General features: G+C 72.9%; 43 protein-coding genes (2 of these 43 cut by a window edge). 23 read left to right on the top strand and 20 right to left on the bottom strand.

The window, feature by feature from the left end; all coding sequences use genetic code 11:
• Window positions 1–197, bottom strand: partial view of a CorA family divalent cation transporter gene (locus tag MKK53_RS06990; RefSeq protein WP_243927966.1) — the 5' portion only. The gene continues 847 nt to the left of window position 1, outside the view; only the first 197 of its 1,044 coding nucleotides appear in the window; it begins with the start codon at window positions 195–197; its stop codon lies beyond the left edge, outside the window.
• A 4-nt stretch (window positions 198–201) separates the two neighbouring features.
• Complete coding sequence (locus MKK53_RS06985) at window positions 202–1,830, bottom strand: inorganic phosphate transporter (RefSeq protein ID WP_243927965.1); 1,629 nt, start codon at window positions 1,828–1,830, stop codon at window positions 202–204.
• A gap of 148 nt (window positions 1,831–1,978) precedes the next feature.
• Between MKK53_RS06985 and MKK53_RS06980 the strand changes: the two genes are divergently transcribed.
• The 3 genes from MKK53_RS06980 to sugE all read left to right on the top strand — a co-directional run bounded on the left by MKK53_RS06980 (window position 1,979) and on the right by sugE (window position 4,069).
• On the top strand, window positions 1,979–2,785 hold the full coding sequence (locus tag MKK53_RS06980) for a DJ-1/PfpI family protein (protein ID WP_409564286.1): 807 nt from the start codon (window positions 1,979–1,981) through the stop codon (window positions 2,783–2,785).
• 94 nt (window positions 2,786–2,879) lie between these two features.
• Complete coding sequence (locus MKK53_RS06975; protein ID WP_409564285.1) at window positions 2,880–3,458, top strand: glutathione peroxidase; 579 nt, start codon at window positions 2,880–2,882, stop codon at window positions 3,456–3,458.
• A gap of 290 nt (window positions 3,459–3,748) precedes the next feature.
• Complete coding sequence (gene sugE / locus MKK53_RS06970) at window positions 3,749–4,069, top strand: quaternary ammonium compound efflux SMR transporter SugE (RefSeq protein ID WP_243927964.1); 321 nt, start codon at window positions 3,749–3,751, stop codon at window positions 4,067–4,069.
• Between the two features lie 10 nt (window positions 4,070–4,079).
• Here the strand turns inward: sugE and MKK53_RS06965 are convergent, their stop codons facing one another.
• The 4 genes from MKK53_RS06965 to MKK53_RS06950 form a co-directional block, all read right to left on the bottom strand.
• Window positions 4,080–5,579, bottom strand: a complete 1,500-nt coding sequence (locus tag MKK53_RS06965; protein WP_279598873.1) for a PepSY-associated TM helix domain-containing protein — start codon at window positions 5,577–5,579, stop codon at window positions 4,080–4,082.
• A gap of 32 nt (window positions 5,580–5,611) precedes the next feature.
• Window positions 5,612–7,954 carry a TonB-dependent siderophore receptor gene (locus MKK53_RS06960; RefSeq protein ID WP_409564284.1) on the bottom strand — a complete coding sequence of 781 codons (2,343 nt, stop codon included), beginning with the start codon at window positions 7,952–7,954 and terminating at the stop codon, window positions 5,612–5,614.
• A gap of 169 nt (window positions 7,955–8,123) precedes the next feature.
• Complete coding sequence (locus MKK53_RS06955) at window positions 8,124–9,392, bottom strand: MFS transporter (protein WP_243927963.1); 1,269 nt, start codon at window positions 9,390–9,392, stop codon at window positions 8,124–8,126.
• The gene (locus MKK53_RS06950; RefSeq protein WP_243927962.1) at window positions 9,392–10,402 is read right to left on the bottom strand and encodes a helix-turn-helix domain-containing protein; all 1,011 of its coding nucleotides are present in this window, start codon (window positions 10,400–10,402) and stop codon (window positions 9,392–9,394) included. The genes MKK53_RS06955 and MKK53_RS06950 overlap by 1 nt, the downstream gene beginning before the upstream one ends.
• A 353-nt stretch (window positions 10,403–10,755) precedes the next feature.
• Here MKK53_RS06950 and MKK53_RS06945 point away from each other — a divergent pair, with 353 nt between their 5' ends.
• Both MKK53_RS06945 and MKK53_RS06940 read left to right on the top strand, forming a co-directional pair.
• A complete protein-coding gene (locus MKK53_RS06945; RefSeq protein WP_243927961.1) occupies window positions 10,756–11,742 on the top strand; it encodes a sensor histidine kinase in 987 nt (328 codons plus the stop codon).
• A gap of 198 nt (window positions 11,743–11,940) precedes the next feature.
• Entirely contained in the window at window positions 11,941–12,138 is a 198-nt protein-coding gene (locus MKK53_RS06940; protein ID WP_243927960.1) for a hypothetical protein, read from the top strand.
• Window positions 12,139–12,236: 98 nt separating this feature from the next.
• Here MKK53_RS06940 and MKK53_RS06935 read toward each other — a convergent pair whose 3' ends face one another.
• Window positions 12,237–12,461 carry a hypothetical protein gene (locus MKK53_RS06935; RefSeq protein ID WP_243927959.1) on the bottom strand — a complete coding sequence of 75 codons (225 nt, stop codon included), beginning with the start codon at window positions 12,459–12,461 and terminating at the stop codon, window positions 12,237–12,239.
• A 378-nt stretch (window positions 12,462–12,839) separates the two neighbouring features.
• Here MKK53_RS06935 and MKK53_RS06930 point away from each other — a divergent pair, with 378 nt between their 5' ends.
• The 3 genes from MKK53_RS06930 (at window position 12,840) to MKK53_RS06920 (ending at window position 17,968) form a co-directional block, all read left to right on the top strand.
• Window positions 12,840–14,834 (top strand): hypothetical protein, encoded by a 1,995-nt coding sequence (locus MKK53_RS06930; RefSeq protein WP_243927958.1) that lies wholly within the window; start codon window positions 12,840–12,842, stop codon window positions 14,832–14,834.
• An 84-nt stretch (window positions 14,835–14,918) separates the two neighbouring features.
• Window positions 14,919–16,643 (top strand): type I secretion system permease/ATPase, encoded by a 1,725-nt coding sequence (locus MKK53_RS06925; protein WP_243927957.1) that lies wholly within the window; start codon window positions 14,919–14,921, stop codon window positions 16,641–16,643.
• On the top strand, window positions 16,640–17,968 hold the full coding sequence (locus MKK53_RS06920; RefSeq protein ID WP_243927956.1) for an HlyD family type I secretion periplasmic adaptor subunit: 1,329 nt from the start codon (window positions 16,640–16,642) through the stop codon (window positions 17,966–17,968). Before MKK53_RS06925 ends, MKK53_RS06920 begins: the two co-directional genes overlap by 4 nt.
• Before the next feature lie 24 nt (window positions 17,969–17,992).
• Here MKK53_RS06920 and MKK53_RS06915 read toward each other — a convergent pair whose 3' ends face one another.
• Window positions 17,993–19,213: a YbfB/YjiJ family MFS transporter gene (locus tag MKK53_RS06915; protein WP_243927955.1), complete on the bottom strand. Its 1,221-nt coding sequence runs from the start codon at window positions 19,211–19,213 to the stop codon at window positions 17,993–17,995.
• Window positions 19,214–19,365: 152 nt separating this feature from the next.
• Entirely contained in the window at window positions 19,366–19,863 is a 498-nt protein-coding gene (locus MKK53_RS06910; protein WP_243927954.1) for a peptide deformylase, read from the bottom strand.
• 238 nt (window positions 19,864–20,101) lie between these two features.
• Here MKK53_RS06910 and MKK53_RS06905 point away from each other — a divergent pair, with 238 nt between their 5' ends.
• Window positions 20,102–22,408 (top strand): Tex family protein, encoded by a 2,307-nt coding sequence (locus MKK53_RS06905; protein WP_243927953.1) that lies wholly within the window; start codon window positions 20,102–20,104, stop codon window positions 22,406–22,408.
• Between the two features lie 58 nt (window positions 22,409–22,466).
• Here MKK53_RS06905 and MKK53_RS06900 read toward each other — a convergent pair whose 3' ends face one another.
• Both MKK53_RS06900 and MKK53_RS06895 read right to left on the bottom strand, forming a co-directional pair.
• Window positions 22,467–23,672 carry a DUF2252 family protein gene (locus MKK53_RS06900; RefSeq protein WP_243927952.1) on the bottom strand — a complete coding sequence of 402 codons (1,206 nt, stop codon included), beginning with the start codon at window positions 23,670–23,672 and terminating at the stop codon, window positions 22,467–22,469.
• Between the two features lie 165 nt (window positions 23,673–23,837).
• On the bottom strand, window positions 23,838–26,495 hold the full coding sequence (locus MKK53_RS06895) for an MHYT domain-containing protein (RefSeq protein ID WP_243927951.1): 2,658 nt from the start codon (window positions 26,493–26,495) through the stop codon (window positions 23,838–23,840).
• Window positions 26,496–26,839: 344 nt separating this feature from the next.
• On the opposite strand from MKK53_RS06895, the gene MKK53_RS06890 reads away from it, so the two are divergent.
• The 5 genes from MKK53_RS06890 (at window position 26,840) to MKK53_RS06870 (ending at window position 34,701) form a co-directional block, all read left to right on the top strand.
• Entirely contained in the window at window positions 26,840–27,550 is a 711-nt protein-coding gene (locus MKK53_RS06890; protein ID WP_243927950.1) for a L,D-transpeptidase, read from the top strand.
• Between the two features lie 273 nt (window positions 27,551–27,823).
• A complete protein-coding gene (locus tag MKK53_RS06885) occupies window positions 27,824–29,350 on the top strand; it encodes a sensor domain-containing diguanylate cyclase (RefSeq protein ID WP_243927949.1) in 1,527 nt (508 codons plus the stop codon).
• A gap of 137 nt (window positions 29,351–29,487) precedes the next feature.
• Entirely contained in the window at window positions 29,488–30,885 is a 1,398-nt protein-coding gene (locus MKK53_RS06880) for a pilus assembly protein TadG-related protein (RefSeq protein ID WP_243927948.1), read from the top strand.
• 37 nt (window positions 30,886–30,922) lie between these two features.
• Complete coding sequence (locus MKK53_RS06875; RefSeq protein ID WP_243927947.1) at window positions 30,923–31,957, top strand: HD-GYP domain-containing protein; 1,035 nt, start codon at window positions 30,923–30,925, stop codon at window positions 31,955–31,957.
• 23 nt (window positions 31,958–31,980) lie between these two features.
• Entirely contained in the window at window positions 31,981–34,701 is a 2,721-nt protein-coding gene (locus MKK53_RS06870) for an ATP-binding protein (RefSeq protein ID WP_243927946.1), read from the top strand.
• Between the two features lie 9 nt (window positions 34,702–34,710).
• Here the strand turns inward: MKK53_RS06870 and MKK53_RS06865 are convergent, their stop codons facing one another.
• On the bottom strand, window positions 34,711–35,856 hold the full coding sequence (locus MKK53_RS06865) for an alpha-hydroxy acid oxidase (protein ID WP_243927945.1): 1,146 nt from the start codon (window positions 35,854–35,856) through the stop codon (window positions 34,711–34,713).
• Between the two features lie 213 nt (window positions 35,857–36,069).
• On the opposite strand from MKK53_RS06865, the gene MKK53_RS06860 reads away from it, so the two are divergent.
• The gene (locus MKK53_RS06860; protein ID WP_243927944.1) at window positions 36,070–36,852 is read left to right on the top strand and encodes an FCD domain-containing protein; all 783 of its coding nucleotides are present in this window, start codon (window positions 36,070–36,072) and stop codon (window positions 36,850–36,852) included.
• Between the two features lie 22 nt (window positions 36,853–36,874).
• Here the strand turns inward: MKK53_RS06860 and MKK53_RS06855 are convergent, their stop codons facing one another.
• From MKK53_RS06855 to MKK53_RS06830, 6 genes are all read right to left on the bottom strand, one after another.
• The gene (locus MKK53_RS06855) at window positions 36,875–37,654 is read right to left on the bottom strand and encodes an ABC transporter substrate-binding protein (RefSeq protein ID WP_243927943.1); all 780 of its coding nucleotides are present in this window, start codon (window positions 37,652–37,654) and stop codon (window positions 36,875–36,877) included.
• A gap of 142 nt (window positions 37,655–37,796) precedes the next feature.
• On the bottom strand, window positions 37,797–39,056 hold the full coding sequence (locus MKK53_RS06850; RefSeq protein WP_243927994.1) for an alpha/beta hydrolase family esterase: 1,260 nt from the start codon (window positions 39,054–39,056) through the stop codon (window positions 37,797–37,799).
• Between the two features lie 127 nt (window positions 39,057–39,183).
• On the bottom strand, window positions 39,184–39,603 hold the full coding sequence (locus tag MKK53_RS06845) for a CopG family transcriptional regulator (protein ID WP_243927942.1): 420 nt from the start codon (window positions 39,601–39,603) through the stop codon (window positions 39,184–39,186).
• 133 nt (window positions 39,604–39,736) lie between these two features.
• A complete protein-coding gene (locus tag MKK53_RS06840; protein ID WP_243927941.1) occupies window positions 39,737–41,899 on the bottom strand; it encodes a malate synthase G in 2,163 nt (720 codons plus the stop codon).
• A gap of 251 nt (window positions 41,900–42,150) precedes the next feature.
• Complete coding sequence (locus MKK53_RS06835) at window positions 42,151–43,518, bottom strand: ATP-binding protein (protein WP_243927940.1); 1,368 nt, start codon at window positions 43,516–43,518, stop codon at window positions 42,151–42,153.
• Entirely contained in the window at window positions 43,511–44,188 is a 678-nt protein-coding gene (locus MKK53_RS06830; protein WP_243927939.1) for a response regulator transcription factor, read from the bottom strand. Before MKK53_RS06830 ends, MKK53_RS06835 begins: the two co-directional genes overlap by 8 nt.
• 241 nt (window positions 44,189–44,429) lie before the next feature.
• On the opposite strand from MKK53_RS06830, the gene MKK53_RS06825 reads away from it, so the two are divergent.
• The 4 genes from MKK53_RS06825 (at window position 44,430) to MKK53_RS06810 (ending at window position 50,702) form a co-directional block, all read left to right on the top strand.
• Window positions 44,430–44,627 carry a polyhydroxyalkanoate synthesis regulator DNA-binding domain-containing protein gene (locus tag MKK53_RS06825; protein WP_243927938.1) on the top strand — a complete coding sequence of 66 codons (198 nt, stop codon included), beginning with the start codon at window positions 44,430–44,432 and terminating at the stop codon, window positions 44,625–44,627.
• Between the two features lie 55 nt (window positions 44,628–44,682).
• Window positions 44,683–46,050: an efflux RND transporter periplasmic adaptor subunit gene (locus MKK53_RS06820; protein ID WP_243927993.1), complete on the top strand. Its 1,368-nt coding sequence runs from the start codon at window positions 44,683–44,685 to the stop codon at window positions 46,048–46,050.
• A gap of 8 nt (window positions 46,051–46,058) precedes the next feature.
• Window positions 46,059–49,229 (top strand): efflux RND transporter permease subunit, encoded by a 3,171-nt coding sequence (locus tag MKK53_RS06815; RefSeq protein WP_243927937.1) that lies wholly within the window; start codon window positions 46,059–46,061, stop codon window positions 49,227–49,229.
• A 120-nt stretch (window positions 49,230–49,349) separates the two neighbouring features.
• Window positions 49,350–50,702 carry a glycosyltransferase gene (locus MKK53_RS06810; protein ID WP_243927936.1) on the top strand — a complete coding sequence of 451 codons (1,353 nt, stop codon included), beginning with the start codon at window positions 49,350–49,352 and terminating at the stop codon, window positions 50,700–50,702.
• A gap of 55 nt (window positions 50,703–50,757) precedes the next feature.
• Here MKK53_RS06810 and MKK53_RS06805 read toward each other — a convergent pair whose 3' ends face one another.
• A complete protein-coding gene (locus tag MKK53_RS06805; RefSeq protein ID WP_243927935.1) occupies window positions 50,758–51,231 on the bottom strand; it encodes a MucR family transcriptional regulator in 474 nt (157 codons plus the stop codon).
• A 473-nt stretch (window positions 51,232–51,704) separates the two neighbouring features.
• On the opposite strand from MKK53_RS06805, the gene MKK53_RS06800 reads away from it, so the two are divergent.
• Together MKK53_RS06800 and MKK53_RS06795 are read left to right on the top strand one after the other, a co-directional pair.
• Entirely contained in the window at window positions 51,705–52,163 is a 459-nt protein-coding gene (locus tag MKK53_RS06800) for a TadE/TadG family type IV pilus assembly protein (protein WP_243927934.1), read from the top strand.
• A gap of 116 nt (window positions 52,164–52,279) precedes the next feature.
• Window positions 52,280–53,860: a TadG family pilus assembly protein gene (locus tag MKK53_RS06795; protein WP_313901534.1), complete on the top strand. Its 1,581-nt coding sequence runs from the start codon at window positions 52,280–52,282 to the stop codon at window positions 53,858–53,860.
• An 81-nt stretch (window positions 53,861–53,941) separates the two neighbouring features.
• Here MKK53_RS06795 and MKK53_RS06790 read toward each other — a convergent pair whose 3' ends face one another.
• A complete protein-coding gene (locus MKK53_RS06790; RefSeq protein ID WP_243927932.1) occupies window positions 53,942–54,184 on the bottom strand; it encodes a hypothetical protein in 243 nt (80 codons plus the stop codon).
• 146 nt (window positions 54,185–54,330) lie between these two features.
• Between MKK53_RS06790 and MKK53_RS06785 the strand changes: the two genes are divergently transcribed.
• Together MKK53_RS06785 and MKK53_RS25365 are read left to right on the top strand one after the other, a co-directional pair.
• The gene (locus tag MKK53_RS06785; RefSeq protein WP_243927931.1) at window positions 54,331–54,924 is read left to right on the top strand and encodes a PAS domain-containing protein; all 594 of its coding nucleotides are present in this window, start codon (window positions 54,331–54,333) and stop codon (window positions 54,922–54,924) included.
• Window positions 54,925–55,250: 326 nt separating this feature from the next.
• Window positions 55,251–57,671 carry the 5' portion of a YadA-like family protein gene (locus MKK53_RS25365; protein WP_279598857.1) on the top strand. Its footprint extends 783 nt past the window's final position, so the window shows 2,421 of its 3,204 coding nt (coding positions 1–2,421); it begins with the start codon at window positions 55,251–55,253; the stop codon falls past the right edge of the window.

Below are 57,671 nucleotides of genomic sequence, written 5' to 3'. Positions count from 1 at the left end.
GCCGGCAGGCGCGCATCGTTGAGGTTGAAGTGCAGCCACGTGAAGCCCTCGCCGAAGCGGCCCGGATGGGGCAGCGGCTCGTCGTGGGCGACGGGGTGGCCGCGACCGCTCTCATCGAACCGCATGGCCCAGAGCAGGCCCGGGAGGGCCGGCTCGTCGCACAGGAGGCGGGCCGCGGCGGCGGAGGTCGCGACCACGGGGCTAGAAGACGTGGCGCAGGATGAAGAACAGCGTGCCGGCGATCAGGATGGCGGCCGGCAGGGTCGTCACCCAGGCGAGCGCCATGTTGCGGACCGTGGCGATCTGCAGGCCCGAACCGTTGGCCGCCATCGTGCCGGCGACGCCGGAGGACAGGATGTGCGTGGTCGAGACCGGCAAGCCGTAGAGCTCGGCGAGCCCGATCGTGCCGGCGGCGACGATCTCCGCCGAGGCGCCCTGGGCGTAGGTGAGGTGGGTCTTGCCGATCCGCTCGCCCACGGTGACGACGATGCGCTTCCACCCGACCATGGTGCCGAGGCCGAGCGCCAGGGCGACGCAGACCTTCACCCAGTCGGGGATGTAGCGGGTGCCGGCGTTGAGCAGGTCGGTATAGCCCTTGAGGGTCCTGGTCTCCGCCTCGGAGAAGGTTGCTCCGGATTTCGGCAGAAGCCGGATCGCGTCGGCGGCGAGGTACATGTCGTTGCGGACGTTGGAGGTCGCCGCCGCCGGGACCTGCCGGATCGAGCCGTAGCCCTGCACCGCGTGGGCGATGTCGTTGGAGAGGGCGGCCAGGGCGCCGTAGACCGCCGGCCTGTCGAGGTCCTTGGCCTTGAGGGCGTCGCTGACGACCTTGCGGGCCTCGGCCGGGGCGGGCTTGGCGGCGTCGGCCGCCCGCGCCCCGAACACGCCGCTGGCGGCCTGGGAGGTCTGCACGAAGGCCGGGGTGGCATCCGCGGTCATGGTGCGGTTGAGGGCGTAGGCGGTGGGGGCGGCGCCGATCAGGATCAGCATGATCAGGCCCATCCCCTTCTGCCCGTCGTTGCCGCCGTGGAAGAAGGAGACCAGGGTGCAGGTCAGGATCAGCAGGCTGCGGATCCACAGGGGCGGGGGCGCGTCGCCCTTGGGGGCCTCGTAGAGGTCCTTGCGGCGGATGGTGAACTTCAGGGCGAGCAGCAGCAGCGCCGCCAGGACGAACCCGCACAGAGGGCTGAAGGCCAGCGCCTTGAACACGCCCATGGCCTGGTTCCAGTCGACGCCCGAGGTGCCGTCCTGCCCGCCCATGAACTGGTTGGCGAGGCCGACGCCCAGCACCGAGCCGATCAGCGCGTGCGAGGAGGAGTTCGGCAGGCCGAGCGCCCAGGTGCCGAGGTTCCAGATGATCGCCGCCAGGAGCAGCGAGAAGATCATCGCGTAGCCCGCCCCGGAGCCGACCTGCAGGATCAGCTCCACCGGCAACAGGGTCACGATGGCGTAGGCCACCGCCCCCGACGAGAGCATCACCCCGAGGAAGTTGAAGGCGCCCGACCAGATCACCGCCACCAGCGGCGGCATCGAATGGGTGTAGATCACGGTGGCCACCGCGTTGGCGGTGTCGTGGAAGCCGTTCACGAACTCGAAGGCGAGGGCGATCAGCAGGGCGAGGCCCAGCAGCGCGAAGGCGCCGTAGGCCAGGGGCGCCTCGCCGACCGCGTTCATGTCCGTGATCAGGCTGACGACCGCGTAGGCGAGCCCGGCGACGAGAACCAGCAGGAAGGCGATCGTCCCGCCCGGGTGCATGCCCCGGTCGAGCTTCGGTTTGCCGCGGGATGCGGGGTCGATCGGACCGGTGGGGGCCAGGACAGCGTCGGACATGGGCACCTCGCACGGATTCGGCCGGTTAACGGCGGGCGTAGATCGGCTCCATGACGCTCCGGTGACGGACGGGGCCTTCCCGGCGCCCTCCCGCAACCTTTCGCGACCGGGCGGCATAGGACCGTCCTCCACCGCCGGGATCCCGCGCATGTCCATGGACCCGAACCCCCATCCGGTGACCCGGCGCGCGATCGGCGCCGCCCTCGGCGCCGCGGGCCTCCTGGCCGCGGGCCCCGGCCGCGCCCTCGACGCCGCCGGGCCGGCGGCAGGGGCGCGGCCGGTGCGGATCGCGATGCTGCTCTACCCCGGCATGACGGCCCTCGACGTGGTCGGCCCGCAGGCCCTCCTGGCGGGCCTCGCCCCCGGCAGCCTCCACCTCGTCGCCGGAACGGCCGGGCCGGTGCCGAGCGATACGGGGATCAGCCTGCTGGCCACGACCGGCTTCGCCGACTGCCCCCGGGACCTCGACGTCCTGTTCGTGCCCGGCGGCGACGGCACCCCGGCACAGATGCGCGACACCGCCACCCTGGAGTTCCTGCGCGACCGCGCGGGCCGGGCGCGCTGGGTGACGAGCGTCTGCACCGGATCGCTGATCCTCGGCGCCGCCGGGCTGCTGACGGGATACCGGGCCACCAGCCACTGGTGTGTGCGCGAGACCGTGCTGCCGTTGCTCGGGGCGATCCCGGTCGATGAGCGGGTGGTGTTCGACCGCAACCGCGTCACGGCGGCGGGCATCTCGGCCGGGCTCGATTTCGCCCTCGCCCTGGCCGCCCGCCTGCGGGGCGACGCCTACGCCCGAACGGCGCAGCTGGTGGCGGAATACGCCCCGGCGCCCCCTTTCCAGGCGGGCACCCCGGCCGCCGCGGGCCCGGCGGTCACGCGCGAGGCGATGGCGATCCTGGCCGACCTCGCCGCGGGGGCGCGGGCGGCGGCGGAGGCCGCCCGCCCGCGGTGATGTCCCGTCGCAGGCGCTGGCGGGCCGGGCGGGGCGGCCTACATGGGAGGTTGTCCCACGCGGTCCGCGCCGCGCCCCGTCCGGGAGCCCCGCCATGCCCTCACCCGCCGCCGGCACCCTCCGCCGCCGCCAGGCCCTGATGCTCTTCGGTGCCGCCATGGCCGGCGGGATCGGCCGCGCCGGGGCCGGCGAGACCGGGGCCGGAGCCTTCGCCTTCGACAAGCCGGAGGGCGGTCGCCTCGCCCTGGCGGACCTCGCCGGCAAGCCGATCCTCGTGGTCAACACCGCCACCGCCTGCGGTTACGCCGGGCAGTTCGTCGGACTCGAGGGCCTCTGGACCCGGTTCGGAAGCCGGGGCCTGACGGTGATCGCGGTCCCCTCGCCGGATTTCGGCAACCAGGAACCCCTGGACGGCGTCGCCATCGCCGAGGCCGCCCGGCGCAATTTCGGCGTCACCTTCCCCGTCGTCTCGAAGGTGCACGTAAAGGGGCCCGCCGCCCATCCGTTCTACCGCTGGGCCGCCGCCGAGAAGCCCGGCGCGACCCCGGGCTGGAACTTCCACAAGTACCTCGTCGCCCGCGACGGCAGCCTCCTCGGGGCCTATCCCCATACGATGGAGCCCACCGACCCGCGCATCATCACGGCGATCGCCGGCCAGCTCCCCGCCGCCTGAGGTCGGGGCGGACACCCGGATTCGTCCCGGGACCGCAGGATCGCGGGGGCCTCGTCCGTCCGGGCCCGCTCCCGCGAAACCGCCTTGGCGTCCGGGGCACGGCGGGGTTCCGCCTCGGCGGAGGCCGTCGGGAATCGCGCGGCGGGTGGGGTCCTTCCTCCGCGGCCTCGGGCGCAGCGTCTCGACATCGGCGGGAACGGCGCTAGCTTCGGCGGCGTGAGGCCACGCCCTCCCTCCCCGCGCGGAAGCCGAAGTCCGGGACGGCCCGGCCCTTGAAAGAAAGGGCCGTCATGGCTTGGATCTCCCTCATCGTCGCCGGTCTCCTCGAAGTCGTCTGGGCCTCCGCGATGAAGCAGTCGCACGGCTTCACGCGCCTCTGGCCCACCGTGATCATGGCCGTGGCGATGCTCGGCAGCTTCGGCCTGCTCGCCTTCGCCATGCGCAGCCTGCCGCTCGGCACCGCCTACATGATCTGGACGGGGATCGGTGCCGTGGGCGCGTTCCTCGTCGGCATCCTGGTGCTCGGCGAGGAGGCCAGCGCCGTCCGCCTCCTCGCCGCGGGGCTGATCCTCTCGGGCCTCGTGACGATGAAGCTCGCGAGCTCCCCGTAGGCCGCGCCCCCTACCCCGCCACCGCGGCCTTCGGCGCCGCGGCGCGGCGCACGGTGCCCCGGTGCCCCGGTGCCCGCCGGGCCGCGGCGGTGAACAGGGCGGAGAGGGCCAGCATCGCCCCGTCGACGGCGAGGAAGGGCGGTGCCGGCGAGAGTGCCGCGTCCGCCACGGCGACCGCGGCGAACAGCCCGGCCGCCGCCGTCAGGGCGGCGACCCAGGCCCGGCGATGCGGGCGCAGGATCGCCACCAGCAGGACGGCCAGCCAAGCCGCGAAGAACACGCGGACCTCCCATTCCGCGCGCTCCGGCAAGGCCACGGGCAGGAGGCGGTTGGCGAGGAGGTAGGCCGCCCCCGCGCCGGGCAGGCCGGCGATCGTCGCGACGTTGAGCACCCGCACGATCCGCAGGCCGACGGGGGCCGCGGCCCCGGATGCCGGCAGGCGCGCCACGGTCCACAGGACGAGGCCGGTGGCGACCATGGCGCTCCCCGCGAGGCCGCAGAGGAAGAACAGCGCCCGCAGGGCCGGCCCGGCGAAATGCGCCTCGTGCAGGCCGACCATGGTCGTGAAGGTCTTCGCCGCCGGCTCCAGCCCGCCCGCGCGCACCTCCAGCACGGCCCCGCTCGGGCCGTCGAAGGCGACCTGGGGGTGCTCGTGGGAGAGGCCGTGCGGCTCCCCGAACACCGCGACCACGGTGGCGTGCGCGTCCCGGGGGTTGACGACGGTGAGCCGTTCCAGGGGCCGGTCGATCAGCGTCGCCGCCTGACTGACCATGGGCCCGACCGGCGCGAGCGTTCCGGGCCGGCCCGCGGGCGGGCGCGGGGCGGTGATCTGGCCGCCCTCGGCGAAGTAGCGCTGGCTGTCGCCGCGGTAGGCGGCGTTCAGCCCCCAGGGCATGTACATCAGCATCAGCGTGACCAGCCCGGTATAGGTGATCATCAGGTGGAACGGCAGGGCGAGCACGCCCGCGAGGTTGTGGGCATCGAGCCAGCCGCGCTGGTCGGCCCGGCGCCGGAAGGTGAAGAAGTCCACGAAGATCCGCCGGTGCGTGACCACGCCCGAGATCAGCGCCACCAGCATCACCATCGCGCAGAAGCCGACGATCCAGCGCCCCCAGAGCGGGGCCATGCTCAATTCGAAGTGGAAACGGTAGAAGAAGTCCCCGCCCCGGGTCGCCCGCACCGCGGCCGGCGCCCCGCTGTCCGGATCGAGGAGGACATGGCCGGGCGGGTGGCCGGGTCCGGTGCGCCAGAACAGCTCCAGCACCGGCATCTCCGGCCGCGGCAGGGTGATGAACCACGTCCGCGCCCCGCCGGCCCGCTCCTGCAGGTAAGCCACCCCGCGCCCGGCGGCATCGGCCAGCTCCGCGGGGCCGAAGGTCCGGGCCGGGGGCAGTTCGGGCCGCGCCCATCGCGAGATCTCGGCCCGGTAATAGCTCGCCGTGCCCGTCGCGAAGACGGCGAACAGCACCCAGCCGACGACGAGCCCCGCCCAGGCGTGGAGCCACGCCATGGACCGGCGGAACCCCCTGCGCACGGGCGCGCTCACCAGCGGTATCGCAGGGTGGCCAGGACCGTCCGGGGCAGGCCGTAGTAGCAGCCCGAGTAGCTGTAGCAGCTCGTCACGTAGGTTTCGTCGAGGAGGTTCTGGGCGTTCACCTGGAGCTGGAACCCCTCCAGCTTCGGATCGAGGTACCGCAGGTCGTAGGAGAGCACCGCGTCGAGCAGCACGCTCGAGGGCACCTTGAAGGTGTTGGCCGGGTCGCCCCAGGACGGGCCGAGGTAGCGCACGCCGCCGCCGATCCCGAGGCCCCGGAGCGCCCCGTCGGTGAAGCGGTAATCGGCGAAGACCGAGGCGGTGGAATCGGGCACCAGCACCGGCCGGCGGCCGACCAGGGGCACGGACCGCCCGGTGAGGTCGTTGGTGGTGGTGGTGATGTCGCGGGTGGTGCGGATGTCGAGGAGCGAGAAGCCGCCGACGAGGCTCAGCCGCTCGGTGATGCTGGCCCTCGCCTCGAACTCCACCCCCTGCACCCCGACCTCGCCGGTCTGGAGCACGAAGCCGTTATGGGCCGGATCCGGGTTGGTGGCGTTGGAGCGCCGGATGTCGAAGGCCGCCGCGGTCAGCAGGATGTCGGTGCCGGGGGGCTGATACTTGATGCCGGCTTCGTACTGGTTGCTGGAGACGGGGTCGGGCACGCGCCCCACCGTGCCGAAGGCCGTGTCGAAGATGCGGCCGGAGGTGATCGGCTCGAACGCCTCGCTGTAGGACACGTACGGGGCGATGCCGCTGTCGAACAGGTAGAGCAGGCTCGCCCGGCCGGTGAAGGCGTCCGCCGGCACGTTCTGGGTGGCGACGGCGTTGGTGATGAGGTTGCGGGTCGGGCCGGATTGCCGGGCGACGTCGTAGCGGCCGCCGAGCGTCAGCACGAGGCGGTCCACCTTGATCTGGTCCTGGAAGTAGACGCCGGTCTGCTCGGCGGTGACGCGCGAATCCGTGGTGAAGGCCGGGACGGCGATGGTCATCGCGTAGTTCGGCGCCAGCGCGTTCAGGCTCGGCGCGTTCGGAAACGGCGTCCCGAGGGTGCGGGTCTCGAAGGTCCGGTGATCGACCCCGACCAGGGCGGTGTGGGCGAGGGGGCCGGTGTCGAAATTCGCCACGGCGTTGTTGTCCATGGTCCAGGCGTCGATGCCCACCTGGGTCGCGATGACCGCGCGCGGGATCAGCGGGCCGGAGGCGAAGGGGCCGTTGGCCGGGTTGAAGGCGCTGTAGACGCTGCGGTAATCGCCGTCCGAATGGAGGTAGCGCCCCGCCGAGTGGAGGCGGATGTTCTCGTTGATCCGGTGGTCGAACAGGTAGCCGATCGAGCCCTGGGTCCGGTCGGAGCGCTCGATGCCCTTGTCGCCGTCGTAGAAGTCCACCGGCAGGCGTCCGACGATGCCGTTGCCGAAGTTGCGCGGGAACACAGTGCCCACCGCCGGGAAGCCGCCGTAGAAGCCGGAGAACGGATCGCGCTGGTAGTTGGCGATGACCGTGAGCGACGTGTCGGTGGAGGGCCGCCATGTGAGGCTCGGGCTGATGAGGGCGCGCTCGACCTTCGTCGTCACCGCCGGCCCGTCGGCGTTCCAGCCGGAGGCGATCACCCGGTAGGCGAACTGGTCCGCGAGGCCGGGGATGTCCGACGGGATCGGCCCGCCGACATCGACGCCGCCGCGCACGGTGTTGAAATCGCCCCCCTGGACGAAGATCTCCCCGTGCCGGACGAATTGCGGGACCTTCGAGACGAGGTTGACGATGCCGCCGGGCCCCGATTGGCCGTAGAGCACCGAGGCCGGCCCCTTGATGATGTCGATCCGCTCCAGCCGGTAGGGATCGACCGTCGGCGAGGCATCGCGGCTTCCCGGAAGGGACAGGCCGTCGAGGAACAGCGGTGCGGTGAATCCGCGGATGTAGAACTGCTCCAGGCGCGTCGCCCCGGCGCCGCCGCGCTGCTCGGTGGTGACGCTCGGCGTGTAGCGCAGGGCCTGGTTGATCGTCAGCGCGTTCTGGTCCTCGATCTGCTTGCGGCCGACCACCGAGACCGATTGGGCCGTCTCCAGGATGGGCGTGTCGGTCTTGGTCGCCACCACGCTGCGGCTGGCGACGTAGCCGGGCACCGGACCGACCGGGCCGCCGCGGCCGTACAGGTCGCTGTTCAGGCTGCGCCCGCCCGCCACCCCCATCACGCTGAGTTCGGAGAGTTCGACCTCCATGGCGGGCGCGGGCTGCGCATTCGCCACCTTGGGAACGCCGACCGACCAGGTCAACGATAGAATTATTCCAGATATAGAGGCATTCCAGGCGCGCCCCGCGCTGCCACGGACTAAGACACGTCGATGATGTGCCATGAAGATCACCTCGGGCGCGACTCGATGCGGACAAGATCGAGCGATGAGCCCCATTATCACGCGTCCGTGATAGGTCCGTGGCAATTAAGCCACGGATGCACAGGGATCTACTTTAGATGTATTTCAAGTCGAAAGACGTGCCCGGCCGAACGGCGCGGGGCGCACGAGGTCAGCGGCGCCGGGTGAGGCGGGCGAGGCCGATCCCCGCCAGAGCCGCGGCGGCGAACATGGTGAGCATCGCCCATCCGACGTTCTGGGGGCCGACGACCCGGTCGTTGATCACCCCGACGAGGGCCGGCCCCGCCCCGAAGGCGACCAGGGTCACCCCCGCGATGAAGAGGGCGCTCGCCCGGCCGCGCATGCCCCGGGGCGTCAGGAGCTGAAGCCCCGCCAGCGCCGGCGGGCTGGTGAAGCCAAGGGCCGCGACGAGGAGGGCGAAGCCCCCGAGGGACGCCGTCAAGTCGCCCGCCAGCACCATCGCGGCCGTGCAGGGGGGCGCCAGGGCGAGGCCGATCGCGAGGCCGCGCGGGGCGGCCCCGCGGGGCCTGCGTGCCCGCTCCCGGTCGAGCCAGCGTCCGCCCGCCACATGCCCGAGCGGCGCCGCGACCAGGACGGCCAGCCCCAGGCACAGGCCGCTCCCGGCGGGGGTGAGGCCGTGGACGCGCACGTAGAAGGCGGGTGCCCAGGCGGTCAGGGTCTGGCCGATGAGCACGGCGGCGGAGGCCGCGCCGAAATGCGGGAGGTAGGCGGCCCGGTGGCGCACCATCCAGGCGAGGGCCGGCGGCCTCCGCCGCGCGGGCGCCGCGGGCGGCTCGACGATCCAGCCGAGGCCGACCAGCAGGGCGATGTTCGGCAGGCTGGCCAGCACGAACAGCGCCTGCCACGGGCGGAGCGGGCCGAGGCCCGGCAGGGCGATGGCGGCCGAGGCGGTCAGCCACGCCAGGACCGCGCCGCCCGCGAGGAGGGCGAGGCTGCGGCCGAGGCTCGCCCCGGCGGTGAGCAGCGACACGGCACGGCCGAGATCGCCCCGCGGCAGCCGGTGGGCCATCAGCGACAGGGCGGCGGGGGCGACCGCCGCCTGGCCCAGCCCGAGGAGCGCCCGGGCGCCGACCAGCAGGGCGAAGGAGCCCGACAGGCCGCAGGCCAGGGTGGCGATGCCCCAGACGACGACGCTGACCTGCAGCAGCAGCCGGCGATGCCCGCGGTCCGCGATCGCCCCCGCCCAGGGCATCGCCGCGGCGTTGAGGACGGCGAAGGCCGAGCCCTGGAGGATGCCGAGCTGCGCGTCCGACAGGGCGAGGTCGAGCTTCAGGGGCTGCGCCACCAGGGTGATCAGGAAGCGATCGCTGAACGCGAGGAGCTGCGTCGCGGCCAGGAGGCACACCAGGGGCCAGCCCATCAGGCCGCGGGCGGCGGCCTCACGCCCTGTCGGGGTCATCAGTACAGCTCGCTGGTCCAGCGCGCGAACACGGCCTCGGCCGACCCCTCCACCGTGTGGTCCTGGCGGTTCGCCCGGATGGAGGCGCGGTAGCGGCCGGGCGGCGCCCCGAAGGCGTCGCGGAACACTTGGCTGCAATGCCGCTCGTCGGCGAAGCCGCAGGCGATGGCGAGGTCGGAGACCGTCCGCCCCTCGCCGACCCGGCGCAGGGCGGCGCGCAACTGCTCCAGGCGCCGCCGCTGGATGTAGCGCATGAGCCCGCCATCGTCGGCGAACGCGCGGTACAGGCTGCTCCGCGAGGCGCCGATCCCCTTCGCCACCGCCTCCGCGTCGAGGTGCCTGTCGCAGAGATGGGCGTCGACATAGGCCTCCGCGCGGGTGCGGCGCAGGGGCAGCGCGGCCTCCGCCGAGAGGAGGCGCGCCATCGGCGCGGCGAGCGCGACGTTCAACCCGATGCCGAGCAGTTCCGCCGCGGTGGAGGCCGCGCGCTCCATCGCGGCGGCCGGCAACCCGTCCGCCCGGCGCACGAGGGAGGTGACGAAGTCGGCGAGCAGGCCGCCGGCGGCCTCGGGAAGGATCGCGCCATGGGCCGTGTGGAGGCTGCCGACCGCCACCTCGACCACCTCGCGGGCGAGCTGCACGGTGAGGATCCTGGCGCGCTCGGCCCGCGTCCAGTGCGGCCGGACCGTGTCGACGACCATGATCTCGCCGGGCCGCAGCCGGTGCCCCGTCCCGGGCGAGCCCCCCGTGAAGTCGCCGCTCAGCAGGAGGTGCAGCGCGAAGTGGTCGAACCCGTCGTGCCTGACCCGCCGCGCCCCCCGGCTGTGGGCGAGGCCGCCGATGTCCCGCTCGTAGAGGATCATCCGCTGGAACCGGCGGATCCGCACGCGGGCATGGAACGGGCCCTCGGTGCGGTCGACATCGGCGCCGATGCTGTAGAGCTGGCGGTACCGCTCGAACCCGTCTCCCTCGGGGCCCTGGGCGGTGAAGGCGAGCGTCTGGATGCTCATCCCTGCAGGAGACGAAGGCCCGCGGCATCGTCCCACCGGAAGCGCCGCGCGGCCGTTCGCACACTGACTTGGAGCCGGGATGACAGGGGCCGGGATGACATGAAGGCGGCGGTCCTCGGGCGCACCGCTCCGGCGAGGCGCCCCGGAGGAACTGGGTGGGCGGGGGCCGCTGGCAAGATGACAAGAAGTAGCGCCCCCCGCGCGCGGCGCCTTTCTAGCGACTTCCAGGCTCGCGGCGCCTGAACCGGCGTCGAGCACGGCGCGGCGCGATGCAGCGCGCACCGGCCGGGGGGCTGAAAGCCGCCGCCTCAGCTTCTATAATGCCGATGACCGATCAGGAATCTGGGACATCCATGACCGAGGGGGATGCGACGGCCGGCGAAGGGGCGTGGACGCTCGACAACTTCAGCGCCACGATTCACCGGGGCGGGGTCGGCCTGTGGGCCTGGGCTCCGGAGCGCCGCCTCGCCCGGCTCGATTCGCTCTGCCGGGAGTTCTGGGGCACGGACGAAGCCGTCGTGGGCATCGACGACCTGTTCAGCCGCGTGAACGGCGAGGACCGGGACGCCATGATCGGCGACTGGATGGCCAGCGCGACGGACCCGCATGCCTACAGCTTCGACTTCCGCATCGGCGAGGGGGCGGGGACGCGGTGGATCTCGGCGCGCGGCGTCGGCGGGGATGCCGGCCGGGTCGGGGAATGGCTGCACGCCATCTTCCTCGACGTCACCGAGCGCAAGCGGGCGGAGGAGGCCGAGAAGCTCCTGACCGCCGAGCTGGCGCACCGGGTCTCGAACATGTTCACCGTCGCACGGGCGCTCACCGCCATCGTCGCCAGGGAGGCGACCTCCGCCCCGAACTTCGCCGAGGACCTGTCCCGGCGGTTCTCGGTCCTGCATGAGGCGACCACCCTGGCCACCCGGTCCCGGCGGCACGATCAGAGCAGCGTTCCCCTCCAGCACCTCGCCGAGCGCATCCTGGCGCCGTACCGCGACGGCGCCGACGTCCACGTCGCCATCACGGAGGAGGCGGTCGTGGCCCCCGGCAAGGTCAACGACTACGCGATGATCTTCCACGAGCTGGCGACCAACTCGGCCAAGTACGGCGCCCTGTCGGGCGGCGGCACCCTCACCCTCCGCGGCGGGATGGCGGGCCCCGTCCTGACGCTGACCTGGGACGAGACCTCCGCCCACCAGGCCCCGCCGAAGGCCGACGGCACCGGCTTCGGCTCGCGCCTGCTCCGCCAGACCATCGAGCGGAGCCTCGGCGGCCGATTCGAGCGGGTCATTGACGGCGAGGGCCTGCACTTCGAGATGACCGTGCCGGGCGACCACCCGTAGGCGGTAAACGGCCGCCGCCCTCGTCCCGCACCCCCGCGATGGGTCGACCCTGGCCGCCGGGCCCCCGCCCCCCGGCGGTGATGCCCCGGGGCGTGCGCCGGTGCCGGCCTCCCGGGGCAGGGGCCGTGATCGCGGGGTTCTGTCGCACGGCCGAAGGGAGGCGGCCCGCGTTGCCGGGGGCCAATCGAGGAGACAGGCATGGCCAACAAGGCTGACGTGACGACCTACACCGTGAAGCAGGCCATGGCCGCCAAGGTCGGCGATCATATCGAGATCGCCGTCGAAGCCGAGGACGGCACCACGTTCAAGCTCAAGGGCACCGCCGATCAGCTGGACGCCCTCGTCGGGGATCTCGAAGTGATCCTCGACGGAGACGACGCGGACGCCACCGAGTAGGCGGACCGACCCGATGGGGCCGGTCCATGCCGGCCCGGCCCGGCCCGCCTCCCCCCTCGTCGGGAGGCGGGCCCACCCTTTGGGGGGGCCGAAGCGGCCTACAGGTCGGTCTTCAGGCGATAGATGTCGAAGACCGTGTTCTTGAAGCGGAACCACCGCCGTCCCGTCGCGCAATCGAAGCCGTTGACACTGCAGGACTTGGCGATGCGGCGGACCAAGCGGTTGGCCAAGGTCACACTGTCGATATCGTAGGCCACCAGCTCCGGCGGGCGCACCGTGTCGCCCTTGCGTTCCCTGATGAAGATCGAATGCGGCATGGTCATCACCGATCTGACGTGAGCGCCCCACCAACCTGCAACTTGTGAGCGAGTTCGCTTCCGTTCGCTGCGAGGTTAATGAATACAAATTCGCGCCGCCTCTGGAAACGAAGAGGACCGTGCCTTACTCCGCAGACCAGCGGACCCGTGTTTCCACATTCGCCACCGTCACGCCGTATTGCGGCGCATCATCGGCCACCGAACGGGGCATTCCCATTCCGATCGACGGGCGGATTGACATGTCGATGCGGTCGCAATCCTCAAATTTATACAGCGAGTCGACGGGAACCATTGATCGAACGCTAACGATGCTGGACGCCGCGGAGGGGGCGGAACGCAACCGTGGATTGAATGATGGGTTGCTGATCGAACCTGGAGGTATCCATGTCCGCATCACCCCTGTCCTTTCTCGGCTCCTCTTCCCGTTCCCTCGAATGGCTCGCCGGGCCCGGGGCGTTCCTGACCTCGACCGCCCTTTCCACCGGCCAGCTCGGCAGCCTCGGCCCGATCGCCTCCCTCGTGGAGGGCGCCACCGGGGCCGCCTCCGGCGACGCCACCGCCCCGGCGCTGCCGGACGCCGTGGCCGGGACCGCCAACCAGATTGTCCTGGAGACCCATGCGCAGCTCGAGGATGCCGGCCATCAGGTCGCGCCCTTGAACGGTCCGCTCCACGGCCTCACGACCCTCGGTGAGACCGTCGGCCTCGGCCATCTCGGCGAGGGCGGCCACCTCCTCACCGATCTCGGCGGCGTCGCCGCCAACCCGACCGACCCCGGAACGCTCGCCCCGGTCCTGAGCGATGCCGGGGGCGTCGCCGACGCCGCCAATGCCCTGGCGGGGTCGGTCACGGCGGCGCCCGAGGCCGGGAACGGCCTCGTGGGATCCGGCAGCGTGCTCGCGCCCGCCACGGGGATCCTGAACCAGGCCGTGCTCAACACGCACGCGACGCTGGAGGATGCCGGCCATCAGATCCCGGTCCTCAACGCCCCGATCCATGCGGTGACCGGCCTCGGCGAGACGGTCGGCCTCGGGCATCTCGGCGAGGCGGGCAACCTCCTCAGCGACGTGTCCACCCTTCCCGGCTCCCTCCTGAACGGCGGCGGCCTCGCCTCCGCGAGCCCGGCCCTGGCCGATCTCGGCCACGTCCTCGGTTCGGTCGACACGCTGGTGGGCTCGCTCACCGGGGCGGCGGACGGCGGCGGCCTGCTCTCGCCGACCGGGACGCTCGGGCCGGTCACCACCCTGGCCAACACCGCGATCCTCGACCTCCACACCACCCTGGAGACGATCGGCCACGAGGTCTCGCCCCTGAACGACGCGATCCACGGCCTGACCAATCTCGGCGAGACGGTCGGCCTCGGGCACCTCGGCGAGGGCGGCAACCTGCTGACGGACACCGCGGCCCTGCCCGGCCACCTTCTCGGCGGTGAGGGCCTGTCCGCCCTGTCGCCGATCCTGGGGGATGCGGGGCCGGTCGCCACGGCGACCGGGGGCCTCCTCGGGGGCGTGACCGGGATCGTCGGCGGGCTCGGCGGAGGCGGGGAGTCGCCCCTCGGCGGCCTGGGCGGGGTGGGCACCCTGCTGGGTCAGGGCGCCCCGCTCCAGCCGGCGGCCGACGCGGTCAACTCGCTGATCGACGGCGTCCATGCGAACCTCGAGCAGGTCGGCCACGACGTGCCCGTCCTGAACGACCCGGTCCATTCGGTGATCGGCCTCGGCAACACCCTCGGCCTGGGCGAGCTCGGCCAGACCAGCAACCTGCTGACCGATGCGGCGAACCTGCCCGGTGCCATCGCGGGCGGCGACGCGCCGGCGGCGATCGGCCAGGCGGTCTCGGATGCCGGACACGGGCTGGACGCCGCGGGCGGGGTGGTGGGCTCCGTCACGGGGGCCCTGAGCCATGCCGGGTCCGGCGCCCCGGCGGACGCCGTCGGCTCCCTCCTGGGCACGCTGACGGGGGGGTTGGGAGGCGGCGATGCGGCCGGCACCCATCCCCTGGTCGATATCGGGGCCGGCCCCACGACCGCGACGCCGGCCGCGGACGTGGCGGTGCTGACGCCGGGCTCGGACGCGCCCCATGCCGTCCAGGTGAGCGCGGTGGCCGCGCCGGCCGACCAGCCGGGCCTGCTCCACACCGCCCTGCTGTCGGGGGACGGCATCGCCTTCCCGCAGACCGGCCACGCGGCCGATTCCCTCGTGGGCCAGCTCCACGACATCACCGCGGCGACCACGGCCACCCCGGCCGAGGTCGGTGCCTCGCACGACCTCGTCGCGGACCTCGGCCTCGCCTCCCTCGACCTCGGCGGGCACGCGGCCGCGACCCACACCGACCCGACGCCGCACAGCGCGACGACCGGGATCCACCTCCTCGGCCTCTGACGCCCCGGCCCCCGCCACCCAGCGTGGCGGGGGCCTCCGACGTGCCCTTCCCCCCGCCGACCCTGGAAGCCGGAGAACCGTCCCGTGACCGACGAGCGCGTGCTGCGGAGTGCGAAACGCCGGGAATTCCGGGGGGCGGCCTGGGCCGGCCGGGGCGCCCTCGGCACCGTGATGCTGGTCAGCGGCCTCATCAACCTGCTGATGCTGACGGCGCCGATCTTCATGCTGCAGGTCTACGACCGGGTGCTGCCGAGCCGGAGCGTCGCGACGCTGGTGGGGCTCGCCGGCATCGCGCTGATGCTGTTCCTGGTCCAGAGCACCCTGGAGGTCTTCCGCGCCCGGATCCTCGGGCGGTTCGGGCGCCTCGTCGATGAGCGCCTGGGCGCACGGATCTTCCGCACGATGCTGGTGCGGGGATCGGAGGCGCCCCGCGCCGACGACGGCCCCCAGGCCCTGCGCGACCTCGAGACCGTGCGGGGCTTCCTGGCGAGCATGGCCTTCACCGTCTTCTTCGACCTGCCCTGGGTGCCCCTCTACATCGCGGTGTGCTTCCTGTTCCACCCGTGGCTCGGGGGGGCCATCGCCGCCGGCGCCCTGGTCCTGTGCCTGCTGACCGCGGTCACCGACTGGGCCACGGCCGCCTCGACCCGCGAGGGCGTGCGCGCGGCCGGCGAGCGCCGGGCCTTCGTGGACATGGCGCACCGGACCGCGCCGCTCCTCTCCGCCCTCGGCATGCGGACGCGGGTGGCCGCCCTGTGGCAGGACCGGGCGCGCCGGAGCCTCGATGTCGCCACCACCGGCAACGACCTCGCCATCGGCTTCGGCGCGGCGGCGCGCCTGATGCGGACGGTGCTGCAATCGGGCATCCTCGGCCTCGGCGCCTATCTCGTGGTCCGCGAGGAGGCGACGGCGGGGGTGATGCTGGCCGCGACGATCCTCTCGGCCCGCGCCCTGGCCCCGGTCGATCTGGCCATCGCCAACTGGAAGTCGTTCTCGGCCTCCCGGCAGGCCTGGACGCGCCTCGTCGCCTTCCTCCCGCCCGCGGAGCCGGCCGCCCTGACGCCGCTTCCGGCGCCCCGGGAGAGCGTGCGCGTGACCGCCCTGTCGGTGGCCGTGCCCGGCACGGACACGCTGGTCCTGCACGACGTCAACGTCGCCCTCGCCCCCGGCAGCGCCCTGGGCGTCATCGGCCCGAGCGGCTCCGGCAAGTCGACCTTCGCCCGCGCCCTGGTCGGCCTCGCGCGCCCGTGCCGCGGGGTGATCCGCTTCGACGGCGCGGCCATCGACCAGTGGGATCCCGATGCCCTGGGCCGCGCCATCGGCTACCTGCCGCAGGACATCGAGATGTTCGACGGCACCATCGCGCAGAACATCACCCGGTTCGAGGCCGAGCCCGATCCCGAGGCGCTGCTCTCGGCCGCCAAGGCGGCGGGGGTCCACGAGGTCGTGCTGCGCCTGCCCGGCGGGTACGACGCCCGGGTCGGGGCCGGCGGCCTCGGCCTGTCCGGCGGCCAGCGGCAGCGGATCGCCCTGGCGCGGGCCCTCTACGGCGACCCCTTCCTCGTGGTCCTCGACGAGCCGAACTCGAACCTCGACGTCGAGGGCGACCGGGCCCTGTCGGCCGCCGTGAAGGCGGTGCGCGACCGGGGCGGCATCGCGGTGGTGATCGCGCACCGGCCGAGCGCGCTGACGGCGGTGGACCGCATCCTCGTCCTCGGCGACGGGCGGGTGCAGCTCCACGGCCCCCGCGACGACGTCCTGGCCCGCTTGAGCGAACTCACCCGACAGGCACCGACGAGGGTCGCATGACCACGCCCGACACCCCCACCCGGCCGCAGGCGGACCCCTCCGCCGGCACCCGCCGCTCCCTCCGTCGCCACATCGCCGGGGTGGCCGCCGTCATCGCCGTGGCCACGGGCGTGGGCGCCTGGACCGCCGCCACGGAGCTCTCCGGCGCGATCATCGCGACCGGGTCCCTGGTCGTGGAGAGCAACATCAAGAAGGTGCAGCACCCGACCGGGGGCGTGGTGGCCGAGCTGGCGGTGGAGGAGGGCGCGCGGGTGAAGGCCGGCGATCTCCTGATCCGGCTCGACGGCACCACGGCCCGGGCCACCTACGACAGCGTCAGCAAGAGCCTGTGGGAGATCGCCGCCCGCAACGCCCGGCTGGAGGCCGAGCGCGACGGCCTGCGCGACGTCGCCTTCCCCGGCGAGCTGGCCGGGGCGGGGGCCGAGGTCGCCCGCATCGTCGATGGCGAGCGCAAGCTGTTCCGTTTCCGCCGGGACGCCCGCGAGGGCCAGAAGGCGCAGCTGCGCGAGCGGATCGGCCAGCTCAAGGAGGAGATCAAGGGCCTCGACGAGCAGACGGTCGCCAAGGAGCAGGAGGCGACCATCATCGGGCGCGAGTTCGAGAGCGTCGAGGGCCTGTGGAAGAAGAACCTCATCCAGCTGAACCGGCTCACCAGCCTGGAGCGCGACATCGCCCGGCTGAAGGGCGAGCGCGGCGTCCTCGTGGCGACCATCGCCCAGACCAAGGGAAAGGTCTCCGAGACCGAACTGCAGATCATCCAGCTGGAGCAGAACCTGCGCAGCGACGTCGCCAAGGAGCTGGCGGAGAACCGCGCCAAGGCCGCCACGCTCACGGAGCAGAAGATCACCGCCCTCGACCAGCTCCAGCGCATCGACATCCGCTCGCCGCAGACCGGCTACGTGCACGAACTGGCCGTGCATACCCGCGGCGGGGTGATCGCGCCGGGGGAGCCGATCATGCTGATCGTCCCCACGGCCGATTCCCTGGTGGTCGAGGTCCGGGTCGCGCCCCAGGACATCGACCGGCTCCAGACCGGCCAGGCCGCGGGCCTGCGCTTCCCGAGCTTCGACCAGCGCACCACGCCCGAACTCAACGGGCGGGTCACCCGGATCGCCGCCGACGTGAGCGAGGACAAGCGCACCGGGAGCTTCTACTACCTCGTCCGCCTCGGGGTGACGAAGGACGAGCTCGGCCGCCTCGACGGGGCCAAGCTGATGCCCGGCATGCCGGTGGAGGCCTTCATCCGCACCGCCGACCGGACCGTCCTGTCCTACCTGACGAAGCCCCTCACCGATCAGGCGCGCCGGGCGTTCCGCGAGAAGTAGGCCCCGGGGGGCGGGCCGCCCGGATCAGGCCGGCCTCGCGGGCCTGGCCGAGGGGTCGCCCCCCCGCCACAGCCAGAGCGCGGTGACGACCAGCAGCAGGGTGGCGAGGGCGCCGGTCCAGCCGAGCGCATCCCACCCCGCCCAGCGGCCCGGCCCGAGGGCGCGCACCAGCAGCGGGCCGGCGATCTGCCCGGCCGCGAACGCGGCGGTCATCCGCGCGAGCAGGGGCGTCGGATCGTCCGGCCGCGCTTGGCGGGCCAGCTGCAGCCCGGCCATGGTGGCGACCATGAACGTCCCGCCCACGAGGACCGCCGAGACGGCGATGGCCGGCAGCGTCCGGACCACGAGCGGCAGGGCGGTGCCGAGGGCCATGATCCCCTGGGCCAGGGCCCAGATGCGGCGGCGCGACCCGTGCGCCAGCCACCGCGCGACGGCCGCCACCGACAGGGCGGCGGCCAGGCCGAACAGTGGCCAGGTCAGCCCGAAGACCAGGGGATCGGGGGCCAGGGCCCGCGCCATGGCCGGGAGGAACGTCGCCGGGACGATGTAGCCGAACCCGAACGTGCCGTAGCACAGCACCAGGGCCAGCTGCGCCGTGCGGCCGGGCGGCGCGACCGCCACCGCCTCCCGCGCGCTCGCCCCCGCGGCGGGTGCCCCCTGCCCGCGCGACTGCTGCCAGACCAGCAGCGCCCCGGCGCCGGCGACCAGCCCGAGTTCGAGCCACAGCCGATCCGCCCGCTGGCGTCCGCCGAGCCACGTGAGCAGGCCGGCCAAGGCGATGCCGACGCCGACGCCGGTATAGATCCAGGCCCCAAGATGCCCGGCCCCGCGGCGGGCCAGTTCGGCGAGGCACCAGCCGCTCGCGCAGACCAGGGCCCAGGCGCTGAACACGCCGGCCGCGGCGCGCAGCCCGGCGCCGAGGAGGGCGGGCGATCCCGCATCCACCCCCGCCATCGCCAGCGTCGTCACCGAGACCCCGAGCAGGCTCAGCCACAGGCCGCGGCGCGGGTCGCCCGCGAACCACGGGGCGGTCAGGGCCCCGGCGAGGTAGCCGACATAGTTGGCGGCGGCCCATTCCGCACCCGCCGCACCGTCCAGGGTGCCGTCGCGGACCATCAGCGGCATGAGGGGCGTGAAGGCGAACCGGCCGATCCCCATGGCGATGGCCAGCGCCACGAGGCCGCTGCCGACGGTTCGCCGGTTCCCGCGCAGGGGCCGGGCGGGGGTGAGGTGCGTCGTGCTCATTGCGCGGGCACTTGAACACCCGCCCGTCCGCGTTGGAAAACGATTTCTCGCGTTCCCGGGATCGCGGGGCGCGCCGCGCTCTCCTCCCCACAAGGGGAAGGGGCCCGCACCGCGCCGTGGGGACACCGGGTCCAAGGGTCGCGGAAAACGCCCTATCCCGGCCTGGACTTCCCGTACCGCTTGACGAGGCGGTCCCGCTTCAGGCGCGAGAGGCGGTCGATCCAGAAGATCCCGTCGAGCTGGTCGATCTCGTGCAGCATCACCGCGGCGGCGAACCCCTCCGCCTCCTCCTCGTGGGCCGAGCCGGCGAGATCGCGGTAGCCGAACCGGATCCGGGCGGGACGGGCGATGGTCTCCCGGACCCCCGGCATGCTGACGCTGCCCTCCTCGTGGACGGCCGTCTCCGGGGAGGCGCTGAGGATCGCGGGGTTCACGTAGACCCGCAGGTCCGCATCCGGCGACATCCGGATGACGACGACCCGCCGGAGGATGCCCAGATGCGGGGCCGTGAGGCCGATGGCGGAGACGGCCAGCAGGGTATCCCGGACATCCCCGGCCAGCGCCTCCAGCTCCGGGCCGAAATCGTCCACCGGCGCGGCCGGGAGGGACAGGCGGGGATCGGGAAACAGAACGAGGTCGCGCGCCGGCATCGGGGGTCCACCCGCCTGCGGGGATGCAGGCCTTCCGCCCACTCTACAGCCGATCCGCCCCGGCGGGCGTCGTCCTTCGCGCTTTCTCCGCGAAGCCCCCCTCGATCCCGGGCCATCCGCCGCGGCGCGAGGGGGGCACGGGAGGGCGGCGCGCCCGGGGCCCTGGCCCGGAGCGGCGCCAGGGGGTACATCCCGCGCCCGTGGCGCCCCGGCCACGGCTCGGAATGCGGGAGACACCATGACGTCCGTGAACCAGCTGATCGCCGGGGAACTCGGGGTGCGCGAGGAGCAGGTGGCGGCCGCCGTCGCCCTCCTCGACGGGGGCGCGACGGTGCCCTTCGTCGCCCGCTACCGGAAGGAGGCCACCGGCTCCCTCGACGACGCGCAGCTGCGCCTGCTGGAGGAGCGCCTCGGCTACCTGCGGGACCTCCGCGACCGGCGCGCCACCGTGCTGGAGAGCATCCGCGCCCAGGGCAAGCTCACGCCGGAGCTGTCCGCCGCCATCGCCGCCGCCGACACCAAGGCGCGGCTGGAGGACATCTACCTCCCCTTCAAGACCAAGCGCCGCACCAAGGCACAGATCGCCCGGGAGGCGGGCCTCGCCCCCCTCGCCGAGGCCCTGCTCGCCGACCCGTCGAAGCCGCCCCTCGCCGCCGCCGCGGGCTACGTCGCGGCGGACAAGGGCGTGCCCGGCCCGGAGGCGGCGCTGGAGGGCGCCCGGCACATCCTGGCCGAGCGGTTCGCGGAGGATGCCGACCTCGTCGGGCGCCTGCGCGAGGAGTTCTGGAAGGGCGGCAAGGCCGTCTCCGGGGTCCGCAAGGGCAAGGAGGCGGCCGGCGCCAAGTTCGCGGACTATTTCGACTGGAGCGAGCGGCTGGAACGCATGCCCTCGCACCGGATCCTCGCCCTGTTCCGCGGGGAGAAGGAGGAGATCCTCGACCTCGACCTCGCCGCCGAGGGCGAGGACATGCCCGCGGGCACGCCGGGCCCGTTCGAGCGGGCGATCTGCCACCGCCACGGCATCGCCGACCGGGGACGGCCGGGCGACGCGTGGCTGTTCGAGACCGTGCGCGGGGCGTGGCGCACGAAGATCCGCACCGGCATCAAGAACGACCTGCGCGCCCGCCTGTTCGAGAAGGCCGAGGCCGAAGCGGTGAAGGTCTTCGCCGGCAACCTCAAGGACCTGCTCCTCGCGGCCCCGGCCGGGGGCCGGACGACGCTGGCGCTCGATCCGGGCTACCGCAACGGCGTGAAGGTCGCGGTGGTGGACGCCACCGGCAAGGTCGTCGCCGTGGAGACCACCTATCCGCACGAGCCGCAGCGCCGCTGGCAGGATACCGTGCAGACGCTCGGCCGGCTCTGCCGCCAGCACACGGTCGAACTCATCGCCATCGGCAACGGCACCGCCTCGCGGGAGACCGACAGGCTCGCCGCCGAGCTGCTCGCCGCCAACCCCGACCTCGGCATGACCAAGGTGCTGGTCTCGGAGGCGGGCGCCTCGGTCTACTCGGCCTCCGAGATCGCAAGCCGCGAATTGCCGGGCCTCGACGTGTCGCACCGGGGCGCCGTGTCCATCGCCCGCCGGCTGCAGGATCCCCTGGCGGAACTCGTGAAGATCGACCCGAAGTCGATCGGCGTCGGCCAGTACCAGCACGACGTCACCGAGGCGAAGCTGTCGCGCTCCCTCTCGGCGGTGGTCGAGGACGCGGTGAACGCGGTCGGCGTGGACGTGAACACCGCCTCGCCCGCCCTGCTCGCCCAGGTCTCGGGCCTCGGGGCGTCGCTCGCGGCCAACATCGTCGCCCACCGGGACGGGAACGGCCCGTTCCGCAGCCGGGCGGCCCTGAAGAAGGTGCCGGGCCTCGGGCCCAAGACCTTCGAGCTGGCCGCGGGCTTCCTGCGCATCCAGGGGGGTGAGAACCCCCTCGACAGCTCCGGCGTCCACCCGGAGGCCTACCCGGTGGTGCGGCGCATCCTTGAGGCGACGAAGAGCGACATCCGTCGGCTGATCGGCGACGGCGCCGTGCTGAAGACCCTGTCGCCCGCCGCCTTCGCGGACGAGCGCTTCGGCGTGCCCACCGTGCGCGACATCATCGCCGAGTTGGAGAAGCCCGGCCGGGACCCGCGCCCGGCCTTCAAGACCGCGACCTTCCAGGAGGGCGTCGAGACCATCGGCGACCTGAAGCCCGGCATGCAGCTCGAAGGCGTGGTGACGAACGTGGCCGCCTTCGGGGCGTTCGTGGACATCGGCGTCCACCAGGACGGGCTCGTCCATATCTCGGCGATGGCGCGCAAGCGGATCGCGTCCCCGTCCGAAGTGGTTAAGGCCGGCGACGTGGTGCGGGTCCTCATCCTGTCGGTGGACGTGCCGCGCAAGCGGATCGCCCTGTCCATGCGCCTCGACGACCCGATCGAGCGCACGGCGCCCGCCCCGGGTCCCCGGCCCGGCCCCCGGCCGCCGGAGGCGAAGCCCGCCCCCCGGGCCCAGCCGGAGGGCGCCCTGGCCGACGCCCTGCGCCGGGCCGCCACCCGCCCCGGCCGTTGAAGCGGGGGCCTACGGGGGCGGGAGGCGCCCCCGCCCGGACGACCGGGCGGCGTGGGGATCAGGCGGCATCCCTGTCGGCGTAGCGGTGGCAGTGGCGCAGGTAGCCGACCTCGTGCAGCCCCGCGAGCTCCACCACGCTGGACCAGAGCCAGGAGGGCGCCCCCCGGCCGCGCTCGCCGTCGGACACCACCTCGTCGCGCCAGCCGGAGCGCGTGGCCTCGTCCATCTGGCGCCCATGGGCCTTGCCAACCACGTAGGCGAGGTAGTGCGCCGCCCGCACCGCCTCCTCCCGGCTGAACTGATCGACGTCGAGCTTCAGGTCCTGGGGGGCGAGTTCGCGCATGACCACGGGCTTGCCCAGGAGGCGCACCGGCAGCATCCGCTCGCCGAGGTTCGGCGCCAGGGCCCGCGCCCCGGCCACGACCCGCTCGGCGGGGTCGAGGGGCATCTCCGCCCCCGGTGCCGCGGGGGCGGCCGAGGCGACGGCCTCCTTCAGGTCCACCAGCGCCAGGGCGCGCTTGCCCCCCGGCTCCTCGATCCGCACGAGGGCGGCGTAGCGCAGGGCGCCGAGGGAGCTGCACCCCTTCATCCAGTAGGCCGTGTCGATCAGCCGGACTTTCGCGCCGGGGTGGCGCCCGTTGGCCGAGAGGATGAGGTCCTTCACCTCCTGTCCGCCGAACAGCGCCTCGAGGGCCTGCCGCTCGTCGGCATCCAGGGCCCAGAACTTCCGCCCCAGGGGAATGGCGGGCTCGACGTCCTTCAGCCGCTCCTTCGCGAGGTGCTTCCAATGGCGGCCGAGGGCGCGGCGGCGGACGGTGTGGACCACGTCCGGCTCGGGCGGGCGGGCGTCCGCCTCCGGCCGCGACAGGCCGGAGGCGTAGCCGCGGATCATCTCCTCCAGCATCCGCGCGGTGACGATGCCGGGCAGGTCCGAGCCGCGGGCGGCGCTCGCCAGCGAGAGCCCGAGGCGGACGAGGTCGTGGGCGGGGTTGCCGATCACGGTCTGGTCGAGGTCCCGGATCTGGATGTCCACGCGCCCCTCGGCATCCGCCAGCGGCCCCAGGTTGCCGAGGTGGCAATCGCCGCAGATCCAGACCGGCGGCCCCTCCGGCAGGGTCCCCCGGTCCAGGCCGTGGAGCCAATCGTAGAACGTCAGCGTGTTGCCGCGGACGTAGGCGTGGGCCGACTTCGCCATCTTCAGCTGGCGCTGCCGTTCGAGGACATCCGCGCGCTCCTTGGGACCGCAGCCTTCATCCACGCGCATCGAAGACACCATCACCAGCCCGCATTCGACCCCCCCGGGGTGCGCAGGCGCATCCCGATCAGGGGTCCAACGCCGGGGGGCGGGCCTGGGTCTCGCGACCAATCGTCTGCGCTGTGGATGACGGAACCGGGGGCGGACGTGCGCCCACCCCCGGGACGGCCCGGATCAGGCCCGCAGCGGGCCGGGCTTGGCCGGCTCGGCCGGCGGGGGATGCAGCCGCCCGACGGTGGCGGCCACCTCCTGCAGGCTGGCGTCGCCCTTGCGCAGGACGCTGTGCGCCCCCGCGAGCTGGAGCCGCTCGTCGGCGGAGATGTCTCGGGCGCTGAGCACCACGACGGGGACCTCCGCGCAGGCCGGGATGGCGCGCAGCTCCCGCAGGAACGTGAAGCCGTCCATCACCGGCATCGTCAGGTCGAGCAGCACGAGGCCGGGCCGGGCCTCGCGCACCCGCGCCAGGGCCTCGGCCCCGTCGCCGGCCTCCCGCACGCCGAAACCGTGCCGGCCGAGCGTCGTCCGGAGCCGGTGGCGCATCCCGGCATCGTCGTCCACGACGAGCACGTCGCCGGCCTCGGCGTCGATCCGGTCGAGCACGCCCCGCAGGTGGGTCCAGTCCACGGGCTTCGGGATCGTGCCGGCGGCGCCGAGCGTCGCCCCCAGCGCCGCATCGGCGACGAAGCTGACCATGACCACGGGGATGTCCCGGGTCGCCTCGTCGGCCTTGAGCATCGCCAGGACCGCCCAGCCGTCCAGCTCCGGCATCATGATGTCGAGCAGGACCGCCATCGGGCGGAGCGCCCGCGCGAGGTCGAGCCCCGTGCGCCCGTCGGAGGCGGCCCGCGCCACGAAGCCCTGGCGGGTGAGGAACCGCACCATCAGCTCGCGCTGGCTCGCCTCGTCGTCGATGACGAGGACCAGCCGGCCCTCCCCGTGGGGAACGCCCTCCGCCTCCGCCGGGGCCGGCGGGGCGGGCTCGGCCGCGGCCGGCAGCACCGCGGGCACGGCGAGGGTGAAGGTGGTGCCGACCCCCTCGGCGCTTTCGACCCTGACGTCCCCGCCCATGAGGCGCGCGAACGCCTTGGTCAGGGCGAGGCCGAGGCCGGTGCCGCCGTACTTGCGGGTGGTGGTCTCGTCGGCCTGCGTGAAGCGCTGGAACAGCCCGGCCACCTGTTCGGGCGTCATGCCGATGCCGGTATCCGCCACGGAGAACACGAGGAGGCCGCCGGACGGATCCGGCTCCCGCCGGATCCGCAGGGTGACGGTGCCGTGCTCGGTGAACTTCGCCGCGTTGCCGATGAGGTTGAACAGGCACTGGCGCAGCTTCACCGCATCCGTGCGGGCCTCGCCGAGGCCGGGGCCGAGATCGAGGACGAGGCGGTTGCCCTTCTTGGTCACCAGCGTGTCGACGGTCGCCGCCGCGTCGCGGACGAAGGACTCCACGGCGAAATCCTCGGCGTAGACGTCCATCTTCTCGGCCTCGACCTTCGACAGGTCGAGCACGTCGTTGATCAGGCCGAGCAGATGCTGGGCGTTCGAGCGGATCTTGGCGAGGTCGGCTAGGAACGTGTCCTGGCCCAGATCCTCGGCCTCCTCCTGGAGCATCTCGGCATAGCCGATGACGGCCGAGAGCGGGGTGCGCAGCTCGTGGCTCATGTTGGCCAGGAACCGGCTCTTGGCCCGGCTCGCCTCCTCGGCGGCGTCGCGCGCCGCGCGCAGGGCGGTCTCGTACTGGTGGCGGGCGGTGACGTCGGTGTGGACGCCGACCCATTCGCGAATCGTCCCGTCGGCGTCGCGCACCGGCACGGCGCGGACCGTGTAGTGCCGCCATTCCCCGGCCGGCGTCCGGGCGCGGTGCTCGACGGCGAAGTCCCTGCCCGTGCCGATCACCTCGCGCCAGACCCGGACCGTCTCGGCCATGTCGTCCGGGTGGATGACGGTGGCCCAGCCGGCGCCGCGGGACTCGGCGAAGGTCTGGCCGGTGATCTGCTCCCATCCCGGCTGCTCCTCCACGAACTGGCCGGACGCGTCGGTGGTCCACATGATGCCGTGCACGGCCCGCACCGCCGCGCGGAAGCGCTCCTCGCTGCCGTGCAGCCGCCGCTGCGTCCGCCGCTGGTCGAGGGAGCCCGCCATCATCGCCAGGAACAGGATGGCGAAGGTGATGCCCGTCACCGCCAGGGCCAGCTTCTCCTGGCCCGCGCCCATGGCGGTCACATGGGCGGCGTGGGCGCCGGCCTCCTCGGCGGTGAACGTCGCCGCGGCCATGCCGGTGTAGTGCATGCCGGCCACGGCGAGGCCCATGACGGCGGCGGCGGCCAGTTTCTGCCAGGGCCTGTTGCGCCGGAAGGTCAGCCACAGGGCGGCGGTGGCCGCCGTGACGGCGATGGCGACCGACACGGCGACCACGGCGGGGTCGTAGGCGCGGTTGCCGGGCACGCGCATGGCGGCCATGCCGGTGTAGTGCATGGCCGCGACGCCCAGGCCCATGAGCGGCCCCGCCACCAGCAGCGAGCGCCACGCGGTCCCCCGCAGGGCGACCCAGGCGAAGGCGCCCCCGGTGGAGGCGACAGCGATGGCCAGCGACAGGACCGTGACCCCGAGGTCGTAGGCGGCCGGCTGGCCCATCTCGAAGGCCAGCATGCCGACGAAATGCATCGACCAGATGCCGCCGCCCATGGCCAGTGCGGCGCCCGTCCCCCATGCCCAGCGCGGGCCGGCATCGGACCTGCGCAGGCGGGCCCCGAGGTCGAGGGCCGCGTAGGAGGCGAAGACCGCGATGGCGATGGACAGCGCGACGAGGCCCGGATTGTAGCCGGTATGGATCATGGGAAAGCACGGAAGCCGGAGGAGCCGTGCGTCGGCGGACGACGGCAGCGGGTGCCGATGTAGGTCCCGAACGGCGTCCGATCAGTCGTCTTGCGTCACCGATGGCGGGAAGACCGCCCTCCCCGCCCCCACACCCCCTCCCGCCCCCCGGGGTGCCGGGGGTCACATTCCCGGCGCATTCGGGTCGCCCTCACTCCCCGGAACCGGGATGGCGGGCCCCGCGGCACCGGCTAGGCTTGCCAGCCGGGACGGGCCCCGGCACTCTCAGCTTGACAGTGAGCCGAACGGGCGTGCGGCGCCGGAGCGGGCCTCATCGGGCGGCAGGATAGGGGAAGTCCGGAATCATGATCATGGGCGGTGGGAAGGCCGGCGGCGGCGGGATGGACGGGTGCGCGCGGCCGGGGGATCGGGCCCGGCTCCTCCACCGCCGGTCGTTCCTGGCGGGGGCGTCCGCCGGCCTCGGCGCGCTCGGGCTCGGCGGCTGCGCGACGTCCGACGGCCTGATCCTCGCCGAGGCGCGGCGGACCTACGGGCCGATGCCGGACGAGAAGTTCGCGATTCCCGCAGTCGACATCAGCAAGGTCGATCCGAAGTTCTACCGCCGGACCGTCCGCTACGAATCCAAGGAAGCGCCCGGCACCATCGTCGTCGATCCGAGCAACTTCTACGTCTACCGCATCGAGGGGGAGGGATCCGCCACCCGCTACGGCGCCAATGTCGGCCGCGACGGCTTCCTGTGGAGCGGCGACGCCTATGTCGGCCGCAAGTCCGAATGGGCGACCTGGACGCCGCCCAAGGAGATGATCCGGCGCCAGCCGGAGGCCGCCAAATACGCCCGCGGCATGCCGGGCGGGCTCGACAACCCCCTCGGCGCCCGCACCCTCCACCTCTACCAGAACGGCGCCTACACGCTCTACACGATCTACGCGAGCAGCGATCCCGAGACGATCGGCACGGGCATCACGAGCGGCTGCGTCGGCCTGCTCAGCCAGGACATGATCCACCTCTACGCGCAGACGCCGGTGAAGACGAAGGTGGTCGTCCTGCCCGCGTAACCGGCAAGGCCCGCAGGACGCGGACAGGCCCCCGTGATCCGCCCGCCCCGGGGGGCGGCGAGCGGGCAGATGTTCGGACGATCTTCCCAAGATATCGCCCAAGATATCGCCCCAGTGTTCCCCCCTGGCGGCGCAGTCGATCTGTGGGATGACATGAACGTTCCATTAGGGATGGATCGAAGGATCGGTCGTCGGCGGGAATCATGACAAGGATTTGGAAGAACTCGGGCGTCAGGTACGGGTTGGTGACCGTATGTCCGAGGGCGTCCACCCATGGTCCTGCCGCTGTCTCTGGCACGTCGACTCCGCTCCGCCCGCACGTGGATCGCCCTCGGCGTGCTCGCCCCCATCGGCATGCTCGCCGTCTCCGGGACGATGCTGCTGGACATGCGGCAGGACGCCTACGCCAAGGCGGAGCAGACCTCGCAGAACCTGCTGCAGGTCCTCGAGCGCGACATCGACCGCAACATCGAACTCTTCGACCTCTCGTTGCGGGCGGTGGCCAAGAACCTCCGCGCCCCCGGCGTCGCCGAGGTGCCTGCGTCGCTGCGCCAGCTGATCCTGTTCGACCGGGCGGCGACCGCGCAGGACATGGGCGTCATGTTCGTCCTCGACGAGCGCGGGGACATCGCGGTCGATGAGGGCGCGGTGCCGCCGCGCCAGGGCAACTACGCGGATCGGGAATACTTCCGGATCCACAAGACCCGCACCGATATCGGCCTGTATATCGGCCAGCCCATCGTCTCCCGCCTGACCGGGGAGCGCATGCTGCCGTTCAGCCGCCGGATCGACCGGCCGGACGGCAGCTTCGGCGGGGTGGCCTTCGGAAGCCTCAAGCTCAGCTACTTCAGCCACCTGTTCGAACCGGTGGGCCTCGGCCGCGACGGGGCGATCAACCTGGACCTGCGCAACGGCACGCGGATCATGCGCCACCCCTACGTGGAGGCGGATATCGGCATGAACGTCGCCGGCCGATCGACCTTCCAGCGGTTCGTCAGCGCCCGCAGCGGGACGATGGTCGGCACCTCGCCCCGCGACGGGATCGAGCGGCACTACGCGTTCACCCAGATCGGCGCGTGGCCGCTCGTGCTGAACGTCGCGCTGTCGACCCGGGAGATCGAGGCGGAGTGGCGGACGAAGGCCTTCGGCATCGGCGGCATCGTCCTGGTCCTGTGCGGGCTGACGATGTTCCTCTCGCTGCTCTACGGCCGCGACCTGCGGCGGCGCGAGGCGATGCAGGCGGAGCTCGCCCGGCTGTCCTCGACGGACGCCCTCACCGGCCTGCCGAACCGGCGCCGGTTCGAGCAGGAATTCGAGCGGGCGTGGGAGGGGGCGCGCCTGGCCGGCAAGCCCCTCTCGCTGCTCATCGTCGATGTGGACCACTTCAAGCGCGTGAACGACCGCTACGGCCACCCGGTGGGCGATGCGGTGCTCCGGGAGCTCGCCCGCTGCCTGTCCGCGAGCGTGTCCCGGCCGCGGGATCTGGTCTGCCGGATCGGTGGCGAGGAGTTCGTCGTCCTGCTGCCGGACACCGACCAGCCGGGGGCGGTGCGGGTCGCGGGGGAGATCCACGACGGGGTGAGGACGCTGGGGATCGCCGCGGCGGGCATCCGGCCGGGGGCGGTGACCGTGAGCATCGGCCTGGCGGCGGGACCGCTGACCGCCGGGACGAAGCCCGACGACCTCTACCGGAACGCGGATGCGGCGCTCTACGAAGCCAAGACCGGCGGACGCAACCAGACCCAATGCGCCGCCGAGGGCGCCACCCGGGACCGCGTCCTGCGCCTCGTCGGGGTCTGAGGGGCGGGCGCCGAGGCCACGGCGGATACGATCTGGAAAGGAATCCGGTTAACCCGGCACACCATAAACGTGCGCTAAATAGAGCCCTATAGCGCGCTTTACGGGGCCTGGACTGAATGTGGAGAAGCAAAGGCGCGATGTGGCCCCGCCGCCCATCCGCCGTCCGCGGGGCGCCCGCGGTGGGCGTCGCCTTCGCCGGGGACCGTCGCGGCGGCATCGCCCTCACCTTCAGTCTGATCCTGCCCGTGCTGCTCGGCCTCGTCGGCGGCGGCCTCGACTATGCCCGCCTCGTCGCCAGCCGCAGCCAGCTGCAGGCCGCCGTCGATGCCGGCGCCCTCGCCGGGGGCAATGCGCTGAAGCTCGCCGCATCCAGCGTCGCCTCCGTCAAGGGCGTGACGAGCCAGATCGTCCGCACCAACCTGCCCGCCTCGGCGGACCAGACCGTGGCGGTCACCGTGGAGGTGGCCACCGACAGGACGAGCGTGTTCGCCCGCGCCGAGGAGAAGGTCAGCCTCGTCTTCGGCCGCTTCCTCGGCATGGGGGTCCAGACCGTCTCGGCCCAGGCCAAGGTCAGCCTCGTGGGCAAGATGCGCCTGTGCATGCTGACCCTCGACCCCGGCGCGCCGGGCGCGTTCAACCTGCAGAAGAATGCCCAGGTGACGGCGAGCAACTGCTCGCTCTACTCGAACTCGACGGACCAGCAGGGGATGGTCGGCGGCGACAACTCGATGGCGCGGGCCGACACGATCTGCTCGGCCGGGGGCTATCTGGGCCTGCGGGCGAACTTCGCCCCGGCCCCGCAGACAGGCTGCCCGGTGATCGGGGACCCGCTGAAGGGCCGGCCCACGCCCGCGGTCGGCACCTGCCCGAACTCCTTCGTCGCCAACCTGCTGACGCCCCTGGCGGGCGGCACGCACATCAGTGCGAACGCCACGCTGGAGCCCGGCACCTATTGCGGCGGGCTCTACGTCTCCGGCCAAGCGCACGTCACGTTGAAGCCCGGCATCTACGTCATCAAGAACGGGCCGCTCATCGTCACCAACTCGGCCTCGTTCAACGGCACCGCCGTCGGCCTGTACTTCACGGGCAACAACAGCGGCCTGCTCTTCAACCAGGGGACGACGATCGGCCTGACGGCGCCCACGAGCGGCGTGATGGCCGGGCTGCTGATGATGGACGACCGCGACGCCGGCACCATCCTCGACCCCGCGGCCCTCCTGAACGCCCTCATGCCCTCCAGCCAGGTCTCCCCGACACCCTCCGCCCTCGGCGCGACCCAGCCGATGCGGATCTACCGCATCATCAGCGACAACGCCCGGACCATGCTCGGCACGATCTACCTGCCGTCGGGCCGGGTGGTCATCGACGCGAGCCGCCCGGTGGCGGACCAGTCGGCCTACACCGTCGTGGTGGCCCGGCAGGTCAACCTCTACGAGGGGCCGAACCTGTATTTGAACGCCAACTACGATTCCACGAGCGTGCCGGTGCCCCAGGGCGTCGGCCCCCTCAGCGGCCGCGTCGTCATCACGCAATGAAGGTTCGTCCGGTCCCCGGTCGCCTCGGAGAGACGTCTTGCTCGCGCTGATCCTCGACGATTCCGAGATGAACAACCTGATGATGGCGCAGGCGCTCAAGCCCGTGGCCGAGTGCGAGCCCGTCGCGTTCACCTGCCCCGTGGCCGCCCTGGCCTTCCTGCGGGACAACGTCGACCGGATCGGGGTGGTCGTCACCGACTACGACATGCCCGGCCTGACCGGCCTCGACGTGATCGCCGCCGCCCGGGCGGTGCCGGGCTTCGCCCATGTCCCGATCGTCATGGTCACCAGCCTGGACCAGCGCAGCCTGCGCCACGAGGCCCTGCGGGCGGGGGCGACCGACTTCCTCGGCAAGCCCTGCGACCCCGTGGAGATCCAGGCGCGCATCACCAACCTCATGAAGATCAGCACGGCCCACCGGCAGGAGCAGGACCGGGCGGCCTGGCTCACCCGGGAGGTCGAATCCGCGGTCTCGGTCATCGAGGCCCGGGAGCAGGAGATCATCGCCCTGCTGATGCGCGCCGCCGAGCACCGCGACACCGATACCGGCGATCACGTCGCCCGGGTGGCGGCCTATGTCGGCATCATCGCCCGAAACCTCGGCTTCGACCCGCGGCCGCTCAGGGCCCTGAAGCTCGCCTCCACGATGCACGACGTCGGCAAGATCGGCGTCCCGGACGCGATCCTGCTGAAGGAGGGGCCGCTCTCGCCCGAGGAGCGGGCCGAGATGGAGAAGCACGCCGAGCGCGGCCGCCGCATCCTCGAAGGGAGCAGCTCGGACATCGTGCGCCTCGCCGCCGAGATCGCCGAGAGCCACCACGAGCGCTGGGACGGCACCGGCTATCCCCGCGGGCTGAAGGGAGAGCAGATCCCGCTGCCGGGCCGCATCGTCGCCGTCGCCGACGTGTTCGACGCCCTCGTGTCGGAACGTCCCTACAAGGCCGCCTGGCCCCTCGCGCGGGCCAAGGCCCACATCGCGGCCCAGGCCGGCACCCATTTCGACCCGCGCTGCGTCGATGCCTTCCTGGCCGGCTGGAGCGAGATCGAGCAGAGCCGGGCCGAGGCCGCCTGACCGGACCGGAGAGGAGCGAACCCGTGCAGCACACGTGGCCCAGGCCGGGGCTCTCCCTCGCCGCCCGGATCGCCCTGGCCGTCACCGGCGCGGTCTCGGCGGCCCTCGTCCTGGCGGCGGTGCTGTCGGTCTGGCGCGAGCTCGACCGCTACGCCGCCGACAAGCACGCGGCGCTGACGGCGGTGGCCGAGGTCTTCGCCTATGGCAGCGCGCGGGCGACGGCGGGGGGCGATGCCGAGGCGGCCGCGGCCACCCTCCGGGCTATCGGCCGCGTCCCGTCCATCGTCTACGGGGCGATCGAGCGGCGCGACGGCACCGTGCTGACCGAGCAGGGAATCGGCCTGCGCCTGACGCAGGACGCCGCCCAGGACGGCGAGGACCTGTCCCTCCTGCGCCTGCTGACGACGCGGACCCTCCGCGCGGAGGCGCCGGTGACCGAGAACGGGATGGCGGTCGGCCGCGTCGTCCTCATCGGCGAGACCGACGACATCCTCGACCATGTCTGGGCCGCCGGGCGGAACGCGGCCCTGGCCGCCCTGTTCGCGGTGGCCATCGGCATCGGCGTATCGCTGCAGTTGCAGCGCCGCATCATGCGCCCCCTGGCGACCCTCGCCCACACCATGGAAGCGGTCCGCCTGCAGCACGACTACGCCCGGCGCGCCCCGGTCATGGGCGACGACGAGGTCGGCCGGCTGGCCCGCACGTTCAACGACCTGCTCTCGGCGGTCAACGAGCGGGACCACCGCCTCGCCGCCCACAGCGCGCATCTCGAGGAGGAGGTCCGCGCCCGGACGGCGGACCTGAGCGAGGCCAAGCAGGCCGCCGAGAGCGCCAACGAGGCGAAATCGACCTTCCTGGCCACGATGAGCCACGAGATCCGCACGCCGATGAACGGCGTGCTCGTGATGGCGGAATTGCTGGCGAGCTCGGACCTGCCGGTGCGCCAGCGCCGCTACGCCGACGTGATCGCCCGGTCGGGCAAGTCGCTGCTGGCGATCCTCAACGACATCCTCGACTTCGCGAAGGTGGAGGCCGGCAAGCTCGACCTCGAACGCGTCCCCGTGAGCCCGGACGAGGTCGCCGACACCGTCGTCACCCTGTTCGCCGCGCGGGCCCGGTCGGCCGGGCTGGACCTCGCGGCCAGCGTCGCGCCGGAGGTGCCCCGCGCCATCCTCGGCGATCCCGTCCGCCTGGGGCAGGTGGTGAGCAACTTCGTCTCGAACGCCCTGAAGTTCACGCCCCAGGGCTCCGTCTCCCTCCACATGGGGATCGACCGGGAGGACGGCGTCCTGGTCGTCGCCGTCACCGACACCGGCATCGGCATCCCGCAGGACAAGCTGGCGACGATCTTCTCGGCCTTCTCGCAGGCGGACCAATCCACCACCCGGCGCTTCGGGGGGACCGGCCTCGGCCTGTCGATCGCCCAGCGGATCGTGGAGGCGATGGGCGGCAGCGTGGCCGTGACCAGCACGGTGGGCGTCGGCTCGACCTTCTCCGCCCGCATCCCCGTCGAGGTGGCCGAGCCCGCCCGCCCGGTCGCGCGGCGGCCGGAGGTCCCTTCGGGCGTGGTCCTGCGCACGGAGGGCGCCGCGACGCGGCAGGCCCTCGCCGCCAGCCTCGCCGCGGCCGGGTTCGCCCCTTCCGTGACGGCCGGGGACGGGCCGACCCACTGGATCGTCGATGCCGCCGCCCTCGTGGCGGCGGGGGGCAGGCCGGAGGGCGCCGGGCGGGTCCTCGTCCTCGGCCCGCCGGGGGACGCCGGCGCCGACGAGGCCCTGCGCCGGGGCCTCGCGGACGAGATCCTGCGCTGGCCGGTGACGCAGGCCGAGTGGCGGCCCGCCCTCGAAGCCCTCGCGGACGGCAGGCCCTTCGCCCAGCCCGCGCTGCGGGACGCCGCGGCCGACCGTCTGCCCCGGTTCCCCGGCGCCCGCGTGCTCGTGGCCGACGACAGCGAGGTCAACCGCGAGGTGGCCCTGGAAGCCCTGGCCCGCTGCGGCGTCACGGATGTCGTGGCCGTCGAGGACGGGGCGGCGGCGGTGGAGGCGGCCGGCGCACGCCCCTTCGACCTCGTCCTGATGGACGGCAGCATGCCGGTGATGGACGGCTTCACCGCGGCCAGGACCATCCGCGGGCACGAGGCGGCGGCCGGCGGCCGGCGCACGTCGATCATCGCCCTGACGGCCCATGTCCTGGCCGACGCGGCGGAGGCGGCGGAGGCCGCCGACATGGACGGGACCCTCGCCAAACCCTTCACCCTGAGGCAGCTCGCGGACCTGCTGCAGCGGTTCGCGCCGGGGCGCCCGGATGCGGGCGAGCCGGAGGCGCCGCTCGCGACCCCCGCCGAGGGGGCCGTCCAGGACACACGCCCGGACGACACGCGCCCCGACGACGCGCTCCTCGACGACGAGGTCCTCGGCGGGCTCATGGCGCTCGGGGACGGCGCCTTCCTGGGGCGGATCCTCGACCTCTACCGCCAGCAGGCGCCCGTCGCCCTCGCGGCCCTGAGGGCCGCCCTGGCGGAGGCGGACCAGCCCGGGATCGCCCGGGCGGCGCACAGCCTGAAATCCATGAGCGCCAACGTCGGCGCCCGGGTCCTCGTCGAACGCCTGAGGCCCATCGAGCTGGCCGCCCGCGACGGCGCCCATGCCGGCCCCCCCACCGAATGCGACGCGCTGGAGGGCCTGCTGGCCGCGACGGTCCTCCTGCTCGACCGGAGGACCGCCCCCGGCCGGGCGGCGGCGTAGGCCCGGCTCTCAGAGGAAGCGCAGGTTGTCCCGGTTCAGCTGCGCGACGGAGGCGCACCCCATCAGGCGCATGTCGCGCTCGATCTCCGTCCGCATCAGGCCGAGCGCCCGCTCGACCCCGGCCTGCCCGGCGGCGGCGAGGGGGAACAGGTAGTAGCGCCCGAGGCCCACCGCCTTCGCCCCGAGGGAGAGGGCCTTCAGCACATGCGTGCCGCGCTGGACACCGCCATCCATGATCACGTCGATGCGGTCGCCCACGGCGTCCACGATCTCGGCGAGCTGGTCGAAGCCCGTGGCCGAGCCGTCGAGCTGGCGCCCGCCGTGGTTCGACAGCACGATCCCCGTGCAGCCGATCTCGGCGGCGCGCTTGGCGTCCTCCACCGACATCACGCCCTTGAGGCAGAACTGGCCGCCCCATTCCTGCACCATGGCGGCGACGTCGTCCCAGGACAGGCTCGGGTCGAGCATCTCGGTGAAGTAGCGGCTGATCGAGAGCGATCCGCCGCCCATGTCCACGTGGTTGTCGAGCTGGGGCAGCTTGAAGCTCTCGTGGGTCAGGTAGTTCAGGGCCCAGGCCGGCTTCATGGCGAACTGGACCATGCCGCCCAGGGTGAGCCGGAAGGGAATGGAGAACCCCGTGCGCTTGTCGCGCTCGCGGTTGCCGCCGGTGATGCTGTCCACCGTCAGCATCATCACCTCGATGCCGGCCCGCTTGGCGCGGGCCATCATCTCGCGGTTCAGGCCGCGGTCCTTGTGGAAGTAGAACTGGTAGACCTGCGGGCTGCCGCTGATCCGGCGCGCCTCCTCAAGGCTCACCGTCCCCAGGGACGAGACGCCGAACATCGTCCCGAACTTGCCGGAGGCCGCCGCCACGGCCCGCTCGCCCTGGTGGTGGAACAGCCGCTGCAGGGCGGTGGGCGAGCAATAGACCGGCATGGCGAGCTTCTGGCCCATCACCGTCACCGACATGTCGACCTCGCCGACGCCGCGCAGGACGTTGGGCACGAGGGTGCAACGCTCGAAGGACGAGGTGTTGCGGCGGTAGGTGACCTCGTCGTCGGCGGCGCCGTCGATGTAGTCGAAGATCGGGCCCGGCAGGCGCCGCTTCGCCATGCGGCGGAAATCGTGGAACGAGTGGCAGTGCGAAAGGCGCATCGTTGAACTCCGCAGGCGCGCGCGACGTCTTCGCCGTCTCCCCCGGCGACGAAATCGAGGACGCCGGCCCAGCCGAAGCGCCCGGCGACTGCAACCACTCTGAGGCGCGGCTCTGGTAAATTGTTTTTACCAGAGCCGTCAATTGGAAACATCGTTTGTCCGATGTATGCCGTCCGGACGGTCCCACGCGATGCCCGTGGGCGGGAGCCGACCATGGAGCAGGATCCGATCAAGGGCGGAAGCGTCGCCGAGTGCACGGCGCGCCGTCTGAAGGATCTGATCGCGGAGGGCTCCCTGAGCCCCGGCGACCTGCTGCTGCCGGAGCGGGATCTGGCGCGTCACCTGAACGTCTCCCGCCCGACCCTGCGCCAGGGGATCAAGATGCTGGAGGAGGACGGGCTGATCGTCTCGACCCCGGCCGGCCGGTCGGTGGCGCCGCTGGGGCGGGAGATCGCCGATCCGCTGATCGCGCTGATCGCCTCCCACGCGGAGGTGGTGGACGACTACCTGGAGTTCCGGGCGGTGACGGAGCCGATGGCCGCCCGCCTCGCCGCCGCGCGGGCGAACGCCGTGGACCGGGAGCGCCTGGCCGCCTGCCTGGCGCGCATCGACCGCGCCCACGACGACGGGATTCCGCGGGAGGAGGCGGAGGCCGACGTCAGCCTGCACATCGCGGTCTACGAGGCGAGCCACAACCTCGTGGTGCTGCACACGATGCGGGCGCTGTCGGGGATGCTCCGGCAGGGCGTGATCGAGAACCGCGAGACGCTGTTCGCCCGCCCCGAGACCCGGGACCGGCTGCGGGCCCAGCACCGGGCGATCACCGAGCGCGTCCTGGCCGGAGACGTCGAGGGGGCGGGCGAGGCCGCCGAGGCGCACATCCACTACACCCACCGGGCGCTCAACGAGGTCAAGGCCGCCGAGGCCCGGCTCCAGGTCTCCCTGCGCCGCCTGAACAGCGGCGGCCTGACCGCGCGGCACAAGGACGGCCGGTAGGGCGGCCGGCCGGCGCGCCCCGTCAGGGCGCCACGGTGGCCTCCTGGTCCGAGTGCCGGAGGGCCTCGGCGACCATGCCGGACCCCTTCATCTCGCCCAGGAAGTCCCGGAGGTAGGCCTGCGCCGCCTCGCGCCCGTGCGGCGTCGCCATCGCCTGCTCGATGACCATGAAGCGGCCGTCGAACACCCGGAAGCCGGGGTGGGTGCGGGCGAAGGCGGCGAGCGGCTGGCGCACCCCCGCCGCCACCTCGACCTCGCCCCGCCCGAAGGCGGCGATGGCGGCGGCCGAGGTCGGCGCCCGCACGAGGGTGGCCTGCGTCAGGGCGCGGGTGAGGAACAGGTCGTAGGCGCTCCCCTGCCCGACCGACACCCGCACGCCCCGGCGGTCCACCGCGTCGGGGGTCGTCAGGGGCGAACCGTCGGCGACCATGTAGGTGCCTTCGATCAGCACGTAGGGCTGCGTGAAGGTGATCTCCGTCGCGCGCTGCGGGTCGATGGCGAGGAAGGCGACGTCCCACGCGCCGGAGCGGACGGCCTCGGTCACCCTGCCCGCGCCATCGAAGGGGAGCAGCTCGACCGGGACCCCGAGGCGCTGGCCCAGGGCCCGCGCCAGGGCCACCGAGACGCCGCCGGGCTCGCCGGAGGCGCCCCTCTGCGCCAGGACCGGGTTGCCGTAGTTGATGGCGGCCCGGAGCGTCCCCGTCGGGGCGATCGTGCGCACGATCTCCGGCGGCGGTTCGGCGGCGCGGGCCGGGGCGACGGCCATGAGGCCGGCGACCAGCGATGCGGCGAGCTTGTCCATGGGCGTGCGATCCCGTGCGGGGCCGGGCGGATCGGGTGTGGCCCCGCCCCGGCATACGTCCTCCGGGCGCGAAAGCCAGACTTCGCGGGCGGATCCCGGCCCGGTCCCCGTCGGCGGGGCCGCCGCGGTGGACCGGGACGCCTCAGTGCCGGGCCGGGGCGGCCGCTTCGGAGTGGGCGTGGGCGAGGAAGAAGCGGACCATCTCGCGGCTGGCATCGGGCCCCTGCGGCGCCGTGAAGGAGCCCGCCGGGCTGCCGCCGGACCATGCGTGTCCGGCACCGTGCAGGACCCACTGTTCCAGGACCGGCCGACCGGCCGGGTCCCGCTGGACGGTGCAGGTATAGGCCACGCCGTCGGGCGTGCGGCCCTCGCTGACGGTCCGGCTCAGGGCCGGGCCGGGGGTCGCCTGGGCGATGACCTGATCGCCGTTGGCGGGGTGGACCGTCCCGTCGCGGTCGCCGTGGAACACGATGGTCGGGACCCCGTGCCGGGCGCGCCCCGGCGCCGCCGCGCCGTTCCCCTTCATGGCCGCGAAGGCCGAGGACACGTCCCGGGCGGAGCCGCAGGCGAGGCCCGAATGGACGCCGACCGCCGCGAAGAGGTCGGGATGGGTCGCGGCCAGGATCGCCGCCGCCGCCCCGCCGGCCGAGAGGCCCGCGGCGTAGACGCGGCTCGGGTCGGCCGCGAACTCCTCGATCACCTGGCGGACGATGCCGGCGATCAGGGTGGGCTCGCCCCCCTCGCGCTGCTGGTCGCCGGGCTCGTACCAGTTCCAGCACCGCTGCATGTTGGCCGAGCGCGGCTGCTCGGGATAGGCCACGAGGAAGGTTTTCTCCTCGGCGACCTCGTTCATCCGCGTGCCGCGGGCGAAATCGTCCGGGTTCTGGGTGCAGCCGTGCAGCATCACCACCACCGGCAGGGCTTGGCCGGTGTAGCCGCTCGGGACGTAGACCTTGTAGGTGCGGCTGCCCACCGCGCTGGCGAAGGTGCGTGTCTCGAACCGGGCGCCCTGCGGAAGCGGGGCGGCGCTGGGCGCGGCGGCCCCCTGGCCCGGCCCGAACCCGGCCCCCAGGCCGGTTCCGACCCCGGCGCTGGCGAGCGAATCCCGGATCACGCGCATCACGTTCCCCGCGATGTCGCCCCCGGGGATGTCACCCCCGGGGATGTCGCCTCGGGGCGCGGCGTCCTGCGGCGGTGCGGTCCAGGTGCCGCCGGGGGCCGCGGGCGCCACCATGTCGATGGTGTCCGACCCGGTGGTGGCCGGCGCCTCCGCCTCCCGGTGGGCCTCGGCCCATTGGGCGTAGGCCGCAGCCTGCCGCCTCTGCATCTTGGCCATCGTCTCCATCACCCGCGCGGCGCGGGCCGGGTCGGCCTTCGCGGACGAGAACGGCCGGAAGGCCATCTTCGGGAAGGGCATCTTGGCGAAGTCCATCTTCGGAAAGCGGGTCATCGGTGGAATCCTGCAGGGCGAGGATGGGACGGTGCGGGATGCCCGGCCTTCTCCGCGGAGACGTCGTCGGGGGCGGGTGTCAGGCGATGCGGTCGGCCAGGGCGGCCTTGACCGCGGGGCTGGCCTGGAAGGCGCCGAGCACCTCGACGGAGGCGATCGCGGCGCGGGCGAGTTCGGGGGTCACGTCGAGGGCGATGCTGGCCAGCCCGAGGACCTGGATGTGCAGCGGCGTGCCGGCATCGCGGGCCGCTTCGAGGGTCCGCCGCGAATAGTGCGAGAGGCCGAGGTGAAGCTGCTTGCGGGCCACGGATTGCTTCACCGCCTCGCCCTGCCGCTCGATCTGGTTGCGCACGGCGGTGCGGATGAAGTCGGCACGGTTGGCGTAGAAGCCGTCTCGGACCATCAGGTCGATGTGACCGAGGTCCACGAAGCCGAGATTGATGGTGATCTTCTCGCTGTCCGGCAGCTTGGGCCGCAGCTCATGCACGGTGTCCGCCATCGCCTTCCCTCCCTGTACCATGCGGTTGGATGGTCTAGAGATGGCGAGTGGAATGGCCGGTACAAGGGGTGTCGGGCGGCCGGGGTCGGTCCCGGCCGCCCCGGGCCGCGCGGGGCGTCGCCCTCCCGTCCTTCTACCCGGCCGCCTTCGCTTGGCGGCGGCGGGCCGTCAGGACCCACTCGGTGTAGCCGTTGGGCTGCGCGCGCCCCTTGAACACGAGGTCCTTCGCCGCCTGGAAGGCGGGCCCGTCGAAGCCCGGCGCCATCGGCCTGTAGAGGGGATCGCCGGCGTTCTGGCGGTCCACGACCTTGGCCATCCGCTTCAGGGTCTCCATCACCTGCTCCTCGCTCACCACGCCGTGGTGCAGCCAGTTGGCGATGTGCTGCGAGGAGATGCGCAGGGTCGCCCGGTCCTCCATCAGCCCGACATCGTGGATGTCGGGCACCTTCGAGCACCCGACCCCCTGGTCCACCCAGCGCACGACGTAGCCGAGGATGCCTTGCGCGTTGTTGTCGATCTCCTGCTGGACGTCGTCGGGGGCGAAGTTCGACCTAGCCAGGTGGATCTCCAGGATCTCGTCCAGGGCCGAGCGGGGCCGGCGGGCGAGTTCCGCCTGCCGCACCGCGACCTCGATCTCGTGGTAGTGCAGGGCGTGGAGGGTCGCGGCGGTGGGCGAAGGCACCCAGGCCGTCGAGGCGCCGGCCTTCGGGTGGGCGCCCTTCTGCATCAGCATCTCCGCCATGGCGTCGGGGGCCGCCCACATCCCCTTGCCGATCTGCGCCCGGTCCCTCAGGCCGCAGGCGAGGCCGACATCGACGTTGTTCTCTTCGTAGCCCTTGATCCAGGCCGTCGCCTTCATGTCGTTCTTGCGGATGACCGGCCCGGCCTCCATCGCCGTGTGGATCTCGTCCCCGGTGCGGTCGAGGAACCCGGTGTTGATGAAGACCACCCGCTCCGCCGCCGCGGCGATGCAGGCGGCGAGGTTCACCGTGGTGCGGCGCTCCTCGTCCATGATGCCCATCTTGAGGGTGTTGGGGTCGAGCCCCAGCATCGCCTCCACCCGGTCGAACAGCTCGACGGCGAAGGCGACCTCCTCCGGCCCGTGCATCTTCGGCTTGACGATGTAGACCGAGCCCTCCCGGCTGTTCCGCAGCCCGGAATCGCCCCTGAGGTCGTGGATCGCGATCATCGCGGAGATCGCGGCGTCGAGCATCCCCTCGGGGATCTCCCGGCCCTCGCCGTCGAGCACGGCGTCGGTGTCCATGTGGTGGCCGACGTTGCGCACCAGCATGAGGGAGCGGCCGGGCACCACCACCTCGCCGCCGTTGGGGGCGATGTAGTGCCGGTCAGGGTTGAGGCGGCGCTCCTGCCTCCGGCCGTCCTTCTCGAAGGCGGCCGAGAGGGTGCCCTTCATCAGGCCGAGCCAGTTGCGGTAGACGACGACCTTGTCCTGCGCATCGACCGTGGCCACCGAATCCTCGAGGTCCATGATCGTCGAGACGGCGGATTCGAGGACGATGTCGGCGACGCCCGACGCGTCGAACCGGCCGATCCGGTGCGTGCGGTCGATCACCACCTCGATGTGCAGGCCGTTGTGGCGCAGCAGCAGGGCCGAGGGCATGCTCGCCCGGCCGCGGTAGCCCGCGAACAGCTCCGGCCGGGCGAGGGGCACGGTCTCGCCGGTGTTCATGTTGCCGACGAGCCCGCCGTCCTCGACGGCGTAGGTCACGACGTCGGCGTGGCGCCCGCCCGCCAGGGGGACGAAGCGGTCGAGATAGCTGCGGGCGCGGGTGACGACCCGAGCGCCCCGGCTGCGGTTGTAGCCGCCGGAGCGGACGGCCCCGCCCTCCTCCGACACGGCGTCGGTGCCGTACAGGGCATCGTAGAGGGAGCCCCAGCGGGCGTTGGCCGCGTTGAGGGCGTAGCGGGCGTTCGAGATCGGCACCACGAGCTGCGGCCCCGCGATGCGGGCGATCTCCAGGTCCACGCGGTCCGTGCGCACCTGCACGGCGCCCGGGGCGGGGACGATGTAGCCGATCTCGGTGAGGAACGCCTTGTAGGCCGCGGCGTCCACCGGCTTGCCGGTGCGCTCCCGGTGCCAGGCGTCGATCCGCCCCTGCAGGGCGTCGCGCTTGGCGAGCAGCGCCCGGTTCTTCGGCGTCAGGTCCCGGACGATGGCGCCGAGGCCGCCCCAGAACACCTCGGGCGAGATGCCGGTGCCGGGCAGGGCCTCCTGCGTGACGAAATCGTGGAGCACCCTTGCGACGGCGAGGCCGCCAACGGTCAGTCGATCCATCCTGGACACCCTCGGGAAAGGCCGGCGGCCCGTGGCAGACGGGGATGTCGGCCGGCGGCGATCCCACCGCCGGTCGTTCGGGACGCCGCGCCCCCTTTACGCATGTCCGGGCCGGGCGGCTGCGGGCCCCGCGCCGGAAAGCGTGACAAAAATAATGAATTCCAAGAGGCCCGGCCCGGCCCGGCGGGATCGCGCCGGCCGCGCCCCGCCCCCGTGCCGGCTTGTCGCGCGCCGCCCGGGGGCGCCGGGTGTCAGGCGGCCTCGGCGGGCGGGAAGGCGATGGCGAAGCGCCCGCCCCCCGCCGGGCCGGGGCGCGCGGTCGCCGACGCGCTGTGAAGCGCGGCGATCGCCGCCACGAGGCTCAGCCCCAGGCCGTTGCCGGGGGTCCGGCGGGCCGTCTCGGCGCGGTAGAACCGCTGGAATACCTTGGCGTGCTCGCCCGGCGGCAGGCCCGGCCCGGTATCGTCCACCGCCGCGACGACCGCATCGCCGGCCCGGGTGACGCGCACGTCCACCGCGCCGCCGGAGGGGGTGAACTTCAGGGCGTTGTCGAGGAGGTTCGACAGGGCCTCGAAGCAGAGGTCCCGGTCCCCCAGGATCACGTGGGGTCCCGGCGAGACGGCGACGTCGAGGCGGATGCCCTTCTCCTCGGCCAGGGGCTCGAAGAACTCCACCGCCACGGCGGCCACCTCGCCGAGGTCCACGCGGGTGAACGCCGCCCGTCGCCGCCCGTCCTCCATCTCCCCGATCCGCAGGACGGCCGTGACCATGGACAGGGTCTGGTCGATCCAGGCGAGGCCCTGGTCGATCGTCTCGTGGAACTCCGCCACGGTCCTGGCCTGGGCGCGGCTGCGCTCCAGCCGGGCCCGCAGCCGGGTGAGCGGGGTGCGCAGGTCGTGGGCGACCGCATCGCCGACGCTGCGGACCTCGCCCATCAGGCGCTCGATCTCGTCGAGCATCCGGTTCACGTTCCGGGCGAGGCGGTCGAACTCGTCCCCGCGCGTCCCCACCGGCAAGCGCTGGCGCAGGTCGCCGCGCATCACCTCGGACAGCGCCGCCTCCGTCGCCGCCAGCCGCCCGCGGGCGCGGCGCGCCAGCAACAGGCCGCCGAGGCCCGAGAGCATCAGCGTCGGCACCAGCCCGAGGCCCAGCGCGCGCAGGGTCGTCACCCGCACCCGGTCGATCTCGTCGGAATCGTGGGCGATCACGACGGCGCCGCCGTCCGGGAGGGCCAGGGCGGCGGCCCAGATCTCGTCCGCGACGGTGCGGCCCGCGACATCCACCGTGGCGCTGACCCGGTAGGCGTCGCCGTCGCGCGGGAGGCGATCCGGCATCGCCCGGAGATTGCCGGCCACCCGCGCTCCCCCGGGGCCGAACAGCCCGCCGTAATGGGTGGCGTGGAGGTCCATGGCGGTCCAGGTGTCGACCCGCAGCGCGGCGGCCGCGGGATCCGCCGCGGCGGTGCGGACCTCCAGCCGCAGCGTCTCGGCGAGCTCCTCGCGCAGGTAGGCCGCCGTCTGCCAGTAGATGAAGGCGAACATCGACAGCGCCAGCAGGACCGACCACACGGCGATCCCCAGCGCCCAGCGCAGGGTGGTGGAGCGCAGGAGGTCACGCATCGGGCATGCGCGTGAAGCCGATGCCGCTCACGTTCTGGATCAGGGGCGCCTCGCCGCCCGCCTCCAGCTTCCGCCGCAGCCGCCCGACATGGACATCGATGAGGTTCGACTTGGGGGTGAAGCGGTAGTTCCAGACCTCCTCGAACAGCATCGCCCGCGTCACGATCTGCCCGGGGCACCGCATCAGGTAGGCGAGGAGCTTGAGTTCGCGCGGCAGCAGGCCGAGGTCGCGCGTGCCGCGCCGGCCGGTGCCCGCGATCAGGTCGATCTCTAGGCGGCCGACGCGCAGCACCGTCTCGGGCCTGCCCGCGGGCCGCCGGAGCAGCGCCTCGATGCGGGCGGCGAGCTCGCCCAGGGCGAAGGGCTTGGCGAGGTAGTCGTCGCCCCCCGCCCGCAGGCCGCGGATGCGCTCGTCCACGTCGCCCAGCGCGCTGAGGATCAGGGCGGGGGTGCGGTCCCCGTCCCGCCGGAGATCCTGCAGGACCCCGAGCCCGTCCTGGCCGGGCAGCAGCCGGTCCAGGATGATCGCCTCCCAGACATCGTCCCGGGCCGCCCGCGCGCCCTCGGGCCCGGTCGCGGCCCAGCCGACCGTGTGGCCGCGACCGCGCAGGTCGTCGAGCACGTCGCCGGCCGTCTCCGCGTCGTCCTCGATCAGCAGCAGCCTCGCCACGCCCGTCCCCGCCTCGCCGTCGCCCGGCCCCTCAACCCGTTTAAGTCAAACTTCGCACCACCGGTCCCGTCGGACAAACAGTATGAACCCGAATTTAGTGGCGCCGCATCGGCTTCGCCCAACTTATTAGAATGACTCTAGCGCGTACCGGATCCCGTCCCGTGGACCGAGCGCGCCCTCGCTGGACCTCATTCGATGCGGACGACGCCACGCGCCACGGGCCGCCGGGACTGCGCCACGCATGCCTAGGAAGCGGCGCCCCCGGCGCCTGATCAACCGGTACGGCCAGACCCGGCTCTACGACGTGGAATCCGCGTCCTACGTGTCCCTCGCCCGGCTCAAGGAGCTGCGCAGCGAAGGCTACGAGGTCGTGGTCCGCGACGTGGAGAACGGGCGCTTCGTGACCGAGGACGTGCTGCCCCGGGGCCTCGACGCATGAGGCGGCCTTGTCCCCCCATGCCGTCCGCCGGTCCCGGCCGGCGGCGGTGCCGCTGATGTCGCTCCACGCCGAGCCCCTCACGGCCGAGCGCGAGGCCGGGGCCGCCGAACCGGCAGGCCCCGCCACCCCCGTGCGCCGCACCCCCTCCGCGGCCGGAGGGGACCCGCGCCCCTCCCCGGCCTCGGCGCGGCGCCGGGCGCCCGTCCTGCTGTTCCTCGCCGCGGCGCTCGCCGCCCTCGCCTTCGGGGGATGGGCGTACCGGGGGCCGCTCCTCGACGCGCTCGGCCTCGCGCCGCATCCGCCGGCCGCGGCGGCCGACCCGGCCAAGGGCGACGCCCCCCCGGCCGATCCCGACCTCGTGACCCTCGACGCGGCGGGCCAGACCCGGATCGGCCTCGCCTTCGGGACGGCCGAGATCCGCCGGATCGTGCTGCCGGTGTGCGCGCCCGGCACCGTCGCCTTCGACGAGCGGCGGGTGACGCATCTCAAGCCGCGCACCCAGGGGCGGGTGCTGAGCCTCGCGGTCCAGCCCGGCGACCGGGTGGAGGCCGGGCAGACCCTGGCGACCCTCGACGCCGCCGGCATCCTCGACGCCCGCAACGGCCTCCTCGCCGCGCAGGCGGCGCTCGGCGAGGCGCGGGCCTCCGAGAAGGTCACGGAGCTGCAGCTCAAGCGCGGACAGGACCAGCTCAAGTTCGGCGGCGTGGCCCAGGCCGAGGTGGAGCGGCGGCAGGCCGACCTCGCCAAGGCGAAGGCCGCGGTCCAGTCGGCCGAGGCCAGTGCCGACATGTACCGGGCGCAGTACCAGCGCCTCGCCCCGGCCGAGGGCGCGGCGCCCGGCACCAGCGCCGTGGTCACGCCCATCGGCGGCGTGGTGACGAGCGTCGGCATCACGCTGGGCGAGGTGGTGGATACCGGCCGCGACGCGATCACGGTGGCCGACCCGACCCGCGTCCTGGTGCTGGCCAGCCTCTACGGACCCGACATCGCCCGGGTGAAGGCGGGGGACGCCGCCTCGGTCGAGAGCCCGGTTCCGGGCCACCCGCCCTTCGAGGGCCGGGTCCGCTCCGTCAACGCCGCCCTCGACGCGGCCACCAACACCGCGCCCGCCCGGATCGAACTCGCCAACCCCGAGGATCAGCTGCGCGCGAACATGTTCGTCTCCGTCACCGTGGCGGCGGATCTCGGCCGCGACGGCGTCACCATCCCCGCCGCCGCGGTCCAGCAGACCGAACAGGGGCCGATCGCCTTCGTCCGCGTCGCCCCGGACCGGTTCGAGCGCCGCTCCCTGACCCTGGGCATCCAGCGCTCCGACTGGGTCGAGGTGAAGGGCGGGGTCGCGGCCGGCGACAGCGTGGCGACCGCGGGGAGCTTCGGCCTGAAGGCCATCCTGCTGCGCAGCCTGCTCGGCTCGACGGATTGAGGCGCCCCATGAAGACCTGGTTCGCCCTGCTCGTGCGCCGCCGTTTCCTCGTCCTGATGGTGGCGCTCGCCGCCGCGGCGGGCGGGGTCGCCAACCTCGAAGGCCTGTCCATCGACGCGGTGCCGGACATCTCGCCCAAGCAGGTGATGGTGCTGACCCTGTCGCCGGGCCTCGGCCCCCTGGAGGTCGAGCGCCTCGTCACCTTTCCGGTCGAGAACGCCATGGCGGGGGCGCCGGGGCTGACCAACGTGCGCTCCACCTCGCGGGCCGGGGTGTCGGCGGTCTACGTCACCTTCGACGAGTCCATGTCGGTCACGGCGGCCCGGGCGGAGGTGTTCCAGCGCCTGCCGCAGGCCAAGGCCCTGATGCCGGCCGGCGTCGGCGACCCGCAGATGGGCCCGATGGCGACGGGGCTCGGCGAGGTCTACCAGTTCGAGCTGCGCGGGCCCGCCTACACGCCGATGCAGTTGAAGCGCCTCCTGCAATGGACGATCGCGCCCAAGCTGAAGCTCACCCCGGGCATCGCCGACGTGAACATCTACGGCGGCCAGATGCCGACCGACGAGGTCCGCGTCTCCGCCGCCGCCCTGCGCCGCTACGGCGTGACCCTGGCCCAGGTCTACACGGCGCTCGCCGACAACAACGCCGCCCGCGGCGGCGCCTATATCGAGCACAACGACCAGCAGGAGGTGATCCGCGGCCTCGGCCTCGCCAAGGGGCCGGAGGACATCGCCCGCATCGTGGTCTCGACCGGCCCCGGCGGCCTGCCCGTGACCCTGGGCGACCTCGGCAGCGTGCAGGAGGCGCCGAAGGTGCGCCTCGGCGCCGTCACCCACGATGCGGCGGGCGAGACGGTCGTGGGCATCGCCCTGATGCGCTACGGCGAGAACGCCAGCGCGGTGGTCGAGGAGGTGAAGAAGACCGTCGCGGAGCTGCGCCCGCAGCTCCCGCCGGGGATCGAGATCGTCCCGTATTACGACCGCAGCGCCCTCGTGGACCGCACGATCCACACGGTGGCGCACAACCTCCTCGAGGGCGCCGTGCTGGTGGTGGTCGTGCTGCTGCTGCTCCTCGGCAACCTGCGCGCGGGGCTGATCGTGGCCGCCGCCATCCCGCTCTCGATGCTGATGGCCTTCGCGGGGATGCGGCTCATCGGCCTGTCGGGCAACCTGATGAGCCTCGGCGCCATCGATTTCGGGCTGATCGTGGACGGGGCCGTGGTGATGATCGAGAACGTGCTGCGCGCCCGCGGCGAGCACCCGGACCGGCCGCCCCACGAGACGATCCGGGATGCCGCCGCCGAGGTGGCGCGGCCGGTGAAGTTCGCGGTGGCGATCATCATCATCGTCTACGTGCCGATCCTCGCCCTCCAGGGCGTGGCGGGCAAGATGTTCGTGCCGATGGCGCTCACGGTGATCCTGGCGCTGGCCAGCTCCCTCGTGGTCACCATGACCCTGATGCCCGCCCTGGCGGCGATCTTCCTCGCCGGCCGGGGCATCGGCGAGCACGAGACGCGCCTCGTCCACGCGGTGCGGGGCGCCTACACGCCCGTCCTGCGCTGGGCCGAGCGGCACGCCGTCCTCACCGTCGTCGCGACGCTCACCCTGTTCGCCGGCTCCTGCGTGCTGGCGACGCGCCTCGGCGGGGAGTTCCTGCCCAAGCTGTCGGAGGGGTCGATCGTGATCACCTCCGAGAAGCTGCCCGGCATCAACCTGGACGCCTCCCTGGCCACGGTCGGCCGCATCGAGCGGGTGCTGAAATCCTTCCCCGAGGTGAAGCGGGTCGTCTCCCTCACCGGCAGCGCCGAGATCCCCACCGACCCGATGGGGGTCGAATCGACGGACAGCTTCATCACTCTCACCGACCCGTCCGGCTGGAAGACCGCCGACACCCAGGAGGGCCTCGTGGCGGCCTTCGACAAGCGCCTCAAGGAGGAGGTGCCCGGCGTCGCCTACACCTTCTCGCAGCCGATCCAGATGCGGATGGACGACCTGCTGGAGGGCGTGCGGGGCGACGTCGCCATCAGCCTCTACGGCGACGACCTGAAGGTGCTGAAGGACACGGCCGACGCCATCGTGCGGGCGGTGTCCGGGGTCGAGGGGGCGGCGGACGTGAAGGCCGAGGCCCAGGCCGGCATGCCGGCCCTCTCGATCCAGGTCGATCGCGCCAGGGCCGCCCGCTACGGCATCAACGTCTCCGACGTGCTCGACGTGGTGGAGGCCATCGGCGGCCGCACCGGCGGCATGGTCTACGGCGACGACAACTCCATCACCGACATCGTGGTGCGCCTCGATCCGGCGGACCGCAGCGACCTCGAGCGGATCCGCGCCCTCCCCGTGGGCCGCTCGACCCGGGAGGCGGGCCGGGAGGCCGGCCCCGCACCGACGGTGCCCCTGTCGATGGTCGCCACCGTGGAGGTCGCCTCGGGACCGGCCCAGATCAGCCGGGAGCGCCTGCAACGGCGCATCTCGGTCCAGGCGAACGTCCGGGGCCGCGACGTGCAGAGCTTCGTGGACGCCGCCAAGCAGGCCGTCTCCGACCAGGTGAAGCTGCCGCCGCGCTATGCCCTGGTGTGGAGCGGCCAGTACCAGAACCTGCAGGAGGCGACCGCTCGGCTTTCCGTGGTGGTGCCCGCCGCCCTCGCGGGGATCCTCGTCCTGCTGGTGGTGATGTTCGGCGACATCCGCCTCGCCGGGCTGATCTTCCTGAACGTGCCGATGGCCGCCACCGGGGGCATCCTCGCCCTGACCCTGCGCGACATGCCGTTCTCGATCTCGGCGGCGATCGGGTTCATCGCGACCTTCGGCATCGCGATCCTGAACGGCGTGGTGCTGACGAGCTACATCCGCGACCTGGAACAGTCCGGCCTCGGCCCCCGCGAGGCCGCCACCCAGGCCGCCGAGATGCGGCTGCGGCCCGTGATGATGACGGCCCTCGTGGCGGCCCTCGGCTTCCTGCCGATGGCCCTGTCCACCAGCGCCGGGGCCGAGGTGCAGCGCCCGCTGGCCACGGTGGTGATCGGCGGGCTGATCTCCGCGACCTTCCTCACCCTCGTGGTCCTGCCGGCGGTCTACCCGGCGGTGACGGGGATGCGCTTCCCCTTCCGCCGCGGGGGGTCGGGTTCGGGCGATGCCCGGCCGCGGGAGACCGCGCGGATGCGGGAGGATGCCGACGCGTGAGCGCGGCTCCGGCCGGGGCCGCCCTGGTGCGGGGGCGCACGCGGCGGCCCGGCGGGCGGTGACCGGACAGGCCCTTCGGCGAATGACCGAGGAGCCACCCCGACCGTTCAGAAAGCTGCCGTGAAAGTCCTTCTCGCCGCCACGCCCCTCACCGGCCACGTGAATCCCATGCTCGCCGTTGGTCGCCTCCTGGCCGACCGGGGCGACGCGGTCACCTTCGTCACCGACCCCGCCTTCGCCCCGCAGGTCCAGGCGGCGGGCTTCCGCTTCGTCCCCTGCCCCGACCACGGGGCCGCGAGCACCCTCGAACCCGGCCTGCCCCCGGGCCCCGAGCGCTGGAGCCGCGAGTTCGCCCGGCGCTTCATCGACCCCATGCCGGCCCAGGCCACCCTGCTGCACCACCTCATCGAGGCCGAGGCGCCGGACGTGGTCGTCGCCAGCAGCATGGTCCTCGGCGTCCTACCGCTGCTCCAATCGCGCCGGCCCCGGCCGCCGGTCGCCGTCCTGAACGTCAGCATCCTGTTCCTCGACAGGGCGGACGGCGCCCCGGTCGGCCTCGGGCTGCCCCCCGCCCGGGACGCGGAGGAGCGGGCCCGCTACGCGGTCCTCGCCGCCGCCGTCGACCGGGCCTTCGTCGAGCCCGTCCGGGCCCATGCCGACGGGCGCCTCGCGGCGCTCGGCCTCCCGCCGCTGCCCGCCTCCCTCACGCAATCCATCGTGCAGCTCCCGGACGCCTTCCTCCAGCAGGGCGTGCCGGGCTTCGAGTTCGCCTTCCGGGCGCCGCCCGCCACCCTGCGCTTCGTCGGCCTCCTCCCCCTCGGCCGCTCGTCGGCGCCGCTTCCGCCCTGGTGGGACGACCTCGACGGCGGCAGGAAGGTGGTCCTCGTCACCCAGGGCACCCTGGCCAACGGCGACCTCGGGCAGCTCGTCGCGCCGACCCTCGCCGCCCTCGCGGACCGGGACGACCTCCTCGTCGTCGCGACCACGGGCGGGCGGCCCGTCGAGGCCCTCGGGATGCCGGTGCCGGCCAACGCGCGGGTCGCCTCGTTCCTGCCCTTCGATGCGATCTTCCCCAAGGTCGGGGTGCTCGTGACCAACGGGGGCTACGGCAGCGTCCTGCAGGCGCTGGCCGCCGGGGTTCCCCTGGTGGTGGCGGGCAAGACGGAGGACAAGGCGGAGGTCGCCGCCCGCGTCGGCTGGTCGGGGACGGGGATCGACCTCGGGACGAGCACGCCCACGGGCGCGGCCCTCGCCGGGGCCATCGACCAGGTGCTCTCGGAACCGGGCTTCCGGGACCGGGCGCAGGCGATGGCCGCCGACTTCCGGGCGCGGGATGCCCGGCATGAGATCCTCCGCGTCCTCGATGGCCTCGCCGACGGCGACGGGGCTCGGAACGCCCCGCGGACCTCCCGCTCGCCGGGCGTTCTCCCCCCGGCCAGGGCCGCACAACGGGGGGTTTGGGAGGGGCGCTGAGGGCCGTTCCCACCCCGGCGGGCGCCCCCGCCGTCCCGACCGCGGCGCGCCCGCCTCAGGCCGTGTGCCGCTGCCTCTCCGGCGGCGGCGCCGACAGGACCTCATGGCCGGGGCGGCTGCCGGACACGCCCAGACCGGTGACCTTGGCGATGGCGGAGCGCTTCTCGCGGTAGGCCGGCGCCACCATCGGGTAGTCGAACGGCAGCCCGAAATGGTCGCGGTAGCTTCGGGGATCGAGCCCGTGGGATCTCAGGTGCCGTTTCAGGGTCTTGTAGGACTTGCCGTCGAGGAAGCTAACGAGCCCGTCCCGCTGGACCGACTTCTCGATCTGCGCCTCGGTGGGGTGATGGGCGCATGCGGCCCGGGCAGCGCCCTCCCGCGCGGCGAGGGTGGTGAGCGCGGCATGCACGCAGGCGATCAGCCCCGGCACGTCGGCCGCCGCGACATGGTTGCCCGACACGTAGGCGCCGACGATCGCGGTGACGCATCCCTCGATCTCGGATGGCTGGTCCAGGACGTTCTCGGCCACGGTTCGATCTCCGGCACCCTCACGCTCAGTGGTCACATCGAGCGCCCGACGCCTGCATCGTATTCCGTCTTGGAGTTTTTGCAACTTCTAGTTGAATATGAATACATGATATGATGGGATCGGCGATCTCGCCCATTCGATGCTGCCACGGGCATCCGGGCCGGACGCCCGCCCGGAATGGTGTCCGTGAACCTCAGGTCGTGGTCTCACCCGGCACAGGAGTGCGGCCCCTCCCCCGTTGGTATGGGCCGGTGCGGGTCGAGAGAAGGCGCCCGATGACCGCTCGGGGTCGCCCGACTGTCGCGGAAACCGGTCCAGACGGATCCGGCAGCGCCTCATGCGTGGGGGTGAGCGAAAAGGACAGACGAACGACGACTTTCGCCGTTCAATAACGCACAACCTATGCAACTTTAAATTAGGAGTTTGATTCCACCCTGGGTTGTCTGCCTATCGGCAATACAACCGGAGGGTTGATGTCCCGTCAACATCCCGCAACGGTGGCGCCCCTGCCGCGCCCGGTCAAACTGGGCTCGTGCCGGCGTGGCGGAGCGGCGGTGGAGTTCGCGCTGATCGCCCCCATGCTGATCAGCCTGTTCGCCGCGATCACCGTCCTCGGCATCTTCATCGGCGCGGCGCAGAACCTGCGGCTGGTGACGGCCGAGGCGGCCCGCGCCTCCATTGCCGGGATCACCGATGCCGAACGCGCCTCGATCGCGCGGGATACGGTGATGCGCAGCCTCGCCAACGGCGCGATGTTCAAGCCCGGCAGCGTCGCCGTGCAGGTCGGCACCGATGCGGGCGACCCGAACGTGACCGTCGTGACGGTGACCCTGGACGCCACCACCCTGGGCCTCGGCCTGTTCTCGCGCATCCTGCCCCAGTTGCCCAATGCGCTGACGAGCACGGTGAGCGTGCGCCGGGGGGGCCTGTGAAGGTCCCGCGCCCCTGGCGATGGCCTCCGCTCACTCGCGGGCGACCTCCCGGCCGGCCGCAGAGGCGGGTCGCCGGGGGGCGCGGGTTCGGCCGTGCCAGGCGCGGCAACGTCGCCATTCTCACGGCGCTCTGTTCCACCATGCTGTTCGGAGTGGGGGCCGTCGGGGTCGATCTCGGCCTCGCGGTCCACACCCGGCGCAAGGCGCAGGGGGCCGCGGACGTCGCCGCCATGCTCGCGGCCATCGACGTGACCAACGCGAGCCCGATCGCCCGCCGCTCCCTCGCGGATAACGGCTTCGAGACCGCCCAGGCGAGCGTGACCGTCGGCACCTACGATTCGTCGGCCGTGGTCGGCGCCCGCTACAGCGAGGGCGCGGGGGGCGCGGGCAACGCCGTCCGGGTGAAGCTCGGCACCACCTCGCCCACCACCTTCGCCCGCCTCGTCGGGATGCCGGGGGCGGTCCCGATCGCCGTGACGGCCACCGCCGCGACGGCGCAATTCGCCGCCTTCACCGTAGGGTCGGGCCTCGCGGGCTTCGACGGCGGGGTCGCCAACCTCGTGCTCGGCTCCCTCCTCGGCGCCCGGCTGTCGCTCGGCGTCATGGACTACACCGCCCTGGTCGGCGCCAGGGTCGATGGCCTGCGCGTCCTCGACGCCCTGGGGGTGAGCCTCGGCCTCACCGGGGCGAGCTACACGCAGATCCTCCAGGCGAATGCCAGCGTCGGGCAGATCCTCATGGCCCTGAGGGTCGGCGCGCAGGGCAACGCCGCCGCCGTGTCGGCGCTGACGGGCCTCCTCAATGCCCTGCCCAATGCGGGCAACCTCGTGCCCATCGCCCGGATCGATGCCCTGGCCGATGCCGCCGCCCTCGCGCCGGCCCGGGGCCTCGCCGGCCCCTCGGTCCAAGTCATGGAGCTGGTGAGCGCCACCGCGGCCATCGCCAACGGACAGAACCCGGTGGCGGTCGATCTCGGCGCGACGATCCCCGGCCTCCTCGGGACCCGGCTGACGCTGGCCATCGGCGAACGGCGGCGCAGCTCCGGCTGGGTCCGCCCCGGCACCGCCAACGCCACCGTGCGCACCGCCCAGACGCGCATGCTGATCGAGACCAGCCTCGCCGCGCCCCTCGGCCTGGGCCAGCTCTCCCTGCCGCTCTATGTGTCGCTCGCCCCCGCCCAGGGCACGTTGCGCAGCCTGACCTGCGCATCCTCGCCCCCGGGGAGCCGGCAGGTGGTGATCGACGGCCAGACCGGTGCCGCCACGCTGGCCATCGCCAGCGTTCCGCGCGCGGCCATCACGACCGCGGATACCGGCCCCGACCTGTCGCAGCCGGCCGCGGTGCTGACGCTGCCGTTGATCCAGGTCACCGGGCGCGCGCAATCGACCATCGGCGCGGGGGCGCAGTCCCTGACCTTCACGGATGCCGACATCACCACCCATGCGGTGCGGAGCATCTCGTCGGGCGCCGTGGCGCAGTCGCTCACGGGCAGCCTGCTCGGAAGTCTCACCTTGCAGGTCAACGGGGTCGGCGGGAACACCCTCGTCACGCAGGCCCTGGGCGCGACGCTGAGCGCGGCGGCTCCCCCCCTCGACCTCGTCCTCACCAGCGTCCTGAAGCTCTTGGGCCTGAGGATCGGCTACGCCGACTTCGACGTCGATGGCACGCTGTGCGGCCAAGCGGTGCTCGTCCAGTAGTCTCGTCGCCCTCGGCGGACGGCGCCCCTCCCGCCCGCGCCCTCATCCCGAGGTGCCGCGAGGCGGCCGACGCCCATTCCTTCAAACTTTGGGTTTGGCAGACTGTTCGGTGAGGCTGCGGATGAAGCCGAGGCACCGCCGACGGGCCTGGATGTCCTTCACCCGGCGGAACAGCTCGATCAGCTCGCTCTCCTGATCCGCCTCGGAGGGGTGATCCTGGCCGAAGGCCGAGGGATCCAGGAAAGTCTCGATCGGTACGTCGAGGGCCTGTGCGATCTTCGCCAAAGCACGTTGCTCCTGGTCGTCGTCCTTCGGATCAATCATGGCGACGTTCCATTGACAGCTTCACGGTGTCCCAAGGCGCGCAAGTTCTACCACTTCGGCCGAACTTGTAGAAAATATTATGCGGTGATATCAAACTCCGTCATATGCTGTAATTATCAAGCAAAATGCGGGATGATGGACAAACCGTGATACCCGATTTCAACCCAGATCATCCTGCGCGACTACGGCGGGATCACGCGCTGGCGGCGGCCGGCATCATCGGAACCTGGGAATGGGATCACCGGCGCCAGATCGCGCGCTACTGCGCGGGGGCGGCCGAGCTGCTCGCGGGTGACGCCAGCCTCGCGGGGCACGACCTCGCCATGAGCGAGGCGCTGGCGGGCGTACATACGGACGACGTGGCGTGGCTGCGCTCGCAGATGCGGCAGTCCGTGTCGGCACCGGATATCCGCATCCGCGAACACCGGGTGAATTCGAGCAAACAAGGCGTGCGCCGTGTCCTGTGCCGCGGACGAACCTACTACGACGAATCCGGGAGCCGGACCTTCACCCTCGGCATCGTCATCGACATCACCGAGGTCGAGGCGGACGGACGGCGCCGCTTCGCCCGGGGCATCAACGGCCCGCTGGACGACGCCGCGGAGCACGGCGTGGCCGCCTACGAGGCGATCGAGGCGACGGGCCTGCGGTACCTCCTCAAGCCCGCCCGGGAGCTCCTGATGGCCTTGGGCCGGGAGATCGCCCGCGGGTTGTCTCTTGGGCGTCAAAGACCGCACTGACCGACGGGAGCCGCCGCATCCGCCCACCGGATCGCGCGGCCGGCCCCCTCACCTGCCGGCGCCGCCGGATCCGCCCGCCACGGGCGTGAGCGACCGGCTGGCTTGAAGCCGGCGACGCCCCCCCCGCGAACGGGTTTACCCCTCGGAATCCGCAGCGATCGTTCGTCCGGGAAGCCTGTCTGAGCGCGGCGAATGCCCCGCCTGTGCGCTGCTTCGAAATACAACCTGTGCTAGAAGAAACCGGCTATCGGTTGATATTTTCAATCAATTTTTAACATCCACAGGTTGTGATTGCGACATCGTAAATCGCTCACAGGTTGTAGGCAATGGCACTCTGGATCGGACTCCGCAGGGCACAGCCGGAAGGCGCCGTCCCGCTTCGCCGCCGGGCCGGATATCTCGCCGCCCTCGCCCTGTGCTCCACGAGCACGACCGCCCTCGTGGGCGTCGGGAGCGCGCAGGCCCAGTCGAGTTCGCTGGTGAACCTGTGCGCCGGCCTCGGGGTGACGCTGCCGCGCCTCACCAACACGGCCACGGTCACGACCCCGTTCCCGCTCGTGAATGGCCTGACCGATAGCCTCAACGGCATCGTCGATGGCGTCAATCAGGGGATCGTCACGCCCCTGTCCAACACGACGCTGCAGGTCGGCGTCCTCGACGCGAACGGGAACGTCCTCACCGCGGCCGTTCCGGGGGGCTGCAACATCGGCGCGTCGAGCCTGACCTTCGACACCAGCAAGGGGCTGTCGCTCGGGGGCGGCCAGATCGGCGGCCTCGGAAGCCTCACGGCCACCGCCCCGTCGGCCGCCGAGGTTTCGGCCATCGCCGTGGGCGACGGAAGCCGGACCCTGGTCGGGAGCACCGACGCGATCGCCCTCGGCTCGCTGGCCTCCGTGGACGGCCGCAGCGCCATCGCCATCGGCCTGCGCGGCCAGAGCACCGCGGCCGACGCGGTCGCCCTCGGCACGGACGCGAACGCGTCGGCGAATGCGGGATTGAGCCTCGGCGCCCGCAGCGCGGTGTCGGCGGCCAACGGCGTGGCCCTCGGGAGCGGTGCGGTGTCCGACCGCGCCGGCCTCGGCGGGGCGGCGGAGGCCTTCAGCGGGACCCCGGTGGCCTCGGCCAACGGCGCCGTGTCCGTGGGGGCGGCCGGCGCCGAGCGGCAGATCACCAATGTCGCCGGGGGCACGCTGGGGACGGACGCCGTCAACCTGCGCCAGCTCTCGGCCGTGGGCGGCAACCTCGCGACGAGCCTCGGGGGAGGCGCCGGATTCGACCCGACGACGGGCGCCTATCGCGGCCCCAGCTACAGCGTCGCGGGGACCACCTACGGCTCCGTCGACCGGGCGATCGGCGCGCTCGACGGGCTGTCGGTGCAGTATGTGCCGGGGGTGGCGGGGGCGCCGAGCAACGCGGTCGATCTCAGCAAGGGCGGCACGCTCGGTCCCGTCACCCTGCGCGGCGTCGCGCCGGGGGCGGTGGCGATCGGCTCCACCGAGGCGGTGAACGGCGGCCAGCTCGCCGTGACGGATCGCCAGGTGGCGTCGGTGTCGACCACGCTGATCGACCTGAGGAGCAGCCTCGATGCCGGCACCGTCGGCCTCGTCCAGCAGAACCCCACCACCCGCACGATCACGGTCGGCGCGGCCACGGACGGCACGGTGGTCGATGTCGGCGGGACGGCCGGCAACCGCCGGATCACGGGCGTGGCCGCCGGCAGCACGGGCAGCGATGCCGTGAACGTCGATCAGCTCAACACGGCGCTGGGCAACGTCGGCACGGCGGTGTCCAACCTTCCCCTGGCCGCCAGCAATCAGGCCGGCCTCGCCCCGCCCGTCGTCTCCGGAACCGATGCCCTCGCCATCGGCCCCGGCGCCTCCGCCACGGCGAGCCGATCCGTCGCCCTGGGGAATGGTTCGGTCGCGGATCAGGCCGACACGGTCTCCGTGGGCCGGGCCGGCGCCGAGCGGCGGATCGTCAACGTCGCGGCGGGGGCGACCACCGCCGGCGCGACGGATGCCGTGACCGGCGGCCAGCTCTTCAACACCGCGACGCAGGTCGCCGGCGTGTTCGGCGGCGGGGCGCGGTTCGATGGCCAGAGCGGCACCTTCACGGGCCCGAGCTACACCATCCGCGGCGGCATCTACACCGATGTCGGCCAAGCCCTCGGGGCGGTGGACGTGGCGCTGGCCCAGGACGCCGGCGCCATCACCACGGTGACGCAGCAGCTCGCCGCGCTGCAGGCCGGCACGCCGGGCACCACCCTCGTCCAGCAGTCGGGGGGCGACCGGACCGTGACCATCGGAGCCCAGACGGGCGGGACGGTCGTCACCGTCACGGGCACCGAGGGCCCCCGCAGGATCAGCGGTGTCGCCAACGGCACGGAGGCCGGCGATGCCGTGAACCTCAGCCAGCTCGATGCCACGACCCAGACCCTGAACGCCAGGATCCTCGACATCCCGATCCGCGCCAACAACACCCGGGGCGCGCCCCTTCCGGTCGCGTCGGGGGCGGATTCCCTGGCCAGCGGCTACGGGGCCGCCGCGACCGGGGCGGCGAGCGTCGCGATCGGCTCGGTGGCCAGTGCGACCGGCGCGTCCGCCACGGCGATCGGCCAGGGAAGCAGCGCGGGCGCCGACCGGAGCACGGCGGTGGGGGCCGGCAGCCTCGCCAGCGGCGCCGACAGCGCCGCCTTCGGCCAGCAGAGCCAGGCGACGGCCGTCGCCGCGACCGCGCTCGGCGCGGCG

Origin of the sequence: Methylobacterium sp. J-076 (genome assembly GCF_022829405.1) — a bacterium.
Lineage (GTDB): Bacteria > Pseudomonadota > Alphaproteobacteria > Rhizobiales > Beijerinckiaceae > Methylobacterium.
The sequence above is the reverse complement of the archived record's forward strand: the minus strand, read 5'-3'. Positions and strand labels throughout refer to the sequence as shown.

What these genes read in the sequence shown, in the direction of transcription:
- MKK53_RS06950 (WP_243927962.1), bottom strand. Translation starts at nt 10,402, where the DNA reads ATGAGCATCCAGACGCTCGCCTTCACCGCCCAGGGCCCCGAGGGAGAC.
- MKK53_RS06835 (WP_243927940.1), bottom strand. Translation starts at nt 43,518, where the DNA reads ATGCGTGACCTCCTGCGCTCCACCACCCTGCGCTGGGCGCTGGGGATC.
- MKK53_RS06825 (WP_243927938.1), top strand. Translation starts at nt 44,430, where the DNA reads ATGCCTAGGAAGCGGCGCCCCCGGCGCCTGATCAACCGGTACGGCCAG.
- MKK53_RS06815 (WP_243927937.1), top strand. Translation starts at nt 46,059, where the DNA reads ATGAAGACCTGGTTCGCCCTGCTCGTGCGCCGCCGTTTCCTCGTCCTG.
- MKK53_RS06935 (WP_243927959.1), bottom strand. Translation starts at nt 12,461, where the DNA reads ATGACCATGCCGCATTCGATCTTCATCAGGGAACGCAAGGGCGACACG.
- MKK53_RS06885 (WP_243927949.1), top strand. Translation starts at nt 27,824, where the DNA reads ATGGTCCTGCCGCTGTCTCTGGCACGTCGACTCCGCTCCGCCCGCACG.
- MKK53_RS06860 (WP_243927944.1), top strand. Translation starts at nt 36,070, where the DNA reads ATGGAGCAGGATCCGATCAAGGGCGGAAGCGTCGCCGAGTGCACGGCG.
- sugE (WP_243927964.1), top strand. Translation starts at nt 3,749, where the DNA reads ATGGCTTGGATCTCCCTCATCGTCGCCGGTCTCCTCGAAGTCGTCTGG.
- MKK53_RS06855 (WP_243927943.1), bottom strand. Translation starts at nt 37,654, where the DNA reads ATGGACAAGCTCGCCGCATCGCTGGTCGCCGGCCTCATGGCCGTCGCC.
- MKK53_RS06975 (WP_409564285.1), top strand. Translation starts at nt 2,880, where the DNA reads ATGCCCTCACCCGCCGCCGGCACCCTCCGCCGCCGCCAGGCCCTGATG.
- MKK53_RS06955 (WP_243927963.1), bottom strand. Translation starts at nt 9,392, where the DNA reads ATGACCCCGACAGGGCGTGAGGCCGCCGCCCGCGGCCTGATGGGCTGG.
- MKK53_RS06930 (WP_243927958.1), top strand. Translation starts at nt 12,840, where the DNA reads ATGTCCGCATCACCCCTGTCCTTTCTCGGCTCCTCTTCCCGTTCCCTC.
- MKK53_RS06880 (WP_243927948.1), top strand. Translation starts at nt 29,488, where the DNA reads ATGTGGCCCCGCCGCCCATCCGCCGTCCGCGGGGCGCCCGCGGTGGGC.
- MKK53_RS06965 (WP_279598873.1), bottom strand. Translation starts at nt 5,579, where the DNA reads ATGGCGTGGCTCCACGCCTGGGCGGGGCTCGTCGTCGGCTGGGTGCTG.
- MKK53_RS06900 (WP_243927952.1), bottom strand. Translation starts at nt 23,672, where the DNA reads ATGCGCGTGGATGAAGGCTGCGGTCCCAAGGAGCGCGCGGATGTCCTC.
- MKK53_RS06845 (WP_243927942.1), bottom strand. Translation starts at nt 39,603, where the DNA reads ATGGCGGACACCGTGCATGAGCTGCGGCCCAAGCTGCCGGACAGCGAG.
- MKK53_RS06915 (WP_243927955.1), bottom strand. Translation starts at nt 19,213, where the DNA reads ATGAGCACGACGCACCTCACCCCCGCCCGGCCCCTGCGCGGGAACCGG.
- MKK53_RS06940 (WP_243927960.1), top strand. Translation starts at nt 11,941, where the DNA reads ATGGCCAACAAGGCTGACGTGACGACCTACACCGTGAAGCAGGCCATG.
- MKK53_RS06800 (WP_243927934.1), top strand. Translation starts at nt 51,705, where the DNA reads ATGTCCCGTCAACATCCCGCAACGGTGGCGCCCCTGCCGCGCCCGGTC.
- MKK53_RS06985 (WP_243927965.1), bottom strand. Translation starts at nt 1,830, where the DNA reads ATGTCCGACGCTGTCCTGGCCCCCACCGGTCCGATCGACCCCGCATCC.
- MKK53_RS06980 (WP_409564286.1), top strand. Translation starts at nt 1,979, where the DNA reads ATGTCCATGGACCCGAACCCCCATCCGGTGACCCGGCGCGCGATCGGC.
- MKK53_RS06840 (WP_243927941.1), bottom strand. Translation starts at nt 41,899, where the DNA reads ATGGATCGACTGACCGTTGGCGGCCTCGCCGTCGCAAGGGTGCTCCAC.
- MKK53_RS06820 (WP_243927993.1), top strand. Translation starts at nt 44,683, where the DNA reads ATGTCGCTCCACGCCGAGCCCCTCACGGCCGAGCGCGAGGCCGGGGCC.
- MKK53_RS06865 (WP_243927945.1), bottom strand. Translation starts at nt 35,856, where the DNA reads ATGCGCCTTTCGCACTGCCACTCGTTCCACGATTTCCGCCGCATGGCG.
- MKK53_RS06945 (WP_243927961.1), top strand. Translation starts at nt 10,756, where the DNA reads ATGACCGAGGGGGATGCGACGGCCGGCGAAGGGGCGTGGACGCTCGAC.
- MKK53_RS06790 (WP_243927932.1), bottom strand. Translation starts at nt 54,184, where the DNA reads ATGATTGATCCGAAGGACGACGACCAGGAGCAACGTGCTTTGGCGAAG.
- MKK53_RS06850 (WP_243927994.1), bottom strand. Translation starts at nt 39,056, where the DNA reads ATGGCCTTCCGGCCGTTCTCGTCCGCGAAGGCCGACCCGGCCCGCGCC.
- MKK53_RS06920 (WP_243927956.1), top strand. Translation starts at nt 16,640, where the DNA reads ATGACCACGCCCGACACCCCCACCCGGCCGCAGGCGGACCCCTCCGCC.
- MKK53_RS06960 (WP_409564284.1), bottom strand. Translation starts at nt 7,954, where the DNA reads ATGGCACATCATCGACGTGTCTTAGTCCGTGGCAGCGCGGGGCGCGCC.
- MKK53_RS06895 (WP_243927951.1), bottom strand. Translation starts at nt 26,495, where the DNA reads ATGATCCATACCGGCTACAATCCGGGCCTCGTCGCGCTGTCCATCGCC.
- MKK53_RS06910 (WP_243927954.1), bottom strand. Translation starts at nt 19,863, where the DNA reads ATGCCGGCGCGCGACCTCGTTCTGTTTCCCGATCCCCGCCTGTCCCTC.
- MKK53_RS06890 (WP_243927950.1), top strand. Translation starts at nt 26,840, where the DNA reads ATGATCATGGGCGGTGGGAAGGCCGGCGGCGGCGGGATGGACGGGTGC.
- MKK53_RS06905 (WP_243927953.1), top strand. Translation starts at nt 20,102, where the DNA reads ATGACGTCCGTGAACCAGCTGATCGCCGGGGAACTCGGGGTGCGCGAG.